Annotated in this window: 40 protein-coding genes and 1 pseudogene (1 of these 41 running past the window's edge); 19 read left to right on the forward strand and 22 right to left on the reverse strand. The window is 66.0% G+C overall.

The window, feature by feature from the left end; genetic code table 11:
* From ABT294_RS40855 to ABT294_RS40865, 3 genes and pseudogenes are all read left to right on the forward strand, one after another.
* A partial coding sequence (locus tag ABT294_RS40855) for a right-handed parallel beta-helix repeat-containing protein (protein ID WP_350811829.1) occupies positions 1–2169 on the forward strand: 2169 nt, incomplete at its 5' end.
* A 756-nt stretch (positions 2170–2925) separates the two neighbouring features.
* Positions 2926–3495, forward strand: a pseudogene (locus ABT294_RS40860) (ATP-binding cassette domain-containing protein); the annotation flags it as partial.
* A 157-nt stretch (positions 3496–3652) separates the two neighbouring features.
* The gene (locus ABT294_RS40865; RefSeq protein ID WP_350811830.1) at positions 3653–5044 is read left to right on the forward strand and encodes an MFS transporter; all 1392 of its coding nucleotides are present in this window, start codon (positions 3653–3655) and stop codon (positions 5042–5044) included.
* A gap of 774 nt (positions 5045–5818) precedes the next feature.
* Here ABT294_RS40865 and ABT294_RS40870 read toward each other — a convergent pair.
* The 5 genes from ABT294_RS40870 to ABT294_RS40890 all read right to left on the reverse strand — a co-directional run bounded on the left by ABT294_RS40870 (position 5819) and on the right by ABT294_RS40890 (position 10455).
* On the reverse strand, positions 5819–6682 hold the full coding sequence (locus ABT294_RS40870) for an SMP-30/gluconolactonase/LRE family protein (protein WP_350811831.1): 864 nt from the start codon (positions 6680–6682) through the stop codon (positions 5819–5821).
* A 16-nt stretch (positions 6683–6698) separates the two neighbouring features.
* A complete protein-coding gene (locus ABT294_RS40875; RefSeq protein ID WP_350811832.1) occupies positions 6699–7442 on the reverse strand; it encodes an SDR family oxidoreductase in 744 nt (247 codons plus the stop codon).
* Between the two features lie 99 nt (positions 7443–7541).
* Positions 7542–8531, reverse strand: a complete 990-nt coding sequence (locus tag ABT294_RS40880; RefSeq protein WP_350811833.1) for a substrate-binding domain-containing protein — start codon at positions 8529–8531, stop codon at positions 7542–7544.
* A gap of 44 nt (positions 8532–8575) precedes the next feature.
* Positions 8576–9631, reverse strand: a complete 1056-nt coding sequence (locus ABT294_RS40885) for an ABC transporter permease (RefSeq protein WP_350811834.1) — start codon at positions 9629–9631, stop codon at positions 8576–8578.
* A complete protein-coding gene (locus ABT294_RS40890) occupies positions 9628–10455 on the reverse strand; it encodes an ATP-binding cassette domain-containing protein (RefSeq protein WP_350811835.1) in 828 nt (275 codons plus the stop codon). The genes ABT294_RS40885 and ABT294_RS40890 overlap by 4 nt, the downstream gene beginning before the upstream one ends.
* 130 nt (positions 10456–10585) lie before the next feature.
* Here ABT294_RS40890 and ABT294_RS40895 point away from each other — a divergent pair, with 130 nt between their 5' ends.
* From ABT294_RS40895 to ABT294_RS40920, 6 genes are read left to right on the forward strand one after another with little or no spacing between them, the layout of a single operon-like run.
* The gene (locus ABT294_RS40895) at positions 10586–11305 is read left to right on the forward strand and encodes a GntR family transcriptional regulator (RefSeq protein WP_350811836.1); all 720 of its coding nucleotides are present in this window, start codon (positions 10586–10588) and stop codon (positions 11303–11305) included.
* Positions 11302–12321 carry a phosphotransferase family protein gene (locus tag ABT294_RS40900; RefSeq protein WP_350811837.1) on the forward strand — a complete coding sequence of 340 codons (1020 nt, stop codon included), beginning with the start codon at positions 11302–11304 and terminating at the stop codon, positions 12319–12321. Before ABT294_RS40895 ends, ABT294_RS40900 begins: the two co-directional genes overlap by 4 nt.
* Positions 12318–13604, forward strand: coding sequence for a phosphopyruvate hydratase (gene eno / locus ABT294_RS40905; protein WP_350811838.1), 1287 nt, complete (start codon positions 12318–12320; stop codon positions 13602–13604). Before ABT294_RS40900 ends, eno begins: the two co-directional genes overlap by 4 nt.
* Positions 13601–14335 (forward strand): SDR family NAD(P)-dependent oxidoreductase, encoded by a 735-nt coding sequence (locus ABT294_RS40910; protein ID WP_350811839.1) that lies wholly within the window; start codon positions 13601–13603, stop codon positions 14333–14335. Before eno ends, ABT294_RS40910 begins: the two co-directional genes overlap by 4 nt.
* A gap of 16 nt (positions 14336–14351) precedes the next feature.
* On the forward strand, positions 14352–15200 hold the full coding sequence (locus ABT294_RS40915; protein WP_350811840.1) for a fumarylacetoacetate hydrolase family protein: 849 nt from the start codon (positions 14352–14354) through the stop codon (positions 15198–15200).
* Entirely contained in the window at positions 15197–16231 is a 1035-nt protein-coding gene (locus ABT294_RS40920) for a mannonate dehydratase (protein WP_350811841.1), read from the forward strand. Before ABT294_RS40915 ends, ABT294_RS40920 begins: the two co-directional genes overlap by 4 nt.
* Positions 16232–16488: 257 nt before the next feature.
* Here the strand turns inward: ABT294_RS40920 and ABT294_RS40925 are convergent, their stop codons facing one another.
* The gene (locus ABT294_RS40925; protein WP_350811842.1) at positions 16489–17493 is read right to left on the reverse strand and encodes a LacI family DNA-binding transcriptional regulator; all 1005 of its coding nucleotides are present in this window, start codon (positions 17491–17493) and stop codon (positions 16489–16491) included.
* A 222-nt stretch (positions 17494–17715) separates the two neighbouring features.
* Here ABT294_RS40925 and ABT294_RS40930 point away from each other — a divergent pair, with 222 nt between their 5' ends.
* The 5 genes from ABT294_RS40930 to ABT294_RS40950 all read left to right on the forward strand — a co-directional run bounded on the left by ABT294_RS40930 (position 17716) and on the right by ABT294_RS40950 (position 26717).
* Positions 17716–18993, forward strand: coding sequence for an ABC transporter substrate-binding protein (locus ABT294_RS40930; protein ID WP_350811843.1), 1278 nt, complete (start codon positions 17716–17718; stop codon positions 18991–18993).
* A 40-nt stretch (positions 18994–19033) separates the two neighbouring features.
* Positions 19034–19924 (forward strand): carbohydrate ABC transporter permease, encoded by an 891-nt coding sequence (locus ABT294_RS40935; protein WP_350811844.1) that lies wholly within the window; start codon positions 19034–19036, stop codon positions 19922–19924.
* On the forward strand, positions 19921–20817 hold the full coding sequence (locus ABT294_RS40940; RefSeq protein ID WP_350811845.1) for a carbohydrate ABC transporter permease: 897 nt from the start codon (positions 19921–19923) through the stop codon (positions 20815–20817). Before ABT294_RS40935 ends, ABT294_RS40940 begins: the two co-directional genes overlap by 4 nt.
* Positions 20814–23249: a glycoside hydrolase family 38 N-terminal domain-containing protein gene (locus ABT294_RS40945; RefSeq protein WP_350811846.1), complete on the forward strand. Its 2436-nt coding sequence runs from the start codon at positions 20814–20816 to the stop codon at positions 23247–23249. Before ABT294_RS40940 ends, ABT294_RS40945 begins: the two co-directional genes overlap by 4 nt.
* A 96-nt stretch (positions 23250–23345) precedes the next feature.
* Positions 23346–26717: a glycosyl hydrolase family 95 catalytic domain-containing protein gene (locus tag ABT294_RS40950; protein WP_350811847.1), complete on the forward strand. Its 3372-nt coding sequence runs from the start codon at positions 23346–23348 to the stop codon at positions 26715–26717.
* A gap of 1226 nt (positions 26718–27943) precedes the next feature.
* Here ABT294_RS40950 and ABT294_RS40955 read toward each other — a convergent pair.
* Entirely contained in the window at positions 27944–28438 is a 495-nt protein-coding gene (locus ABT294_RS40955) for a hypothetical protein (RefSeq protein WP_350811848.1), read from the reverse strand.
* Positions 28439–28551: 113 nt separating this feature from the next.
* Positions 28552–30681 carry a LamG-like jellyroll fold domain-containing protein gene (locus tag ABT294_RS40960; RefSeq protein WP_350811849.1) on the reverse strand — a complete coding sequence of 710 codons (2130 nt, stop codon included), beginning with the start codon at positions 30679–30681 and terminating at the stop codon, positions 28552–28554.
* Between the two features lie 40 nt (positions 30682–30721).
* Here ABT294_RS40960 and ABT294_RS40965 point away from each other — a divergent pair, with 40 nt between their 5' ends.
* Positions 30722–31594, forward strand: coding sequence for a tyrosine-type recombinase/integrase (locus ABT294_RS40965; RefSeq protein WP_350811850.1), 873 nt, complete (start codon positions 30722–30724; stop codon positions 31592–31594).
* Between the two features lie 392 nt (positions 31595–31986).
* Here ABT294_RS40965 and ABT294_RS40970 read toward each other — a convergent pair whose 3' ends face one another.
* From ABT294_RS40970 to ABT294_RS41000, 7 genes are all read right to left on the reverse strand, one after another.
* A complete protein-coding gene (locus tag ABT294_RS40970; protein WP_350811851.1) occupies positions 31987–32166 on the reverse strand; it encodes a hypothetical protein in 180 nt (59 codons plus the stop codon).
* Between the two features lie 348 nt (positions 32167–32514).
* A complete protein-coding gene (locus ABT294_RS40975) occupies positions 32515–34227 on the reverse strand; it encodes an ABC transporter ATP-binding protein (RefSeq protein ID WP_350811852.1) in 1713 nt (570 codons plus the stop codon).
* Positions 34228–34290: 63 nt separating this feature from the next.
* A complete protein-coding gene (locus ABT294_RS40980; protein ID WP_350811853.1) occupies positions 34291–35829 on the reverse strand; it encodes an alpha/beta hydrolase family protein in 1539 nt (512 codons plus the stop codon).
* Positions 35830–36145: 316 nt separating this feature from the next.
* Positions 36146–36934 (reverse strand): hypothetical protein, encoded by a 789-nt coding sequence (locus ABT294_RS40985; RefSeq protein WP_350811854.1) that lies wholly within the window; start codon positions 36932–36934, stop codon positions 36146–36148.
* On the reverse strand, positions 36925–37146 hold the full coding sequence (gene adfB / locus ABT294_RS40990; protein ID WP_350811855.1) for an actinodefensin-associated protein B: 222 nt from the start codon (positions 37144–37146) through the stop codon (positions 36925–36927). Before adfB ends, ABT294_RS40985 begins: the two co-directional genes overlap by 10 nt.
* Positions 37143–38603 carry a hypothetical protein gene (locus ABT294_RS40995; protein ID WP_350811856.1) on the reverse strand — a complete coding sequence of 487 codons (1461 nt, stop codon included), beginning with the start codon at positions 38601–38603 and terminating at the stop codon, positions 37143–37145. Before ABT294_RS40995 ends, adfB begins: the two co-directional genes overlap by 4 nt.
* Positions 38600–38983 carry a lasso peptide biosynthesis protein gene (locus tag ABT294_RS41000; RefSeq protein ID WP_350811857.1) on the reverse strand — a complete coding sequence of 128 codons (384 nt, stop codon included), beginning with the start codon at positions 38981–38983 and terminating at the stop codon, positions 38600–38602. Before ABT294_RS41000 ends, ABT294_RS40995 begins: the two co-directional genes overlap by 4 nt.
* Before the next feature lie 678 nt (positions 38984–39661).
* On the opposite strand from ABT294_RS41000, the gene ABT294_RS41005 reads away from it, so the two are divergent.
* A complete protein-coding gene (locus ABT294_RS41005; protein WP_350811858.1) occupies positions 39662–40141 on the forward strand; it encodes a winged helix-turn-helix domain-containing protein in 480 nt (159 codons plus the stop codon).
* A gap of 30 nt (positions 40142–40171) precedes the next feature.
* Entirely contained in the window at positions 40172–40663 is a 492-nt protein-coding gene (locus ABT294_RS41010; protein WP_350811859.1) for a transposase, read from the forward strand.
* Positions 40664–40677: 14 nt separating this feature from the next.
* On the opposite strand, the gene ABT294_RS41015 is transcribed toward ABT294_RS41010, so the two are convergent.
* The 5 genes from ABT294_RS41015 to ABT294_RS41035 all read right to left on the reverse strand — a co-directional run bounded on the left by ABT294_RS41015 (position 40678) and on the right by ABT294_RS41035 (position 45944).
* Positions 40678–41595: an IS630 family transposase gene (locus ABT294_RS41015; RefSeq protein ID WP_350811860.1), complete on the reverse strand. Its 918-nt coding sequence runs from the start codon at positions 41593–41595 to the stop codon at positions 40678–40680.
* Between the two features lie 165 nt (positions 41596–41760).
* A complete protein-coding gene (locus ABT294_RS41020) occupies positions 41761–42675 on the reverse strand; it encodes an ABC-2 membrane transporter-related protein (RefSeq protein WP_350811861.1) in 915 nt (304 codons plus the stop codon).
* A gap of 58 nt (positions 42676–42733) precedes the next feature.
* A complete protein-coding gene (locus ABT294_RS41025) occupies positions 42734–43642 on the reverse strand; it encodes an ABC-2 membrane transporter-related protein (protein WP_350811862.1) in 909 nt (302 codons plus the stop codon).
* A 41-nt stretch (positions 43643–43683) separates the two neighbouring features.
* Positions 43684–44589: an ABC transporter ATP-binding protein gene (locus ABT294_RS41030; protein WP_350811863.1), complete on the reverse strand. Its 906-nt coding sequence runs from the start codon at positions 44587–44589 to the stop codon at positions 43684–43686.
* An 8-nt stretch (positions 44590–44597) separates the two neighbouring features.
* Positions 44598–45944, reverse strand: a complete 1347-nt coding sequence (locus tag ABT294_RS41035; protein WP_350811864.1) for an NB-ARC domain-containing protein — start codon at positions 45942–45944, stop codon at positions 44598–44600.
* An 871-nt stretch (positions 45945–46815) separates the two neighbouring features.
* Between ABT294_RS41035 and ABT294_RS41040 the strand changes: the two genes are divergently transcribed.
* Positions 46816–47295 (forward strand): hypothetical protein, encoded by a 480-nt coding sequence (locus tag ABT294_RS41040; RefSeq protein ID WP_350811865.1) that lies wholly within the window; start codon positions 46816–46818, stop codon positions 47293–47295.
* A 1318-nt stretch (positions 47296–48613) separates the two neighbouring features.
* On the opposite strand, the gene ABT294_RS41045 is transcribed toward ABT294_RS41040, so the two are convergent.
* Positions 48614–48985 carry a hypothetical protein gene (locus tag ABT294_RS41045; RefSeq protein WP_350811866.1) on the reverse strand — a complete coding sequence of 124 codons (372 nt, stop codon included), beginning with the start codon at positions 48983–48985 and terminating at the stop codon, positions 48614–48616.
* A gap of 132 nt (positions 48986–49117) precedes the next feature.
* Complete coding sequence (locus ABT294_RS41050; RefSeq protein WP_350811867.1) at positions 49118–56383, reverse strand: RHS repeat-associated core domain-containing protein; 7266 nt, start codon at positions 56381–56383, stop codon at positions 49118–49120.
* A gap of 1046 nt (positions 56384–57429) precedes the next feature.
* Here ABT294_RS41050 and ABT294_RS41055 point away from each other — a divergent pair.
* Positions 57430–57671: the start of a DUF6571 family protein gene (locus ABT294_RS41055; protein ID WP_350811868.1), read on the forward strand. 1657 nt of this gene lie beyond the right edge of the window; 242 of the gene's 1899 nt are visible here — the first part of the coding sequence; its start codon is at positions 57430–57432; the stop codon falls past the right edge of the window.

The following is a 57671-nucleotide window of genomic DNA, read 5'->3' on the forward strand; positions in this document are numbered from 1 at the left end:
CAGTCCGAGATCCGGATGCTCGCCAACATCACGCCCAACCTCACCAAAGCGTTCTGGCAGGGCCTGGTCAAGCCGTTCGAGAACGCCCACCCCGGAGTGAAAGCGAAAATCGAGGGCGGCGCCACCCTCCTGCCGGCGACGCAGACATCCGCGCAAAGTCCGCGAGAAATCTTCGTCTCGCCGAACGGGTCCAACAGCGGAAACGGAACCAATGGCGCGCCATTTCGCACACTGGAGCGCGCCCGAGCCGAGATCCGAAAGCTGAACGCCAAGGACTCACTTCCCTCAGGCGGCGTCACCATCACACTCCGCGGCGGTGACTACAATCGCGAATCGACCTTCGTCCTGACAAAGCAGGACGGAGGAACCGCGACCGCCCCCATCACCTACCGCGCCTACCCGGGGGAGAAGGTGCGTCTAACCGGCGGCGTATTACTGAACGGGAACGACTTCACGCCGGCAACCTCCGATGGCGTCGGGTCACGCCTGCCCGCATCGTCGCAAGGCAAGATCAAGCAACTTGATCTCAACGCGTCTGGCGTTGCCGACCTTGGCGGCATCATGCAGACGGGCTACGGCCTACCACCAGGAGACGAACCAGCCGAGATCTTCTTCAACGGATCCCCAATGACCCTGGCCCGGTACCCCAACACCGGCAACACCAAGGTCGGAAAGGTGACCGATCCAGGCGGCAACCCGCGCCAAGTTCTCGGCGGCAACGCGACAACTCGACCGCTACCCGAGGTCTACCACCACGGAGCGACATTCCAGTACAGCGACGAGCGGCCGGAGTCCTGGGCCACCACCGAAGGTGCCTGGATGTATGGGTATTGGTACTGGGACTGGGCCGACGGCAACCTCGCCATCGACTCTCTCGATCAAGCCACCAACCAGATCCGCACCAAGACTGCATCCCACTACACCGTGCGCGCCGGCCAGCGCTACTACTATTACAACGTTCCCGAGGAGTTGGATGCGCCGGGCGAGTACTATATAGACCGCGACAACAAGATCCTCTACTTCTACCCTCCGAACGACATCAAGGATCGCACCGTAGACCTGTCGCTCCTGACTGATCCTGTGGTGAAAGTTGATGGCGCGTCGTACGTGACGTTCAAAGACATCGGCATCGGCAACAGCCGTGGCGACGGCGTCCGGATCACCTCCGGAAACCACAACACCATCCAGGGCGCGACCATCGCAGACCTCGGGGGCTGGGGTGCACGAATCGAAGGTGGCACAAACAATTCCGTCCGTGGCAGCGAGATCACCCGCGTGGGGCACGGCGGCACCTACGTTGGGGGAGGCGACCGCCCAACGCTCACGCCCGCCGGGAACGTTGCTGCCGGGAACAAGATCCATGACTTCAGCCGGCTCGCACTCACCTACAACCCCGGAGTCATGCTCGCAGGAGTGGGCAACTCCGCAACTGACAACCACATCTTCAACGCCCCCCACCAGGCGATCGCCTTCGAGGGAAACGATCATCTGATCGAATACAACGACGTGCACGACGTGGTCCAGAGCACTGCCGATTCCGGAGCGATCTACTCGGTGCGGAACTGGAGCTGGACTGGAACCACCATCCGATACAACTACGTACACGACATTGGCGGCGCCGGCGCTCCAGGAAACGACCAGGACGGGATCTATCTCGACGACCTCACGTCGGGCATCACGGTAACGGGGAACGTGCTGGCACATGTGCCCCGACCGTTTCTGATCGGTGGCGGCCGGTCGAACATCATCGAAAACAACCTCGTCGTCGACAGCTCCCGCGCATTCTCGCTTGATGCACGCGGTCTCGGCTGGGCCTCTGGGCACTGCTCCCCCGGTGGCGGCATGGAAAAGACACTGAAGGAGATGCCGTACCGCGACGACCCGTGGGCGACACGCTACCCCTGGCTGGTGAACCTGCTCGAGGATCAGCCATGCGTACCGAAGAACAACAGCGTCCAGCGGAACGTGTTCGCAGACAGCCCAGCGCCCAGCATTGTGAAGGAAGCAGCGCAGACCGGCACGGTCAACGACAACTGGGTGACCACAGACGATCTGCGATTCGTCGACCGGGCCAACGGGGACCTCACACTGTTGCCAGACTCACCGGTATTCAGCAAGGTTCCGGGCTTCCAAGCTCCGCCATTCGATCGAATGCGAAAGTCCCACTGATCGCGAGCGAAGTGACGGGTCGCCGCTGAACCAACTGGATCCAGCGGCGACCTCTACATCCCCATGCGCGGCGGACTGACTGAGGCCGTGTCCGGTCCTGCTGTGCCAGAGCTGGATGCTACCGCCGTACCTGGTCAAAGCACCCGCCGCGGACTTGGTCGAGTGGCGGCCGCCGTCGACCTGCCGGTCATCGTCTACAGCCGCGGCAACGCCGTGTTCGACCCCGACACCGCGGCCGGGTGTCGATCCCAGCGCCGAGCACGGTTCGACGACGTGCTTCTGGTGGATGGCGCCCGCATCCGCCTGGGTCGTCACCACCCACGCCACCAGCCCTTCTCACTCCTTTGGGCCGACCCGCCGCCACGCCAGCAGAAACACAGCCCGGTCGTAGAACTCGCCCCCAGGCGCGAGTGGGCGCCAGAGAGGGCGTCGAGCCCGGACAGGAGGAGAGGGCCTCGGTGGGCTGGGTAGCGCCGCGTTCCGGTCGGCGATGGCGCCGATACCGCAAAGCCCAGGTGGTGAGCGCCCCCATCGGACCAGCCGGTCTGCTGTGTGTTGCCGCTCGGCCGGGAGTGACTGGCGGATGCATTGCTCAGGGGGTCTGTTACGGTACAGGTATGTCTACGCCCCGAGTTTCTTAGCCAAGGACCCGCTTCCACGCCAGAAGTGTGTCCTTTTGCTTTCTCGGAGCGTAATCCCATGATTATCGTTCGCGATGTCGGGTTGCGTGCGGGTGCCCGCCTGCCGCTCTCGGACATCTCTTTCACCGTCTCTCCCGGCGACCGCATCGGCTTGGTCGGCCGTAACGGGGCGGGTAAGACGACGCTCGTGCGCCTGCTGGCCGACGCGAAGACACCGGACGCGGTCCGGGTGGTACACGGGCACGGACTGCGGCTGGGCTACTTCGCCCAGGGGTGCGGCACTCTCGCTGCTGACCGTAGGGTGCTGCCGAACCTGGCTGCCGCCGCGCCGGATTTGACGGACGGTGAAGTCCGGAGGGTCCTGGGCGTGTCCCTTTTCACCGCGGACGACGCCGACAAGCCCGCAGGTGTCCTCTCCGGCGGGGAGAAGACCCGCCTGGCACTGGCCAGGCTGGTGCACTCCGGGGCGAACGTGCTGCTGTTGGACGAGCCGACCGACAACCTCGACCCCGCCTCCCGCGGCGAGGTCCTGGCAGCCGTCGGCTCCTACCCCGGCGCGATCGTGATGGTCACCCACGACGAGTGCGCCCTCGACGCCCTCCGCCCCGTCCGCGTCCTGCTCCTGCCAGACGCGGACGAGGACCTGTGGAGCGAGGAATACCGCGACCTGGTCGCCCTCGCCTGACCCACCGCCCCCGCCCCACCGCGGCCTCCACCGCTCGCCGTGGACGTGCCGCATCTCTCACCGACCTCACCGCGACATCTCGAAGGGCACCACGTTGTCCACCACTCCTTCCCCCTCGTCCCGGACAGTTCCCACCGGGCGCTGGCGCACCGTCACGTTGGTCATCGTTTTGCTGGCCGCGTTCATGGACCTGCTGGACGCGACCATCGCCAACATCGCGCTGCCCACCATCCGCTCGCACCTGGGTGCGTCCGCGGCCCAGATCGAATGGGTGCTTGCCGGATACACCCTGGCCTTCGCCCTCGGCGTCATCACCGGCGCCCGCCTGGGCGACCTGTACGGCTACAAGCGCGTTTTCCTGATCGGCATGGCCGGCTTCACCGCCGCCTCCGCCCTGTGCGGCGCCGCCCCCACCCCCGAACTGCTGGTCGCCGCACGCATCCTGCAAGGACTGTGCGGGGCCGCGATGATCCCCCAAGTCTTGTCGCAGATTCAGCTGTTGTACGCGCCCGAAGAGCGTGGCCGTGCCATCGCCGCGTTCTCCTCCCTCTCCAGCCTCGCCGCCGCCCTGGGCCCCATCCTGGGCGCCCTGTTGCTGGAATCCGGTTGGTTCGGCCTCGGCTGGCGCAGCGTCTTCTGGATCAACGTCCCCGTCGGCATCGTGGCGGTGCTCGCCGCCTGGCACGTCCTGCCCGAAGGCCGCGCCAGCACCCGGCCCCGCCTCGACCTGGGAGGCGTCGCCCTCTCTGGCCTGGGACTGCTGCTCGTGCTCTACCCGCTGACGATCGCCAGCGACCGCGGAACCTGGCCCGCATGGACCTACGCCGCATTCGCCCTCGGCATGCTCGTCCTGGGCGTTTTCTACCGCTACCAGCGCACCCTGTCGGACCAGGGCCGCTCGCCACTGGTAGAGGTCTCGCTCTTTCGCATCCGCTCCGTCGCCGGCGGCTTGCTGGTCGAGTTTCTGATCTTCCTGCCGATGATGGGGTTCTTCTTCACCCTCCTCCAATTCCTCCAAGCCGCCTTGGGCTTCACCCCGCTCACGGTCGGGGTGCTGATGCTGGCCTGGCCCCTCGCCAACGCCGCCTTCGCCATCCTCGGCGCCACCGTCCTGTTGCCACGCATCGGCCGCGCCACCGTGCAACTCGGCCTCGTCGTCATGGCCCTCGGCCTGGCGGTGCTCGCCCTGACCGCCAACTCAACCTCCGCTACCTCGTGGGGGGCCTTCGTCCCCGGCGTGTTCATTGCCGGCTCTGGCGCGGGCCTGGCTGTCGCCCCGCTCGCCCAACTCACCCTCCAGGACGTCCCCGCCCAGCACGCCGGCAGTGGGTCCGGCCTGTTCAACACCGTCATCCAACTCGCCGCCTCCCTCGGTGTCGCCCTCTTCGGCACCCTCTACTTCCACCCCCAACCCGACCGCACCCACCAACTCGCCCACGACGCAGGACCGGCCTTCGCCGCCACCATGTGGATCAGCATCGCCCTGCTCGCCGCTACCCTCGCCCTCAGCTACCTGCTCCCGCGCAAGACCAGCACACCGGCAACCTGACCTGCCCGTACGGTCGGTGGGCGGCAACCTCCAGATGCCGCCCACCGATCTCCGCGCCGCAGGCGGACTACCAGCGGCTTGTTCACTTGCTGATGCTTCATGCACCTCACACACGCGGGTGTGAATGAACAATGGCTCTGTCCCGGCCGCTACGAAGCGACCATCCACAGGTGATAACGGCTCTGTCCTGTAATCGGTGGTGGCGTTTGGGGTGCTGTCCGGCGTAAGTATCGCGGTCTACCGTGGGGATATCCCCGCGAAAGGAGAGCCGTGGCTACTCGCCGTCCTCCGCTCACCCCGTGTGATGGCGCGCCGCCCAGCCGGCCCAGCACACGCAGACACGGCAGCGTGGCGAGATCACTCAACGCTAGCCGGGCCGCGTCCAAGCACTTGCCGCTAGCGACAGCGTGCTGGTTCTACCCGAAATCCGGATAGAGCGAGCCAGGCTATCGGCGGGCCACCCCGAAGGACGACGGCGAACCATCAGTTGGGTGAGCAGCACGCTCCAACGAGTTCCGGCTTTGGCCCCCATCGCTCTGTGCCGCGTCACGGTTGCCAGGCCACGGTTAGCCTCGCGCCCAGCTCTCGTGCTCATCGGCGCGCGTTCGGTGATGATCCCGGTCAATGGGCGTTCGTAGGTGCGAACTTCTTCGGTCAGGGCCAGGATCCGGTGGGCGAGCATGCGTCAATGCCGGACAGGTTCAGTTCACCACGGTGAGCACCTGCCTGGCCGGCCTCTCGTCGGTTAGCCACAAGGAGGACGGCATGTGCGGGTCAACCTCCGAACTTCACTGCGGGCAGGCCGCGTACGCCGAGACCGCGGATGGCCAGGACGGAGCCGGACGATCGTTCGAGGTCCGGATCGAGCCCTTCCCGGGCCGTGGTCACATAGAGGACGTCGAGTTCGGGGCCGCCGAATGCGCAGGAAGAGGGCTGCGGAACCGGCACTTCGACAGTGCGTAGGACGCGGCCGTCGTCCGGAGCCACCTGCAGCACCCGGCCACCGCCCCAGAACGCGATCCACAGGCATCCGTCAGCGTCGACGGTCAGTCCGTCCGGGTAGCCGAAGGACTCCGGGAACGGGACCAGAGTCCTGCGGTTCTCCGGCTCCAGCCGATCGGAGACGACGTCGAATACGCTGACATCGCGTGCCTGGGTCTCGACCAGATAGAAGCGGCGACCGTCGGGGCTCCACCCGAGCCCATTCGGCTGGGTGAGCCCACTGAACACCTCCCTGACCGTCCAATCCGGCAACAGGACGTGCATGCCGCCGTGCCCGGCGGCGAAGTCCTGGGCGCAGCTGCCGGCCCACAGGCGGCCGTGCGGATCGCACTTGGCGTCGTTCATCCGGATCCCGTCGGTGAGGAAGTCGCGCCGGACGGTCCAGGCACCGTCCGGAGAGATGTCGGTGAATCCCTCCGAAGTAGCCGCGACATAGCCTCCGGACGCCTTGGGGACCGCCGCGCCGACGAGGGTCGCCAGTCGCAGGGTCCACCGCTCGGCCGAACCCGGCCGCGCGCGGTGGAGCGCGCCGTCGAGGATGTCCACCCAGCTCAGGGAGCCACTCTCCGGGTCCCAGAACGGGCCCTCGCCAACCCGGCAGATGCCAGGGAACTCGACAGTGATGTCGATGGGCACGGTCTTCCTCCGCGTCTCAGCCCGGCAGCACCACGGCCGCCTGCGCGAGCAGGCCGCCGTCGACCGGCAGGGCAATCCCGGTGATGAAGCTGGCGCGCTCGCCGGCCAGGAAGGCGATGGACTCGGCGACCTCCTCCGGGCGTGCGACACGGCCAAGGGGATGGCTGCGGCCCCAGGCGGCCACGAGCTGGTCGACCGCTTCGGCGCCGTCGGAGAAACTCGCTGCCGTCTTCCTCAGCATCGGGGTGTCGACCGAGCCGGGGCACACGGTGTTGGCCCGCACGCCGTACCGCGCCTCGTCCACCGCGATCGAGCGGGCCAGCGCGTTCAACGCTCCCTTGCTGGCGGTATAGGCGGCGACTTCCGTCTGGGTGACGAACGCCTGCACCGAGGACACCAGCACGATCGACCCCGATCCGGAGGCACGAAGAGCCGGCAAGGCGTGCTTGGCCGCCAAGAAGGCACCGCGCACGTTGACCGCCATCACCTCCTCCCAGGTGGCAGCGGAGGTGTCCGCCGCTGAGCCGTAGCGCTGGATGCCGGCCGCCGCCACCAAAGTGTCGATCTGGCCGGTCCACTCCAGGGCGCTCTCAACGGCGGCGGCGACGGACGCTTCGTCGGCGACGTCAGTCCGCACGAACCGGATCGCGCTCCCTTCCGGTTCGTGCGGGGTCAGATCCGCGCACAGCGCGTTCGCACCACGAGCGGCGAACAGGTGCGCGGCGGCCAGGCCGATGCCGCTGGAGCCGCCGGTGACCAAGACGGTTCTGCCGTCGAATTCCATGGGATGACTGGTCCTTCCGAGTGCCGAGGATGGTGTCCTGGGGCTGCGCCAGGGGATCGTGAACCCCGGAAGCGGCTACTTGTACAGCGCGCTCTGGTTCGCGTCGAGGTTGTCCTTGGTGAGGACGACCGGGTCGAGCGGCTGGTCCTTCGGGATGGATTTGTCGCCGCCGAGGTACTTCACGGAGTTCTCGACCGCCAGCTGTCCGATCTTGTAGGGGTTCTGCGAGACCAGGGCCGTGAGCGTGCCCGCCTGTAGGTGGGTGACCTCCTGCGGGCTGGCGTCGTATCCCAGTACCGCGATCTTGCCGGTCTTGCCGGCGGCCTGTACGGCGTTCGCCGTGCCCTCGGCGGTGATCACGTTGGAGGCGAAGATGGCGACGATGTTCGGGTGGGCGGCCAGCGCGGCCTGCACCAGGCCCGCGGCCTGCGTGGCCGAGTCCTGGCCGGCGTACAGCTCCGGTAGTACGTTGTATTTCGAGTTCCCGGCGAAGGACTGCTTGAAGCCGGTGTCGCGGTCGTCGATCGAGCTGATGCCCGGCTTGATGTGGACGAAGACGACGTCGCCGCCGTTCGGCGCCTGTTTGATCAGCTCTTGGCCGCCGAGCAGCCCGCCCTTGACGGAGCTGGCCGCGATGGCCGTGAAGATCTTGTCGGTGTTGACGTTGTTGCCGGTGGTCATGACCGGGATCCCCTGCGCCACGGCGGCTTCGATCGGGGCGGCCAGCGCGGTGGCGTCAGTCGGGTCGATGACGATGGCGTCGGGATGCTTCTGCACCACGGCCTGCAGCACCGGGATCTGCTCGGATGCCTGGAAGTTCGCCGAGCCCTGGACTATGGCGGTCACGCCGGCGGCCTTTGCGGCGTCCTGGAAGCCCTGAGTCTCGGTGGAGTAGTAGGGGTCGCAGGTGCAGCCGGGGATGAAGGCGATGGTGTGGTGCTTGCTGGAGGAGGAGCCGTCGGACGACGCGGTGCTCGAGGACGTGCCGGAGGAGCAGGCCGCCAGGGACAGGGCGGACACGGCGGCCGCTGTGGCGAGCGCGGCCCGGGTGACGGTGCGTGACATGGGATTGTCCTTCAGGCGTGGGGGGAGGTGTCGCAGGACGGGGGCTATGACCCGCGCAGCTGCTGGCGGCGCTTCACGTCGTCCACGGCGACGGCGACGATGAGGATCGCGCCGATGGCCACCGTCTGCCAGAACGGCTGGACGTCGATGATGACCAGGCCGTTGTTGAGCACTGCGGGGATCATGACGCCGACGGCGGCGCCGAAGATCGTGCCCCGGCCGCCGAACAGGCTGGCTCCACCGATGATCACGGCGGCGATCGCGACGAGGTTGTCGGCGCTGTGGCCGGAGACCCCGGTGGTGGTGTAGCGGGCCACGTCCAGCAGGCCGGCCAGCCCGGCCAGGGCGCCCATGAAGACGAAGAGCACGACCTGGTGCCGCCGTACGTTGATGCCGCTTCGCCGGGCGGCCTCGGCGTTGGAGCCGATGGCGTAGGTGTGGCGGCCGAACCGGGTCTTGGCCAGGACGAGGCCGGCCAGCACCGCGATCGCGACCGCGATCCACACCGGCAGCGGCAGTCCGAGAACGTGCTTCATGCCCAGGCCGGTCACCATCTGCGGCGGCAGGCCGGTGACATCGGTGCCCTCGGTGATGACCTGCGCGAGGCCCAGCGCCATGCCCAGGGTTCCCAGGGTGATGATGAACGACGGGATCTTCAGCCGGGTGACCAGCACTCCGTTGAGCAGGCCCCACGCCGCGCCGACCAGGATGCTGACGGCAGTGCCTACGAAGATCGCCACGGTGGCGTGCGGGTAGTGCCGCTCGGGCGCACCGGCCATCGCGACGATCACCTTGGCGGCGATCACCTCGCTGAACACCAGCACCGACCCGATCGACAGGTCCAGCTGCCCGCCGATGATCAGGAAGGCCGTGCCGACCGCCAGGATCATCGTGCCGGAGGCATTGAAGGCGATGTTGCGGAAATTGTCGGCGGCGAAGAACGTGGTTCCGGCCATCACGGAGAAGAACACCACGAGCGCGATCAGGGCCAGGAAGACCCAGCTGCCGGTCAAGGCACCGGCGGCGCGGCGCGCCCGCGACCCCGCACCCGCGGGGCCGGGCTCCGATGGTGTGGCGGCGGTCGTGATGAGCGGGGTCATGGCTGGGTCCCTTGCGGACGATGGGCGGATCCGGTCTCGGCGCCAGTGATGGCGGCGACGATCGCGTCGTGGGAGGTGGACTTCGGCGACAGCGTCGCGGCGTTGGCTCCGAGGCGGAGCACGACGATGCGATCGGCGACGTCGACCACGAAGGGCACGCTGTGGCTGATCACGATCACCGCGATGCCCCGGTCCCGGGTCCGTTTGATCAACTGCGCCACCTGCTCGGTCTGCACCAGGCCGAGGGCCGCCGTGGGCTCGTCCATGATGATCAGCTCGCGGGCCCACATCCCGGCCCGGGCGATGGCGACACTCTGTCGCTGACCGCCGGAGAACATTCGGACCGGGGCGCGGTGGTCGGGGACCCGCGCACCCAGGGTGCGCAGGTGCTCCTCGGCCTCGGCCTGCATGCGCTTGACGTCCATGACGCCGAGCTTGCCGAGCAGCCCGGGGCGGTGGTGCTCGCGGCCCAGGAACAGGTTCGCGGGCGCCGACAGATCGTCGGCGAGCGCGAGGTCCTGGTACACGGTCTCGATGCCGGCGGCGCGCGCCTCGGAGGGCGATGCGAAGTGCGCCCGCTCGCCGCGCACGCGCAGCTCGCCGGCGTCCGGCGCGAGCGCCCCGGACAGGATCTTGATGAGGGTGGACTTGCCGGCGCCGTTGTCGCCCATCAGGGCCACGACTTCGCCCGCCGCCACCTCGAGGGATACGTCGGTGAGGGCCGTGACGTGCCCGAAGTGCTTGGAGATCCCGACGGCCGACAGCACCGGTGTCTGTGCGCCATGTGCCCGATCCTGTGTCGGGTTCGCTTGATGAGTGGCCATGAGATTCCTCTCTCGGCTCCGGCCCCACATGTGGCGTGAGGTCTGATGCATCTGCAGGCAATGCAGATGACCTCTTGCTGTAACCTGGGATCCTTGCATACAAGTACACCGGTATGCAACGATTGGTTGCGTGAGAACTGATCGAAACCATGCGAGTGCGATCGGTGCGCTGGCGTCCGTAGGCCTGACCCGGGTGCGTCAGCGCACCTCGGATCGGGTGTACGAAGAGCTCGCCGCGGCGATCCGCGATCTGCGGATCCTGCCGGGCGCCTCGCTGTCCGAGACCGATCTGGCCGAGCAGTTGCACGTCAGCCGTACTCCGTTGCGTGAGGCGATCGCCCGGCTGGTCGACTCCGGGCTGGTCTCGGTGGTCCCGCACGTCGGGACCCGGGTCGAGCTGATCCGGCTGGAAAGCGTCGAACAGGCCCGCTTCGTGCGGGAGAGCCTGGAGACCGCGGCATTCGCCGCGGCGTGCGAGAAGCCGGAGCGCGACGTGGCACCGCTTCGCGAGCTACTGGCGCGGCAGGCCGACGCCTGCGAGGCGCGCGACCTCGCGGCCTTCTTCGCCGCCGACGAGGCACTGCACGAGCGGATATTCGTGCTCAGCGGCTATCAGACCGCCTGGCAGATCATGCAGCCGATCAAGATGCACCTGGACCGGCTGCGGCGGCTCAGCCTGCCGGAGCCGGAGACGGTGCGCGGTCTGATCACGGAGCACACGGCGATCGTCGACGCGCTCGAGGCCGGCGACTCCGAAGGCGGGCGCGCGTACATCCGTGCCCACGCCCGGCGGGTTTTGGAGTACGGCCCCGTGCTGCGGGCCAAGCACCCGGGGTACTTCGGCGCATGACCACGGGCGACATACACGAGGAGCCGGAGCAGGAACTCGATGTGGTCGAGTACCTGTACCTCCGCGAACTGCTCGCCCGCCCACGGGTGACCCGGCTGTCCGGCGGCGTCTCGGCCGAGACGCTCCTGGTCGAGTCCGGGTCCGTCCGGCTGGTCGTCAAACGGGCGCTGCCGCGCCTGCTGGTCGCCGCCGAGTGGACGGCGAAGCCGGAGCGCGCGCAGACCGAGGCGGCCGCGATCGAGGCCCTGCACCGGCTGACCCCGGATCAGACCCCTGAGCTGCGCGCCGTCGACGCGCAGCGGCACACTGTCGTGATGGCCGCCGCCCCGGCCGACTGGGTGCCCTGGAAGGCGGTCCTGTTCGGCGACGAGCCCGACCCGACGGCGGGGATGTCTTCGACCGCGGCGGCCCTGGGTGCCGTCCTCGGCACCTGGCACAGCCGGACCTGGGGCGACGAGCACGTCCGCGCCCGTTTCGCCGACTACGAGGCGTTCGACCAGCTGCGGATCACCCCGTTCCACCGCGCGGTGGCCGCGGCTCATCCGACGGTCGCCGCCGCCGTCGACGAGCTCGGCGAGGACCTGCTCACCAGCCGCGACTGCCTCGTCCACGGTGACTTCTCCCCGAAGAACATCCTGGTCGGACCGGACGGGCTGATGGTGCTCGACTTCGAGGTGGCCCACGTCGGCGCGGCGGTCTTCGACGTGGCCTTCATGCAGTGCCACCTGATCCTCAAGACCCTGAACGCTCCGGCGCGCGCGGACCGGTTCGCCGACGCGGCCGCGGCCTTCCTCGGCGCCTACGAACGCGCCTGCCCGCAGTCCCGGCAGGCGACCACGGAGCGGCTCAGCCGGCACGTCGCCTGCCTGCTGCTCGCCCGCGTGGACGGCATGTCCCCGGTGGGCTACCTGTCGCCCGACACGGCCGCGGTCGTCCGACGGATCGCGCTCGCGGTACTCCGACAGCGCGAGCCGTCGATCACAGAGCTCTGGAACTACGTGAAAGAGGCGTCTTGACAGCCATCGAGAAGGTCCAAGCGTGGGAGGCCCTCGACTCCCGCGGCCACCCGACCGTCGCGGCCCGTGTCGTGCTCGACGACGGGTCCGAGGGCGTCGCCACGGTCCCGTCCGGAGCGTCTGCGGGGTCCCACGAAGCACACGAACTGCGTGACGGCGGCTTTCGCTATGCGGGCCTGGGGGTGCGCACGGCGGTCGCGAACATTACGGCCGTGCTCGCCCCACGCGTGGTCGGGCTCGAGCCCGCCGAGGTCGACGCGGCCCTGGCCACGGCGGACCCGTCCGCCTCCTTCACGACCGTCGGGGCCAACGCCGTACTCGCCGTGTCGCTGGCCGTGCACCGCGCCGCCGCCGCGGCGGACGGCCGGTCCCTGGCCCGCCACCTCGCCGGCGACGACGGTCCGCTCCTGCTGCCGATGCCGATGGTCAACATCCTGTCCGGCGGAGCACACGCCGGTGGAGCGCTCGACATCCAGGACTTCCTGGCCGTCCCCGTGGGCGCCGCGAGCTTTGCCGAGGCCATCGAATGGTCCGGCGCCATCCGCGACACCGCGACCCGCATCGCGCTGTCCCGCGGCTACGGACAAGCGGTCCTGGTGGCCGATGAGGGGGGGCTGGGACTGCCTCTGGAGACCAACCACGCGGCCCTGGAACTGCTCACCGACGCGATCGAGGCCGCCGGCTACACTCCCGGCGCGCAGGTCGCCATCGCCATCGACGTGGCCGCCACGCAGTTCCTGCGTGACGGCCGCTACAGATTCACGCGCGAGGACCGCGACCTGACCTCCGAGGAACTCGTCGCAGAGGTCGGCGACTGGTGCGACCGCTTCCCGATCGTCTCGGTCGAGGACGTGCTGGCCGAGGACGACTGGGACGGCTGGCGGCACGCCACCGAGGTCCTCGGCCCGCGCGTCGAACTCGTCGGCGACGACCTGTTCGTCACCTCTCCGCGGCTACTGGGCCGCGGGATCGGGGAAGGCGTCGCCAACTCGGTCCTGGTCAAGGTCAACCAGAACGGCCTGCTCTCCGGCGCGACCGAGGTGATCGCTCTGGCCCGCTCGGCGGGCTACCGGACCGTCGTCTCCGCCCGATCCGGCGAGACCGAGGACTCCTGGCTGTCGGACCTGTCCGTCGGCTGGCGCTCCGGACAGATCAAGGTCGGGTCCACTCATCGCTCCGAGCGCACCGCCAAATGGAACCGGCTGCTGGAGTTGGAGGCGTGCGAGGACACCGTGTTCGCGGGGCCGTGGCCGGACGGTCGGCCCCTGAAGGAGACAGCATGAACAGATTCCCCGGACAGACCGTGATCGTCACCGGTGCCGGATCGGGCATCGGCTACGAGATGTCGCAGCGGTTCCTCGCCGAGGGGGCCGCTGTCTTCGCGGCCGATCTCGACCCCAGCGGCGTCCCCGAAGGCACCGTGGGCGTCCGGACCGACGTCACCGAGCCCGAGTCGGTGTCGGCGCTGATCGACATGGCGGTCCAGCAGACCGGGCGGCTCGACGTGCTGTGCAACAACGCCGGCGCCTCCTCTACTACGGACCCGGTGGCCTGCACTCCTGAGGAATGGGACCGGGTCTTCGCCGTCAACGCCCGCGGCGTGTTCCTCGGCACCAAGTACGCCCTGCCCACCATGCTCGCCCAAGGCCGCGGCGTGATCGTCAACACCGCCTCGGCGGCAGGGCTCGTCGGCCTGAAGGACCGCGCCGCGTACTGCGCCAGCAAGGGCGCCGTCATCGCGTTCACCAAGCAGGTCGCCGTGCAATACGCCGGAACCGGCGTGCGCTGCAACGCGGTCTGTCCCGGCACTGTCGACTCGCCGTGGGTGGGCCGCCTGCTGGACGCCGCCGCCGACCCAGAGCAGGCGCGCGCCGGGCTGGTCGCGCGCCAGCCGATGGGCCGGCTCGGACAGCCAGGGGAGATCGCCGACGCCGCACTGTACCTGGCCTCCGACGCAGCCGCCTTCATCACCGGCACCGAACTGGTCATCGACGGCGGATTGCTCGCCGGCTGACCGAAGAAGGGACGTCATGCGACTCATGCGACTGGGACCGCCCGGCAAGGAGATACCGGTCCTGCTCACCGAACAACGCGACCACTACGACCTGCGCGGCGTCACCGCCGACATCGACGGCCCGTTCTGGGCCGACGGGGTCGAGCGCGTCCGCGCCGCGCTCGCCTCGGGCACGCTGCCCCGGATCGATCCGTCCGGGCTCCGCGTCGGGCCGCCGATCGCCCGTCCGGGCGTGGTGCTGTGCATCGGGATGAACTACGCAGCGCACGCTGCCGAGACCGGAGCAGCGCCGCCGGAGCACCCGGTGATGTTCTACAAGGCCCCGAACACCGTCGTCGGTCCCGACGACACCGTCCTGCTGCCTCCAGCGTCAGTGAAGACCGACTGGGAGGTCGAGCTCGCGGTCGTAATCGGCAAGAGAGTCCGCTATCTCGACTCGCCTGCCCAGGCGCTCGACCACGTCGCCGGATACACGATCTCCAACGACGTCTCCGAGCGTGATTTCCAGCTCGCGATCAGCGGCGGGCAGTGGTCGAAGGGCAAGAGCTGCGAGACGTTCAACCCGCTCGGACCGGTCCTGGTGACCGCCGACGAACTGCCGGACCCGCAGGCCCTGCGGCTTCGCTCGTGGGTCAACGGCGAGCGGCGCCAGGACTCGACGACCGCTGACATGATCTTCGACGTTGCCACCCTGATCCATCGGCTGAGCCACGTCACGGTCCTGGAACCCGGCGACGTCATCAACACGGGAACCCCCGAGGGCGTGGCGCTGTCCGGCCGCTTCCCGTACCTGGCCGACGGCGACCTCGTCGAGGTCGAGATCGAACGCATCGGTCGCCAGACCCAGAAAGTAGCCGGCGCGTGACCATCAGACTCTCCCTCGGACACATCGACGTCTACGACGAGCGGACCGCTGCTTTCGCGCACCAGCTCGGCCTGTCAGGCGTGCAGTTCCACACCCCGAACCTGCTCCCGGGTGAGGACGGCTACTGGAGCCTGGCCGAACTCCAGGCCCTGCGTCAGCGTTGCGACGCCGACAGCCTGCGGATCGACGGCCTGGAGAACGTCCCGTACTCGCACATCTGGAAGATCCACCGCGGCCTGCCCGGCCGCGACGAACAGATCGAGAACTACTGCCGGACCCTGCGGAACATGGCGGCGGTCGGCATCGACCTGCTCGGCTACAACTTCCTGCCCACCTACGTCTGGCGCACCGGCATGGCCGAGCCTGGCCGTGGCGGGGCCCTGGTCACCGCCTTCGACCTGGACGCGGCCGCCACCGGCAACGCCCTGGCCTCCTACCGGCTCTCGCCCGTCGAGCCGCTGACCGAGCCCATCTCGGCCGACCAGATGTGGGCCAATCACCAGTACTTCCTCGACGCGGTCCTCCCGGTCGCCGAAGAGGTCGGGGTGCGGCTGGCGCTGCACCCGGACGACCCGCCGGTCGACGTGCCGCTGGGTGGCGCCGCCCGGATCTTCACGACTCCGGCTTCGCTGGTCGCGGCGCGCGCCCAGGCCCGAAACAGCCCGGCCTGGGGCCTCGACTTCTGCCTGGGCACCGTGTCGGAGATGGGCGGGGAAGAGGCGGTCAACGAGGTCATCGACACCCTCGGCTCGGCGGGGGCGATCTTCTACGTGCACTTCCGCGACGTCCAGGGCACGGTGCCGTCCTTCCGGGAGTGCTTCCTGGGGGAGGGCAACTACAGTCCGGCGCGCGTCATCCGGCGGCTGAACGACGTCGGCTTCGCTGGATTCCTCATCGACGACCACGTCCCGGCCATGATCGGCGATCCGGACACGTGGATGGACATCTCGTCAGAGGCCTACTGCAGCCGCGGGCGGGCGCACGCGATCGGCTACCTTCAGGGCGTCCTCAACGGGCTCGGGTTCGACTGACGGATCGCGATCGCGACCGACCTGGCCGGCGGCGCTGATGGGCACCGGGATCGAGGCCATCGTTATCCGCCGTCTGTGTGGCCGATGATTCTGGGGCAAGAACCATGCCTCTCATCTCGCGGTTTGCGGGTTTCGACGGAGGTGAGGGCAGCGCCGATATAACGTTATCGCGGAAGAGTAGACCTCTGAGCCCCGGTGTCAGGCAGTCGTCAGCGCGACACCGGATCGCGCCGGTCCGCCCGGCTGGTGGGCCGCCGCTACCGGCTCATCTCGCCGGAGCCGCGTACCGTCAGCGACACCGGTACCACGACCTTCTGCACCGGGCGGCCGGGGTCGGCGATGCGGGCGCGCAGCAGCTCCACGGCGGTGCGGCCGATCGCCGCGGTGTCCTGCGCCACCACGGTGAGCGCCGGCTGCAGCAGGTCGGCCAGCGGGACCTCGTCGAAGGCGACGATCGCCAGCCGTGAGGCCGCGGCCGGCCCAAGGCTCCGCAGCACCGCGAGGGTGGTGTCCATGTTGCCCGTGACCAGGGCGGTGGCTGGGTCCGGGCCGTGCAGGGCGGCGTCCAGGGCCGCGGCCACTCGCTCGGGGGTGGTCTCGCCGGGGAACACCAGGCCGTCGACGCTCTGTCCGTGGGCGAGCAGGCAGGCGCGGAACGCCGCCGCGCGCTCGTGGCCGGAGTAGACCCGCTCCTCGTGGCCGATGTAGGCGATGCGGCGGTGGTCGTGCTGGTGCAGATGGCGGAAGGCCATGCCGATGCCGGCAGCGTTGTCGGACATCACCGAGTCCACCGAGACCCCGCTCATCGGCCGGTCCATCGCCACCAGCGGCATGCCGTCAGCAAGCTCGGGTTCCAGGTAGGAGTGGGATTCGCCGATCGGCTCGACGACGATGCCGTCCAGCCGCCGCCGGCACATCGACACCAGGATCTCCCGCTCCCGTTGGTCGTCGAAGTCGGTGGAGGAGGCCAGCAGGTTCAGCCCGGCGTCGCGGGCGGTGCGCTCGATGGCGGCCAGCGCCGGGTTCGCCTCGGCGATGCGCCGTACCGCCGCCCCGATGGTGCCGGTGACGCCCAGGCGCAGTTGGCGGGCGCGCTCGTCAGGGCGGAATTTCAGGGCCGTGATCGCGGCCTGGACCCGGGCGACGTATTCGGGGCCGACGGTCGGGTCGTCGTTGACCACGCGGGACACCGTGCGCAACGCCACCCCCGCCTCACGTGCGACGTCGACCATGGTCGGGCGCTTGGGCCGTCCCTTGCTCATCCGCGCTTCCCCCTTGTTGTCATGCAGTCGTCGGGCGGCGTATCCGCGCCTGTGCCGGCCCTGTGTTTCCCCGTCGTTACCGGATCGGTTCTTGACACCGTCCCGTAACCCCCACTTATTCTCGAGATAACGTTATCCCGTAGGTGCTCCGGTGTCGAACCATCACCGTCGGCCGGGTCACATCCTCCCCCCTCCCCCCTCCCCTCCCCCCTGGAGAGTTCCATGCGGCACTCACGTCCGCTCGCGGCTTGCCTGGCCGTAGGGCTCACCCTTCTCACCGGTTGCTCGGCGGCCTCCTCCGACGGAGCGAAGGGTGGCAGCGCCTCCTTGACCTACCTGACCTTCGAGACGCCCAGCCTGACGGCCTCGTTCTGGGACGCCTCGATCGCGAACGCCGAGAAGCAGGCTCCCGGCATCACCGTCAAGAAGCTGGTGGCGCCCAGCACCGACCGCGACGCCTACGCCAAGCAGCTGCAGGCCTCCGGGCAGTTCCCCGACCTGCTGGCGTCCATCACCCCCTCGACGTTCGTCCAGGCCGGGCTGCTCAAGCCCTACGACCAGAGCTGGGTGGACGCGAACTTCCTGCTGCCGCAGGGCAACGCCTACAAGGGCAAGGTCTACATCCCGCCGACGAACTCGCAGATCATCCCGATGGTCTTCTACAACAAGACCCTGTTCGCCAAGGCCGGCATCAGCGCGCCGCCGAAGACCTGGGCCGACTTCCTGGACGTCTGCGGCAAGCTCAAGGCCGCCGGCATCACCCCGATCGAGCTCGGCGGCGGCGACCCGTTCGCGGCCTCCATGCCGCTGGTCGGCATCCTGTCGGCGGACGTGTTGGGCAAGGACCCGAACTGGCTGCAGAAGCGGTACGCCGGCAAGGTGCGGTTCACCGACGCGAACGTGCAGGCGGCGGTGGGCAAGTACCGGACGCTGGCCAAGCACGGGTACTTCGAGGACGGGGCGCTCGGCGTCAAGTACGCCGACTCGATCACGAACTTCACCTCCGGCAAGACCGCGATGTACATGATGGGCAGCTGGTTCCTCGGCGCGGTGCCGAAGGACCACGCCGCGGACTTCGGTTCCTTCATGACGCCCACCGACGACGGGTCGCTGGTCGTGCCGTTCGCCGTCGGCGGTTCGATGGCGATCAGCGCAAAGACCGCGGTCCCGGACAAGGCCACCGCTTTCGCCCAGGCCTGGTCGCTGGACCCGGCCAACTTCAAGGCCCTGATCGAGGGGGACGGCGCGTTCCCGATGCTCAAGGGCAAGACTCTGGCTGACTACGGCGTCACCGTTACGCAGGTCTTCAAGGACTCCTACTCCTACGTCACCGACCAGAACAAGAAGGTCTCCGCGTTCGGCTGGGCGACCAACGACGACTCCATGCCCTCGGGGCTGAACGGGGCCTTCTACGCGGCCAGCCAGGCGCTGTTCTCCTCCGACGACGTCGCCGGCCAGATGGCCAAGCTGGACTCCGCCTGGGACGCCGCGACCAAGTAGCGCCGCGGACCTCTTTCCGACCGATATCAGGGAGGCCTTCATGACCACCCATGCCCATCGACCGCGAGGCGACCTCGCCTTGGGCGCTCTGGCAGTGCTCGCGCTCGGGCTGTACGCGCTGTTCATCATCGTCCCGGTGGGCATCAGCGCCTGGAAGGGCCTGACGAACGAGAATCCGCTGCTGACCCATTCGGACTTCGTCGGCGTCGCCAACTACACCGAGATGATCCACGACGACGCCCTGGCCGCCAGCCTCGGATTCACCCTGGTGCTGGCCGGCGTGGTGACCGTGGTGGCCAACGCCGCCGGCATCGGGTTCGCGATGCTGCTGAACCGGACGTCGCTGAGCTACCGCGCGATGCGCACCGCGGCGTTTCTGCCGCAGGTGCTGTCCGGAGTCATCGTCGGGTTCGCCTGGCGCTACATCCTGGCTCAGGACGGCGTGCTCAATCACTTGTTGATCTCCGCCGGGATCATCGGCAAGCCGATCACCTGGCTCGGCAGCCCGCACTTGGCGATGTTCTCGGTCGGGCTGGTCGCCGCGTGGGTCCTCACCGGGTTCACCACCGTGGTGCACCTGGCCGCGCTGCAGTCGATTCCGGTCGAGCTGTACCAGGCCGCAACCGTCGACGGCGCGGGGCGCTGGCAGAGGTTCCGGCGGATCACCTTCCCGATGCTGGCCCCCGGCACCACGATCAGCGTCACCATCTCGCTGATCACCATGCTCAAGCTCTACGACATCATCGCGGCATTGACATCGGGTGGTCCGGCCGACTCCACGCAGTCCACCGCGCTGTACATCATCAAGCTCGCCTTCACCGACGGCCGGTTCGGCTACGCCTCCGCGGTGGCCATGCTGCTGCTGGCCGTCTCGGCGGTCATCGCGCTGTCGGTGACCGGCCTGCTGCGCCGCCGGGAGGTGGACCTGTGAGCACGCTGACCACCCGGCGCCGCCCGGCCGTGCCGCCCACGTCCGCGCCGACGCCGACGCCGGCGCGACGGGTCTGGACCAGCCGGGCCTACCTGGCCGCCGCCGGGCTGCTGACCTTGGCGTTCATCTCCCCGATCTACCTGACGATCGTCAACGCCTTCAAGACCCAGGACCAGATCATCCAGAACCCGGCGGCCCCGCCAGTGCCGCCGACGATAGACAACCTCTCCGACGCGCTGTCCCGGCCGGACAAGATCATCCAGATCGGTCTGGCCAACTCCACGCTCACCGTCGTCGCCTCGGTGCTGCTGGTCATCCCGCTGGGCGCGGCGTTCAGCTTCTGGCTGACCCGCCGCTCGGCCCGCCTGCGCCGGATCGTCCTGGCCGCCTTCGCCGCCGGACTGATGATCCCGCCCGCGGTGGTCCTGCTACCTACCATCAAGATCCTGACATTTCTGCATCTGGACCACACCTACGCCGGGCTGATCCTGACCAACGTCGGCGGCGGATATCTGTCGTTCGCGGTGTTCGTGTACTCCGGCTTCCTGCGTGCCATCCCCGGCGAGATCGTCGAGGCCGCGTCTCTGGACGGCGCAGGGATGCTCCGGATCTGGTGGACGATCGTCATGCCGCTGTTGCGTCCGGCCACCGCCACCGTCGCGATCTTCCTGTCGCTGTGGATCTGGAACGACTTCATGAATCCGCAGTTCATCCTCGGCCCGTTGCGCGGCCAGACCGTCACCACCGGTCTGTATCTGTCGCTGGGCCAGTACTCCACCAATTACGCGCAGCTGTTCGGCGTGATGTTCCTGGCCGCGATCATCCCGGTCGCCGGCTACCTCACCTTGCAGAAACAGTTCATCGCCGGACTCACCACAGGAGCCACTAAGTGAGCCAGAACCCCGCCGGCATCGGGTCCGAGGTCGAGGTCGAGGAGATCCTGGTTCTGCATCACAGCCACCTCGACGTCGGCTACACCCACTCGCAGCCCGTCGTCTGGGAGCTTCAAGGGGAGTACATCTCGCAAGCGATCGACTGGCTCGAATCGACAGCAGACCTCCCGGGTGGCGCGCGTCCGAAGTGGACGTGCGAGGCGTACGAGCCGGTCCTACGTTGGCTTCGCCGAGCGTCATCCGCCGACGTCGAGCGATTCCGGGCACTGCACCGGCAGGGGCGCATCGGCGTCGCGGCGCTGCGGTGGAACATCAGCGCCCTCCCGGATCGGCGAGGACTCGAACGGCTCATCGCGGGCAAGGGGGAACTCGAGGAGATCCTCGACACCCGCGTCGCCGTCGCCTGTCAGCACGACGTGCCGGGAGCGCAGTGGGCGCTGGCCGATGTCCTGCTCGATGCGGGCGTGGAGATGTTCGTCATGGGCGCGAACCTACACTCGGGGCGGCCGATCAATCCGAGGCCGGGCCTGTTCCTCTGGGAGGCGCCCAGCGGACGCACCCTGCGAGTGTTCAACGGGCACCACTACACGATGTTCGACCAGCTGCTGTTCTCCTGGGACCACTCCGTCGAGCGGATGGCACAGGGGTGGGCGCAGCTGTCCCGTCACCTGGGCGGCATGCACTACTCCCTGCCGTTCGTGTACCTGTCCAGCACCTGCTCCCCGGTCATGTGGGACAACGCGCCACCCAGCCCGTTCCTGCCCGACCTCATCCGTCAGTGGAACGATCGCGGCGAGGGCCCGACGATCCGGTACGCCACCTTCGACGATCTGCTCCGGGCAGCCAGCATCGTCCCAGACGCGTCGCTGGAGGTGCAGCGCGGCGACTGGACGGACTACTGGACGTTCGGAGCCGGCAGCACCCCCACAGCTACGGCGACCTCTCGCCTGGCCAAGGCGCGGCTGCAGGAAGCGTCGGTCATGGGCACCGACCGCCCCGATGTCGTGAGCCTGGCGCAGGAGCGCGGCGACCTCTTCGATGAGCACACGTGGGGCTTCTATGACCCCTCCCCGGCGAACCCGCAGGCGGTCACGACCGAACTGTTGAAGAAGTCGCTCGCGCATGAGGCGGATGAACTCGCCGGGTTCGCCGTGATGTCCGGTCTCGAGGCCCTCGCGCAGAATCCCCTGGCCGATCGCGGACTGTCCGGTGTTCTCGTCGTCAACGCGGCGACCCACGATCGCACGATGTACCCGGAGATCTCGAATGCGTGGTTCCGCAACGTCGGCGCGGAAGGCGAGCGCACGTACCGCGCTCGACGCATGGCGTACGACGCGCGGCCGTGGCGGGTGCGCCTGCCCGAAGACGATGTGCGGCGCGTCGGCCCGATCGAGATGCCTGCGCGCAGTTGGCGGGTCATTCCGCTGGACCGATTGCCGTCCCCGGAAGACCACGACGCCGTCTCGCACACGCTGGAGGAGAGCCCAACCTTCGGGGCACCCAGCTGGGATGCGTTCTCCGAGCTGGCACGGGTCACCGGAACGATCGAGACACCGTTCCACCGCGTCCGGTACGACGCCCGAACCGGACGCATCCTCTCGCTGTGGGATCGTACGTCGGAGTCGGAGGTCCTCAATGTCGACGACGAGTTCGACTTCTTCGAGTACGTCCGAGAACGCGCCGATGCGCTCGTGGACGGGACGCGCGAGGCGTTCTACAAGCGCGACCTGGACGGCGAGAAGTTCGACGTCAGCGGATGGGACGCATGGCGTCCCATCCGCGAACGTGCGCGTCGTCCGTCAGGGTGCACGGTCCTCGTCGAAAACGATCAGGTCATCATGACGCGCAGGTTTGAGGCCGACGGCGTCAGGCACCTGACGCAGCGGTTCACGTTCTCGAGCCGGTCGGCGCTCATCGAGGTGGTCGTCGACTTTGAGCTCCTACCCGACACCTCTCCGCAGGCGGTCTACTTCGTCGTGCCGCTGCGGGCGGACGCCGGATGGGTGGGCTCGTTCGACAACGCAGGCGAGATCGTGCGTCTGGACACGGATCAGCTGAAGGGCGCGTGTCGGGGCTGGGCGACCGTCGAATCGTTCGCGGCACTCGGCGACAGCACCCGCACGCACGCACTGTTCACCCCGGACGCACCGCTCGTCCAGTTCGGCACGTTCCACTTCGGTCCGCCGCTGGACGCCGTGCCACGGGAGCGGAATCCACGGCTGCTCGCGTGGGCGTACAACAACTACTGGATGACCAACTACCCGCTGACGGAACCGGGCATCGTCCGACTGCGGTTCGGCTTCCAGACGTACGCGCATCACGACGCCGAGGTATTGCGTCGGGACGCCTACGACGTCGCGCACGCACCCATCGTCTGGCCTGTGACAACGAACGGGCGCGCTGCGGGCGAGGGGACCCTCCCGCTGTCCTGAAATCGCGCGCCGCGCACGACGACTCTCCAGCCCATGCAATGACAACCGAGACGAATCAGGAGGAGTCGAATGAGACGTGTCAGACTTCTGCACCGAATGAGCGCCGTGGCGATCGCGGCGTGCGTGAGCGCGGGTGCCCTCGTGCCGACCGCTCAGGCAGTCGTGGCATCCGAGGTGAGCACCCCCAAGGAATCCTCGCCGGAGTGGTCGCGCATCCAGAAGCTGATCGGCGCGATCACCGGCAACTGGACAGGGGACGCATACGCCGGCGCGTACTCGAACTCGTTACCGAACACGGCATTGCTCGGCAACGGAGATCTCGGCGTGACGTCGGCAGGCGCGGGCGGAGAGAAGACCTTTCTCGTTTCGAAGTCCGACTTCGTCTCGGCCGGCGACCTCAAGGGCGTCTTCAACAGCGGCGACAACCTCACCAAGCCGCTTCCCATCGGCGGCGTCACCCTCAGCGCGCGCGACGATACGAAGGCGATCAACCTCGCGCCGGGCGCTTCCGAGGTCACCGCGAGCTCGTCCCACGACGACTTCCAGCCGCGCCTAGCCGTCAGCGGCCATATGCAGCCCTCTCCGAACGGCTATGGCTGGGTGACCACAATCGGCAAAGAGCACTGGCTCGAGCTGTCGTTCCCTGAGCCCATCACGGTGCAGCGATGGGTCGTCAAGAACGACGGCGCCGTGCGCAGCGGGTACAGCATGAACAATACGAGCGATTTCCGCCTGCAGGTCAGCAAGACCGGCGGGCCGGGCGCAACGTGGACAGACGTCTCCGTCGTCGAGGGCAACACGAAGGATGTCTTCGACGAGAATCTCGACGCGCCCGTGACCGGTGCGCACTTCCGGCTCCTCGTGACCGAGCCGCTCCAGCGGACCAACACGGACCCGAACCCGCGTGCGCGCATCGGACAGTTCGAACTGTACGAGACGACCAAGGATGCCGGCGAGGCGGTGACCACGAAGGAGACCCAGAACATCCTGGATGCACGGATCGAGACCACCATGTCGCTGGGCGGTGTCCCAGTCTCCACGCAGACATGGCTGGCACCCGACCACAACATCATGATCACCGAGGTCACGTCACAAGGTTCGAAACCGGTCGACCTGAAGGTCACCACTTGGGGCAAAAGCGGCAACGCGCACTACCCGGTGACCAGCGGCGTGGAGCACGGGATCGCGACTGCTTCGCGCGCCACCTTCAACAACGCGCCGAAAAACCCGCTGTCATGGCGTTCCAAGGCGACGCTCGCGACGAGCGTAGTCGGAGCGGACACCGAGGTCACGGCCGACTCGGCGAAGGGCGAGAGCTACACGGGGTTCACGCTCGAACCGGCCACGGCCGTGCACATCGTGACCACGGTCGGCGGCGGCGGCAAGACCTATGACGCCGGGGGAGCTCTCACCAGCGAGGATCCGGACGCAGAAGCGCTCGCGCTTCTCGCGGATGCTTCCAAACCCGCACAGCTGGATAAGCTGAGGCGCGAGCAGGCGCGGTGGTGGAAGAACTTCTGGTCGGCCTCCTACATCGATCTTCCGAACCGGCCCGAGGTCATGCGCTACTACTACGGTGCGCAGTACCTGCTCGGCAGCACCTCCCGCGCAGGCAACCTCGCGCCCGGGCTCTACGGGCTGTGGCACACGACGGACAACCCGAACTGGTCGTCGGACTACCACCTGAACTACAACTTCATCGCGACCTTCTACGGCACCAACTCAAGCAACCGGCCCAAGCTATCGCTGCCGGCGGTCGATGCCCTGCTCGACTTCCTGCCGAACGGGGAAGCGCGCGCCGCAGACCCGGCGCAGCTCCGGCGCATCAACAGCGCGTTCATCGACTCGCGCCCCGATCTGCAGGACGGCATTCGCGACGCGGTTCTCTTCCCTGTGGGGATCGGCCCATGGGGGACGGTGACCGACGACAACTACCTCGCGGAAGCCCTCAACGCCTCGTACAGCGCGTACCCGCTCCTCGAGTACTTCCGCTACACGCAGGATGAGAAGTTCCTGTCCGGGAAGGTCTACGACTACCTCGTGCGCTGTGTCAACTTCTACGATGCGTGGCTGCAGAAGAGCGGCGATCTGTACACCTTGTACGCCGGGTACAACGAAGGCTCCTGGGCAGCCAACCCCGCCGTCGAGCTTGCGGCGCTCAAGAACGTGCTCCGCGAACTGATCGATGCCAGCGCGCTGCTGGGTCGTGACAAGGATCGCCGTGCGCACTGGCAGGATCTGTACGATCACCTCGCGCCCCAGCCGACGAGCACGTGGAACGGCAAGGAGGTGTATGCACTCGCGGAGAAGGAATGGAAGGGCGGGCAGTGGGTTCCGCTGGCCAACCCGGTTCCCGGCGACGGGAACATCATCCCGCTCGACATCGTGGTTCCTGGGGGCCAGCTCGGCTACTACTCCTCGGCTGCGGAACAGCAGATCGCCCGCAACACCATCGACGTGTTCGGATCCGGCGCCTGGCGCCAGATCAACAACTTCCCGCGCATCTTCAACGATGCCGTCCTGACGCGCTACCCCGCGAAGGCGGTGCTCGCCAACCTCACCGAGACCATCAAGACTCAGATTCAGCCGAACCTACGCATCAGCGACGGTGTGCACGGCGTCGAGAAGATCGGGGCGACCGCCGCCATCAACAACATGCTGCTGACGAGCGATCGTGGCGTCGTCAAGGTGTTCCCGAACTGGGTCGCCGGCGAGGACGCATCCTTCGCGCGGCTGCGCACGGACGGCGCCTTCGTCGTCTCAGCTGCATACGACGGCGCCGCGGGCCGTGTGGGCGACGTGACGGTCACGAGTGAGGCAGGGCAACGAATGACGATCTCGTCCCCCTGGCCCGAGGGCACGGATGTCTTCGATTCGACGGGTGCGCAGGTCAGCACGGCCGCGGGCACCGCCCCGAACTGGGACACGGATGCGACGGTCTCCTTCGACACCCTGCGCGGCCAGACGTACAAGCTCCGCCCGCATAGGTCGACCTACACGATCAAGGTGGACCACGGCTCGGCGTCACCGTCGAAGGCTCGCGCGGGCGACGTGGTCACGATCACGGCTGATGCGGCACCGGACTACTACGTGTTCGACACCTGGGAGGCGGGAGGCGTCGAGGTCGCGAATCCGCACGCGGCCACCACGACCTTCGTGATGCCGGATCACGACGTGTCGATCGCCGCGACCTACCAGGCGACAGTTCCGGTACTCGATGCGACCGTCACGCGCAATGATCATTTCACGTTGATCAATTTCCCCATCCGCGACGCGAGCGGCAAGGAGTACACCCTCTACGTCTCCAAGAGCGGCAAGCCCGGGACCTTCGAGCCGCTCGCGACGACTCGCTTTGATGCGAACGGCGCCCGGTTCCCGGACATGACGCACGACGCGTACGTCTACGTCGTCCACCGGGTTGGAGGAAAGGTCGTTGAAGTGACGACGACGGTCAAGATCACATCGTGAGCGCGGTCTAGAACGACGCGGGGGCGGCCGCTGCGGCGGCCGCCCCTCGTGGTGCGGTTCCGCCGGCTTAGCGGTCCGACCCGGAAATCTCTCGGGGGTTGACGGACTGAGGCTGGCCGGACTTCGGCGTTCAGAGGTCGATGCTGGCGAGATAGAGGTCGCAGTGCCTCCGAGGCGATTGAGGATCGCAACTCGTCGATCAGGCGCCTCTTGGCGATGAAGTCCTTCGTGGCGGTCGCCTCCGGGGCCACCGAGGGTCGCAACTCTTCGGTGGCCGGGCGCTTGCAGGCGCTCTTGTCCGGGTGGCGGTCGCCCTCCGGGGCGACCGAAGATCGCAACTTTGGCTTCCTGCCCGTGAGCTGGCCATGTACAGGGGACGAGGCGACCGCTTCCAGCTGCCCCCGCTCAACCCCTCGTCCAGCTCATTGGCAACAGCAGCTCAACGGCTGTCTTTAGACATGAATCGGACCGACCAGGGCTGGCCCACAACCGGCGAGCGTCAACGAGAACGGGCGGGACTCCCTGAGACTGGAGGCCCGCCCGTTCCTGCGATGTTTGCCCTGGTCAGCGGCCTGAACCGCTGGTCAAGATCGAGTGCCCCCTGCAGGATTCGAACCTGCGCACCCGGCTCCGGAGAGGATTGCGGGTTCGCTCGCAAACATGCTCTTGACCAGGCACGATACACAGAGGTCACTTGATCAGCACCAGCGATGGCCCACGAATGGCCCACGATCAAGCTGGAGGCCCTCTGCCGAGGAGGCATGGTCGTCTGGTTGACCACAACGGGAGGTCGTTCTGCCGGGGCCCGCGCGCTGAGGCTGAGCTGAGCCCTACTGGAGACCTAAGGAACGGGATTGCTCGTCATCTCCGGAGCCTTGAAGTGGCGCAGTCCTAGCCTCGTCGATCCACGACGGCTGATGAGAGTTCGGACCGGATGATCCGGTGAGTGTCTGATCATCGAGCTGCGTCTGGGGGAACGCGAGCGCCAACACCGTCGCCGACCATATCGAGGTTCTGGCCGCTGCGATCGCCCAGATGGGCGTGCTCGCAGTGCGATTGCCGCGCTACCCACAGACGCGTGGTCGTGCGTTTTGGATGATGCGGGTCAAGCCCGCGACCTGGCCGAGGCGGGGGCCGCAGAGCTCACCGCCCGCTGCGTCACGTTGGGCGAAGCCACGCAAACCCGTGAATCATCGAGGTTAGTCGAGCCATCGCAGCTCGCACCTTCACCCCTCAGCTGTTTCAGAGTTGAGTGGCCAAAATCGAAAGATGTAAGCCTCCAACTCTTCCTCAGTGTGCTCGGGAAAGTAGCCACGCGGCACGAGAGCCTTCCGGTACGCCCTGACATGCCACCTTTCGCCCGGCGGGCCGAGCTTGAAGGGGTCGTGCTCGACGTACCCGATCATTTCGTCGATGAAAATGGCCCCAGTACTGGAATAGAAGGACGTCGTTAGCGCATCGATATTGGAGAGCTGAGACTCCTTCTCCGGTTCGCCATCCCATAGCTCGAAACGAACCCGAACCCGATGCCTGTCGAATGCGCTATTGATCATAAGAAGGTTGTCCGCGGCAGCTAACCACTCCGCAGCGATGTCTCGCTCTTCCCAGGATTCGGCGAATGGCTCCGCTTCAGGGTCGTCGGACCCACCGTCATCGATGATGGTGAACTCGGAATACTCTATGAGGGTCGAATCATCCATCGCCCGGACGATGGCTGCCATTACCACTCCTTTCACCATACCACAGGCGTCTAAAGCCTCGACTCCTTATTGAGCCAGTTGGGGGAACTCTATAAGGAGCTCCCCCAACTAGCAAAGGACTGACGGGCTCTACCCTAGTGAACGATACTAATCGAGAAGGGATCGCCAGGAAGGACCCGGTGGTTACGATACCATGCCTTCAGTTTCCTGCCCCACGTCTGATTCTGTACCGCATTGATGAGTTGAACAGAATAGTTCCACGGAGGCCTCGCGAAATACGAGCCTTCCCTGGTCGACGCCATCGGGAACTCATCGCAGTTCACCGCGGTGTCAGGATGATTCTTCCGATCGGCGTTCCAGGTTTTGGCGATCTCATCCCTGCACGTCTTAACCGACTTTTCGTAATTATCCTCGCTGTCTGTTTCGTCGAACAGACGATGGAGCATTTTACTGTGTTCCACGTTCCACAGTCCTGGGATATCCTTGGACTTACCCGCAGACTCAGGGTATGTCGGGCCGCCGAGTTTCGGAATGGTGGTATTCGGTGCAGTAAGCGCCTTTTCGATGTGATCCACCTGTTCGGGCCATGTAACCCCGCTCTTCTCGTCCTTATCCTTTCTGCTGAGCAGGAGAATCGCGGCGAGCCGCGAGAAGCTGCAACCGCCCTTCTTGTACCAGTTGTTCTTGGTCCACGTATCGCATCGGTAGCTCTCGATCGGGCCATCCCGCTCTATATGGGTAGTGCCAGCCGGGGAGACGAAACTCATCCGGATGGCCACCCGGCACGTCGATATCTTAAAAGTGCTGTCCGTGCCCGTAGACGGCGACGAGAACCTGTACTTGAGGACCGGATCAGCATCCCAAGCGACAGGGGTTCTTGTCACCAGCAGGGACGATGTGGGTGAGTCGGGGGCGAGAGCACAGTTGGACTGTGCTGGATGGCCGACCGGTGTCACCTGCAAAGTGATGGGATTTTCGGCCGTCTCTCCCCATTTATAGATATCCCAGAAGTGCAACTCAACGTCGACAGATCGGCTATTCTGATAGGTATTCGCCACGACTCCAAGCGTCACCGATTGAATGCCGCGCGTCACCTTCACCTTATTCTGCTTGACCTTGTACTTGTTTAGGATTTGATTCGTATGGCACGCCGAGAAGTTACTCATCGCCAATACTGGCTTGATGCCTGGGTCAGAGCCCCAAAGGTTTGTGCAGAAGTTCCAGTCCACGCGCGCCGGCTCTGCCTTGTCACCCAGTATCTTAGGCGAGCTGCTCTTGTTGGGTTGACTCCGATTTTCCTGTTTCTGCGTGGGCTTTACTTCGCTCTTGCCTGCGAGTGTGGAGATGTGCTCGGGCCACAGCACATCCTGAAAGAGCTGGACGTCGTCCAGTTGCCCCTGCATCGAAGTGCCCAATGTCATCGCCGTGGGCGCATTCCAAGGCGTGAACGAGATAGGAGATTCTTTGACGAATTCACCGTTCAGATATAGGGCCACTTTCTTAGCGACATCGTCGTAGGTTCCGACAAGGTGGAACCACTCATTGACCGGCGGTTCAACCTCAGAGACGATGCCTTCGCTGATGGCAGAGGTGCTGTCATCGCTTGTGAATGTGAATACCAGGCCGTGTTCAGGGTCATTGCCGAGGCGGAAGGGCGCTTTGCTGGTGCCTTTCTGCTCGACGACTGTGTAGTCGCCGTCCTTATCGTTCCATCTAAGCCAGGCGCTGATCGTAAATGCCTGGTCCGTACGGAGCACCGGTCCGACCGTCCGAGCCAGCGGCTCCGCAGCGGGCTGGCCACTCGTTCTGATCGTGACGTTCTGCCAGGCGGACCAGGCAGAAGCGGCACTGGAAGCGACGGCCCGAGCCCGCCAACGGACCTGCCATCCGTCGGTGAGCGTACCGGTCGGCACATTCACAACGGCTTGCGTTCCGGCTGTCACGTTGTCGGCGCTGCCAGCCCAGATCTGCCCGGTGCCCTGGTCTTGCGGTGCCGCCGGATCGTGCTCGACCTCGAAGTCGGCCCGCAGCGTCCCACCTGCCGGGTCGTCCACCTGGGCTCTCAGGCTTGGGGTGAGGCTGGATGTCGTGACTATGCCGCCGACCACAGCCGATGGGACGACTTGCAGAGCACTCACGGCCGGGCCTGAGGGCGGATCGGGCACGTCAATGGTGGCCTGTTGCCAGGTCGACCAGGTCGATACGGTTCCCGCTGCTGCGTTGACGGCTTGTGCCCGCCAGCGCACCTTCCATCCGTCGGTCAACTTTCCTGCCGGGATTGTGACAGCTGCCTGTCCTCCCGAAGTGATCACGGCCGAGGTACCCGCCCAGATCTGTCCCGTGCCCTGCCCGCTGGCGGCCGGGTCGTGCTCGACCTCGAACTGGCCAGTCCGACGCCGCGGCCTCAACACCGCTCTTGAATACGCGATCGACCTCGGTGAACTCGCCGAGAACCCGCTCAAGCGCGTCAAGCAGAAGAAGGTGGCCAGGGACAACACCGTGGACCGGCGATGCGTGATCAACCCCGCCCAAGCCCGCGAACTCCTCGTAAGCCTCTCCTACGTCGGCAGCTGGCATCGCGGGCGAGGCCGCCGCCTCGTGGCCTTCTTCGCCACGCTCTACTTCGCCGGCCTCCGCCCGGCCGAGGCGATCGGGCTCAGGAAATCCGACTGCGCTCTGCCGGAGGAAGGATGGGGCTTGCTTACCCTCGAAGTCACCCGCCCAAGCAGCGGCAAGCAGTGGACCGACAGCGGGGCCGTGCACGACCAGCGCGGGCTCAAACAGCGAGACGAGCGCGAGGTCCGGCCTGTGCCGATCCCGCCGGAACTGGTTCGCATCCTGCGGGCGCACCTCGAAGAGTTCGGCACGGCCTCGGACGGACGGCTGTTCCGGAACGAGCGCGGTGGGATCCTCGGCGCTTCCACCTACGCGCGCGCCTGGGAAGAGGCCCGCCGCTTGGCCTTGACGCCGCAACAGGTCGCCTCACCGCTCGCCGGAAAGCCCTACGACCTGCGCCACGCCGCCCTGTCCACATGGCTCAACGCAGGCGTCGACGCGACGGTGGTAGCGGAGCGCGCGGGCAACAGTGTCGAGGTACTCCTCAAGCGCTATGCCAAGTGCCTAGATGGCCGACAGGAGCAGAACAACTCCCGCATCGACGCGGCGTTGCAGCACTGAGCGATCTCCCGAGGACGGGTCTGCAACGCAAGGCTCGTCCTCGGAGGGCCTCCCTCTCAATACTTCGATCCAACCCCCGGCGAGGACCCTGTCAACGCCTGTCCGCGCCCACGATCTCACGCCCCATTACGAGCAGGACCTTTGGAAGGGCGCTTTGTATGCCTCGCTACTGCAACGCCGACAGCAGCAGATCCAGCGGCTTGTCCTCCAACCCGTGGGCGATCACCCGGGAGCGGAACTCACTCAGCATGCTGGCGTAAAGCTGGGTCGTCCAGGCTCAGTCCGAGGGTGTACTACCAGGTCAGATCGGTAGCGACGGCTTCAGCGGCCTGCCGGTCGGTGAGGTTGTCCACCCGCTGCAACACCGTGATCAACGCCAGCCGTCCCGGTGATCAGCCCGGCCTGCCCTCCTTGCCGAAGGCACCCGCGAACGCCTCATCAGCGAAGACCTCACCTAATTCATCACGCACCCGTACCGGCAACGGCACCTGCCGCTTACCCCGGTAGATCGCCCGAATCGCCGCAGAGACCTCAGGCGCCGGCGCCGGCCACGCCATCGGCTGCATCGACATCGCCTCCATCCACCCCCGCAGCCAAGACGAAGCCAACGACGACTGCTGCCACGCCACTCATGATCAGGACAGGCACCATCAGATCATGAACCAGAGTCAGTAATCCGAGTTAACCAGCAGAGTCCTACAGGCTACTGGTCATCGGCCCGATCCTCGTGCACCGGCCCTGGACGGCCTCCCATCCCTGCCCGGTCGCCGCTTCGAGCCGCCAGCCGGTGGCCGCCGCCGTCTGAACCGGTCGGCCGCGGGGTCCTCGCCAGCGTCCTCGGCCTGTGGCGCCGGGGTAGTCGGCCAAGCGCGTGTCGACCCCCCGGTGCCGCCGTGCTCTGCGCGCCGCGAACCGAAAGGCTAACGGTAGGACCGCGCCTGAATGGTGAACAGCTGAGCGTACGTGCCGTGCCTGGCCATCAGCGACTCGTGGGTGCCTTCCTCGATCACTCTGCCCGCCTCCATGACGTAGATCCGGTCCGCGTGGCGGACGCTGGAGAAGCGGTGGGAGATCATCAGGACGGCTCTGTTGGCGAACAGGTTCCTGATGCGTGCGAAGAGATCGTCCTCGGCCTTCGGATCGAGTGCTGCCGTCGGCTCGTCGAGGATGACGAAGGGCCGGTCCCGGTAGAAGGCGCGGGCAATCGCCAGCCGTTGCCACTGGCCGCCCGACAGGTCCGCGCCACAGGCGAACTCCTTGCCCAGGATGGTCTGGGCCCCGGCTGGCAGCGAGGCGACGAACGCGTCGGCCCCCGCCTGGGCCAGGGCTCGCTGTGCGCGTTCCGCGTCCACAGGAGCCTCCGGCCGACCGAAGGTCACGTTGTCGATGGCGGGGAGTTTGTAGCGGACGAAATCCTGGAAGACGACCGCCGACAAATCACGCAGCACCCGAATGTCTGTGACGGGCGTGCCGTCGAGCAGAACCGAGCCGTCGTCTGGCTGATACAGGCCAGCGAGGATCTTCGCCAGCGTCGTCTTCCCTGAGCCGTTCGCCCCGACGAGCGCGATCACCTCGCCGGGCTTGACCACGACCGTCACGTCGCGAAGCACCGGCCGATCAGTTCCGGGGTAGGCGAAGGAGACCTGGTCGGCCTGTACGGTTCCCATCGCGATCCGGGGTGGGGCGGTTTCCCGGGGCGGGACGGCGGTGAAAGCGCGGAGGTCCTCCAGATAGAGAATGGATTCGCCAATCCCGCTCAGCAAACCACCGAGCATCTGCGCGCGAGTCGACAGGAACCATAGTCCCGTCAGCGCGGCGGCGACGGTCGCCAGGTCGATGACGGAGACGGCCACCAGCCAGATGCCACCGCCGACAACGGCCAGGACCACCACGTCGGCGGCCGCCCGGGCGCCCAGGCTGCCCCACATATAGCGCCGGTTGGCCGCGGAGTGGCCCTGGATCTCCTGTCGATAAGCAGCGTCCCAGCGATCGCGCAGCACTCGCCCGAGTCGCAGGGACCGAATCTCCTTGGCCTCGTCCCGGCCGGTCAGCAGCCGCTCCAGGTATTCGCGCCTGCGCCGGTTCTCCGACAGGGCGTGATGCAGCTTGTGGCGGGAGTTCCGGTCGTCACGCGCGGCCTTGAGGACCGGTATGGCGCTCACCGTGGCGACCGGCAGCAGCCACCATGCCATCGACGCGAACGTGCCCGCGACGGCGACGGCCGCCAGTACGGCCTGGCCAATGGCGACTGTCGCGGTGACGAGCATGGTCAGTCTGCTGCGAGAGGCGAACACCGCGCGTTGCAGCCGGTCGTGAAACGCGGAATCCTCGAATTCCGACAGCTCGGCCTGTACGGCGGAGCGCAGGACGATGGCTGTGGCATGCCGGTCCACCTTCACGGTCAGCATGCGCTGAATCCGGGTGCTCACGGCGCGCACCATTCCGGCGGCCGAGCCCAGCACGACAATCGCGAGGGCTGCGGGAATGCTCGCGGCCCGAAAGCCGCTCCCGCCCGCCGCCTCCAGGGCGGTTAACGACGACCGAACGAGCACCAGGACACTCGCCAACCCGACCGCCGACACCAACTGGAGAACGGCCAAACCGACGGTTCCCTTCGTGTCGGCCTCCCACAACAGCCGGAGCCCGAACCACAGCGACCGCGTCAGGTTGGGTGTTCGGGCACTCCCTGACCGCACTCAGAACCCTGCTTTCCGCAGCCAGTCACTGTGCGCGTGGGCCAGCGCCTCATGGGTCTCCCGAAAGCGGAAGGAATGGCCCTCATGGGGGAGCAGGATCAGGTGGGAGTGGCCGCCCGCCGCTACGATCGCGCGATAAAGCTCTATGGCCTCCTGGGGCGGGGTGCTGGGATTGACGTCAGCGAGGCCGTGCGCGATCAACACGGGGCCTTTCAGCCGGTCGGCGAAATGCAGCGCGCTGAATGCCTGGTAGAGGTCGGGCGCGTCCCAGTAGGAGCGCTTCTCGAAGTGGAAGCCGGTCAGGGTGTGGGTCCGGTTGTAGCAGCCGCTGTGCGCTATCGCGCCAGCGATCTCGGGCACGTGTGCCAGGGCGTAGAGCGCGAGGGTAGCGCCGAAACTGTGCCCGCTGACGATCAGCGTTGACTGACAACGGTCCACGGCAGCGCTCACGGCACTGGTGATCTGGTCGTGTAGCATCGCCACTGTCGCATCGGATGGCCAGTCCAAAAGCAGGTCGAGGGTGGCCTCCCGAAAGCCGGAGGAAATCGGCGGCGGACCCTGGCCGAGTTCCGCGTCTCCGATCAGGCCCGCCCGAACCCAGAGCAGAGTCACCTTTTCCGGACTGTTCTTGGAATGAATGGTCAGTCGTGCGTTGCCGAATCCGGTTGGAATATCCACGATTGGCCCCGCCACTGGTGTGGCGGGGAAATGGCTCTTCGCCGATGGAGCCACGTCATCGCGTGCCCACTTGACCCGTGCTCTGAACGGACCGAGATCAACGGCAAGGGACCCAAGTTCCCCGTCCGCTCCTAGACAGCCGATGAGGAAACGCCCGTTGGACACCTGCCCTCGCGCACCGGCCGGGATCCGCGTTCTGCGAGGTAGGGAGGTTTCGCGGCAACCTCCGGACGCGGTGACCATTCGGAGTTCGGTCTCGTGCGAGGACAGGACGGCTGGCTCATCGCCGTGCCACACGACCCACCAAGGGCAGCCGGGCCGCACCGGAATGGACCATCGTTCACCGGTCAGGTCGATAACGCGTACCTCGTCGTCTTCGCGCCAGGCGGTGGCGTCCCTGCCGACCGCCCATCGCGTGCCCTCGGGTAAAGGACGCATTCGCGCGCGACCAGTTATCTCCATACAGCCGAGGCGCCGAGGTAATCCGCCTGGCCCCTCCCCGGCACCGGCTTCGACAATCAGGTGGTTGCCCCCAGGTGCGGGGGACAATTGGCGAACGAGCAGAGGCGGGCTCACCGGTGTGAGCCGCTCCGTCCCCGGATCGAATGTCGCCACGCGGGCGGCGGCCAGTCGTTCCAGTTCGCGAAGTCCGGGTGAGAAAGTGACCTCACCGGGACCGGAGGCCTCGTAAATCGCCGGGGCAGCAAACGAAGCCGGGTCCTCGTCATCGGCGGGCTCACCGGGCACCAGGACCACCAGGCGGTCGCCTGCCCAGGCTATTGGGCTTCCTTGTCCCGCGAGCGACGTCACCACCCGCACGTTCTCGTAATGCGTCACCGTGGCCTGCCGGTAGTTCGCCATCCATGGATGGGCGCACCGGCCGCGGACCGCCAGGCCCGCGATCAGCGGTTGTTCCGGGTGCCAGGCGAGAGGGACGGCAAGCATTCCCTCAACAGGGAGTTCCCATCCTCTACTCTGTCCCAGCTCACGAACTTCGACTCGCACCGGACGGCCCCTCGGCGGAGGAGCGCCTCCGAGATCAGGATCGATGGTCAACCTGTCCCAGGTGACGGAGGCGGGATTGTGCTCGGTAATGGACGGATATCTGGGGACGGTGTTGATGGCCCATGCTAGCCCCCCCGGAGCGATTTCCTGGTGCGACCGGGTCTGACTGAGGTCACCCGTCACTCGCCACCGCCGTCGCGGAAATCGTCACAGACTCAATCAGCCGCTTGACTGCCCCGATTCCCTCGGCGGGCGCGCAAACGACTTTCCCTTCGGCGTCCAATCCGACCGCGCACGGAATGCCGAGTCCCTCCACCTCCGCCGGGAGCTTCTCCCGCATGGCCACGGTGACCATCTCGATCGTCCTGTGCCGGATCGGGTCCATCTTCGCGATCAGTTCCTTGAGGGCCTGGCACGCTGGGCAGTCATCGGCCCCATACATGCGCACCCCGTAGATGCGCTCGTCGCACGGTCGCATCGCCGTCTCGGCGGTCTCACGGCGTCGATCAAGGAGCAGAATCAGTCCGAATGTGACGACGGCGGCACCGGCGGTGACACCGAGCCGCGCCGCCACAGAAGACGGCCCAGCACCGCCGGCAACGGCCACCATCGTGGCGACGACCGCCCCCACCGCGTTCAGAGACACATGGGTCCGCCCCACGGCCGCCAGGCGCGCAGCACCGAAACAGGCGCACTTCTGACCACGCAGCCAGAATGCGACCACAGCCAGCGACGCATAGGCTACCGCGACGGCGACAGCCGCCCATTTCTCGCTCGCCAGGTTCGCGATCGCCGCCACGGTGAGCTCGGCGACACCCACGAGTTTCGGACCATGAGGTGCGCGCAAAATGGGGTGGCGAATCGGCCACTGCAGCTTCTCCGCGGGAGAAAACAACTTCGCCAGGCCCGCGGCCACCATGGGGCCCGCGAGGATACCCAGCACGACGTCGGTTACTGACATAAGTCGTTCCCCTCGACGATCAGCCATCCGATGTGCCGCATCTGCTCGACGAGTTCTCCCCGCGGCTGCTCGGCGCCTTCGAGAATGCTCCGGAGCAGCGTCATCTCGGCCTCGCCGAGCTCCGCCGTCCCGAGCGTCAGTTTGTCCATCATGATCGCGCCTCCGAGCGGAAGAGGCGTCACGATGATGTGCGGTGCCACTCGTGCGCTCATGCTCGTTTCCTCAGCCATTGGTCGAGCCACACCAGCCGCAGCAGGGGCATGACCTGGTTAGCCAATTCGCGCCCGTCGTACAGCACGGCCGCAACGCGCTGCGGATTGACCAGCCCCAGGTCGGCCAGGGCGCACTCCGTCTCAAGCTGCCGGACTATCTTGTCGCGTTCCCGGATGAGATAGGCACCGGCGGCGGCTCTGATCCAGAATCCAGGCGACGCGTCGCGGACAGTCGCAATTTCGCGGGCCTTGAGCGCCTGCCTCATCGGCAGGTGTCTGACCAGCATGCCTTTGCGAATTCTCGCCAGCTCCACGGGCTTGAGGGCGGCAGCGGAGGAGAGCACCGAATTGCTGAGGGCGGGGGTGGCCAGGGGCCCACGCTCGGCAAGCCCGGTAAGCGCCCGGCCAAGTACCGGGTCGAGAAAATCCAGGTGGTCCTTCCACACGCCCAGGGTGCCGCGGCGGGTGGAGGCGAGCGCGTCGCCAGCCGCTGCGGTGAGTCCTGGGAGCCCGGCGGGCTTCGGCGATGGAGGCGGCGGCGCGCCGGTGGGCTGCGAGTCCTCCGTCCCCACGCCGCGACGGTGGACCATTTGGTCCTTCAGCAGTTCACGAGCGGCGGCCAAGCCCCGCAACGTCCCGTGTACGTGGAACGGCTCGACCGTCAGTAGCCGCCAGTCCTTGACCCCCGCTTCGGCTTGGCCGAGCCGCGCCGAAATCAGGTCCTTCAGAAGCGCTCCGGTGACCACCGTGCCGCCGAATTCACGTTCCAGCGCAGCCACCATGCGCCGCCGGGCCTCCAGTTCCGGCATCGGGGGCAACGGCTCGTCGCCCGTTATGAGGTGGGGATCTAACAGCTCTCCGAGATCGACGTCGACCGCCTTCAGATCGAGTCCGTCGATTCCGTGCGGCAGGGTCCTTTCCCGGCGGTCGCGAATGACGCCGTGAAGCAAGGGAGGCTGCAAGCCTGCGTTCACCGCGCAGCAGGCGAGAAAGGTCGAGGACAGCCCACCGCTGTAGGCGATGGCGAAATCGTCGCCCAGGCGTGCCAGCATCCCCGTTACCGCCTGCTGGAATGTCAGGTGTTGCGGAAGCGTGGGCTGTCGTCTGCTCACCGTCACGCCAGCTCTGTCGACCTGCACCACGGCGCCTATCGGCAGGCGCGTGACGCCGGGGATCGGGCTGTAGTCGGGAGCTACCTGATATCCGTCCGCTATGGTCAGCAGCGTTCCGGCGTCCGGAACGGGTATGCCGTCACCAGCGTGGAATGCCCTAAGATCACACGACCATTCAAGACGGCCCATGCCTACCCGGTAATAGACGGGGGAGGACTCCAGGCTCGCCAGGCTGAGTTCGAAGCTGGTGTCGGTGACAACGGCCCGGTTGCCCGCCTCTGGCGCTGAGGGAGAGGCATTGATTCTGCCGTCCGTGAACTCGACGACATTGAGCGAACTATTCATGGAAGCGCAGCGACCTCGACATATTCTTCCCTTACCGGGAGAGACGTGCTGACCACCCGGCCGTCACATTCCACCCAGGCGTGAAGACCTGGAGGGGGATTCGCGGCGAACGACTCTCTGCCCACGTGAAAAGTGGCTTCGAATCCTATTAATCTCAGACCCGCCGTCAGGTAGAGCGCGTCCTCGATCGGATCGAGGAATCCCACGGAGCAGCGCTGGGCAAGCCGAAGCGCGGCCACCGCATTGCCGACATCCCCACCCCCCAGGAAACGGCTTCTCTTGACCTCCGGCCACTCCATCAGCAAATAGGAACCGTTAGCGGAACGGCTCTTCTCGAGGAATCGTATTGCCGCACGGGAAGCCCGTAGAGCCCTGATCATTTCATCACCCTTCCGCCTGGGCGGTCGCCAGCGACGATGGCCCGTTAGACATTCCTAACGGGCCATCACGCCGGAATGCTATGACTACTCAGAAGCTATTCTCAGCAGTAGGCGCACGTCCACCAGTCGCAGTTGAGGCAAACAGTCTGATTGCAGCAGTCTGAATCCCATGCGCAACTGTAGCCCGGACCAACGCATGACTCCGCCACCGCAGTGGTCTCCGAGTGGAGGTGCTGCTGGAGCGCACCGCCGCCAACCCGGGAACCAATCGCAGTAATCGTCATTTCTCCCCCCTTCCGATGCTCGCATAAGCCCTGGTTTCAATGACCATCCAGTCATTGACGCAGTCACGTTAACAGGACAAGAGCCGTCTTCACAATAATGCAAATCTTGTCCCGGACTGTCCGGTCAGCAAACCTGCATTCGGGTTGCAAACACAAAGAATTGCTGATCCCTGACTCAGATTGTCAAGATCTAATCAGTTCACGGGTTTCTGGACTATCGAAGGTTCTCGCTGATGTAGGCCAGGTGGGGATCTGCGAAGAACGACCGCACCAGCGCGGGCATCTTCTGTAACCGCCGCAGCGCGCCCGGAGCGAGGGCTTTGAGTTCCTACAGGTTGAATTCGTAGAGTCATAGGGTCGTGACTGGTCGCTGTATCGGGTGTACGACTGAGGCATGCGGTACGGGCAGAGGGGCGGGTACACACCCGCCGAGCAGAAGCGGCGGGAGCGATTACGGCTGGGGGCGGCCGGGCGGTTCGAGGATGGACAGAGCACCAAGGACGTCGCTCGTGAGCTGCGGGTGCACGAGCGGACGGTGGCCAGGTGGCGCAGGGCCTGGCTGGAGGGCGGCGTCGAGGCACTGCGATCCAAGGGGCCGGTGTCACCGGAGAAGCTGTCGGACCGGCAGTGGGCGCGATTGGAGGCCGAGTTGAACCGGGGCCCGCTGGCGCACGGGTTCGGCGACGACCAGCGCTGGACGCTGGCACGGGTCAAGACGCTGATCGGCAAGCTGTTTCACATCGGGTACACCATCGAGGGTGTCGGCAAGCTGCTGCGGCGGCACGGCTGGTCGGTGCAGGTGCCGGTGCAGCGCGCCTGGAGCGCGCTGAGGAGGCCATCGCCGCCCGGCGGCAGGAGGTGTGGCCGGCCGTAAAGCACCTGGGCGCCGCGGGGTGCCCGGCCGGTGGTGACCGTGCATGGCAGGCAGACCGGCCGGGTCAACATCGCCGGCCTCGTCTGCTACCGGCCCGGCCATCGACCGCACCTGCTGTACAAGCTGCTCATCTACCACGGCCGCAAGGGCGAGCCGAAGAGCTTCGCCTGGAGCGACTACCGCGACCTGATCGTGGCCACCCACCAGCAGCTCGGCACTCCCCTCGTCTGGTGCTGGGACAACCTCAACGTGCACCTGGTCGCCGAGCTGACCGCGTTCGCCGAGGCCAACACCGACTGGCTGCGCATCTACCAGCTTCCGGCCTACGCCCCCGAGTTGAACCCCGCCGAGGGCATCTGGTCGCTACTCAAGCGCGCCACAGACAACTTCGCCGTCGCCGACCTGACCGGACTCGTCCGCGTCCTCAAACGCAAGCTCAAGAAGATCCAATACCGGCCACACCTGATCAACGGCTGCCTGGCCCAGACAGGACTCACGATCGAACATCCCTTGAACACATGACCGGCTCTACGAATTCAACCTGTGTAAACGCCACGGGCACCGGCGCGGGCGATCCGGTCGTGTTTGACGTTCTTCCAGACCCAATCATCAGGGTTGAGCTCGGGGGAATACGGCGGCAAGAAGAACAGCGACAGCCGGCCCTCGGTTGATTCGACGAACGCCTTGACCTTCTTGGCCCGGTGGACGCGGGAGTTGTCCACGATCAGGAACACCGGACGGTCCGCGTCGCCGATCAGGCGTTTGCAGAAGCCGATGAACGCATCGGCGTCCAGGCCCTGGTCGAACAGCTGGAACCGCAACTCGCCGCGCGGGCTGACGGCGGAGATCATCATCACCGAACGGCGGGCCCCGGTGGCGGCCACGACCGGGGTGCGCCCGATCGGGGCCCAAGTGGTGCCGGCGTGGTAGTCGGTGCGCACCGCCGCCTCATCAGCGAAGAACACCACCGCACCCAGCCGCCTGGCCTCGGCCGCGATGGCCGGGAGGGTGCGCTGCTTCCACTCGGCAACCGCAGCCACGTCCTGCTGGTAGGCCCGATACAGCGGCTTCTGCGTCGACATGCCCAGCTTGGCCAGCACGCGGCCAACGCTCACCAGTGACAGCTTCACCTTGAACTCGCGGCGGATCAGCTCGGCCACCATCGCCCGCGTCCACAACGCGAACCCGAAACTCAACTGGCGCGGATCATGACCCGCGATCAGCGCATACAGCCGGGCCAGCTGCGCGTCATTCAGCCTGGCGGCCGGCCCGCGGGTCTTCTTCGTGCGCAGCCCTTCCGGGCCCAACTCCCGGTAGTCCTGCAACCAGCCGAACACCGTCGCCCGCCCGAACCCGAGAATCTCCGCCACCAGATCCGGCGATTTCCCGCTCTCGATCAGCTGACACGCCCGCAGACGCTCCTCAAAACTGGCCCGCCGCCCCAACCTCGCCACGCATCAATCGTCCCACAAGCCACCGGAGAAAGTCCGAAAACCTATGAACTGATTAGATCTTGAGCACGTGAAGGCGTAGATCAGATCGCTGGCGGGTGGGTGGTTGCGGGGGCTTCCACCCACTGGCCGACGGCGGCGCCAGCACTCACGCTGGCGCCGCACCTGTCAAACGTTGGTGCGGCCGATACGCCACAGGGAAAGGCCCAGCATGACCACGATGAGCCCGCTGAACATCGTGAACTCGATCGCCTGGAAGGTCCACCAACGACTCGCCGGTTGAAAGTCGAAGGCGTATTTGTAGCCTCGCTTGATGAGGCACTCCTCCTGCTCCAGGCGGGCGAGGTCCCGGCCTTTGGAGCGCGACTCGGCACAGATGTGCGCGGGAACGGCCGCGGTTTCGCTTCCGCTCGGATCGAGCCACGTGCGTTTGAGGAGGAACCCACCCGCCTTCTGGACGGCCTTGGCATCGGCACTGACCATCCGCTCGGGCGCGACATAGTACGGCCGAGCGGAATGGGCCATCGTCATCAGCAGCAACACCGTGGCCATGACGATACCCATCGCCACCAGGGGACGGCGGGTGACCAGACCCGCCACCACACCCATCGCGCAGGCCAGCAGGCACCAGCCGACAGGCTGCAGGCCGCTAGAGTCGAAGGAGAACGGCTGCAGAACAGGGTCGTCGACCCCCCAGCCGGCATACGCCTGGCGCCACAGGCTCACCATGGCCGACAGCGCCAGCCCTATCACGGTCAACATGCCCAGGACCCAGCCAATCTGGACCGTCAGCCAGCGCCGGACGGGCACCGACTGGCTCCACGCCAGCTTCCCGGTCTTGCGTTCCAGTTCCTGGGCCACCAGGGGCGCCCCCCAGAACATGCCCGCCAACGCTGCAGCTATGAACGGAACGAAGGATAGGAAGAAGCTCATCCGGCCGCGCAGTTCCGCCAGTTCGGCGACGAAAGCGGCGCAGCTCTCACCGGGGCCGGGGCATCCGGGCGGCCCGTGTTCGGCGATCAGGACCTGGCCCTGCCAGGCGTTGACCGCCAGCACGATGGCCAATACCAAGAGCAGAGCCACAGAGACCAGGACATGTGCCCGATGCTGCCGCCATGCCAACCAGAGCACGAAAATCCCCTCACACCGCTCGAAGTCGCCGGGTGCGAACCACCGTCACCCCGGTCAGCAGCACTGCCATCCCGCCGAGCAGGGCCGCCTCCTTCCACTGGAATTCCCAGTACCGGCTGCTCGGATGGTGGTAGGTGACATAGCGATAGCCCTCCTCCTTCAGACACCGCAGATATCGGGGGTCGAGCGAATCCGCATACGCTGACAGGGGGCACTTCGGCGACGTCGGCTGTGCAACTTCCTTGCCGTCGGGCGGGAGCCACATCCCTTCCACCAGCAAATCTCGCGGGAACGCGTCCATATCCGCGGTTACGGAGCGCACCGGTTCCGCGTAAAAAGCCCGCAGGAGAACGAACACCGGCAGCACGACCAGACCCACCGATACGGCCACCACCAGTGCGGCGAGCGTACGACGGAACACGGCGCCAGCCGCCGCCCCCAAGGCGAACATGAAGATCCACCACGCGGTCGGGGACACCCCGGTCACGTTGAAGACGTCCACGGCCGCGAACCGCACCGGATATACCTGGTCGACCACACTCCGCCACCAGGAGACCATCCCGGAGAACGCCAGCCCGCCGATCAGCACGATCAGGAAGGCGATGCCGAGCTTGGCGCTCAGCCACTGCCGCAGGGTGATCGACTGCGTCCACACCAGCTTGCTGGTCCCCCGCTCGACCTCGCGGGCGATCATCGGCCCGCCCCAGAACGCCCCTACCAGGACGTGCGCCACCAGCGGCAGGACGCCGATGATCGTGTACACCAATTGGTAGCGGGCTTTCAGTGCCCACTGGAACTCCTCGCAGGCGTTCCCCGTGCCGGGGCAGACGCCACGCTGGGCGTGCGCGGAGATGTAGCTCTTCGCGTCCAGTCCCGTCACCAGCAGCAGCGCACCCATGGCGGCCAGCAGGACGGCCATGAAGATGATCTGTGCGCGTACCTGCCGCAACGCCAGCCAGGTCACGCCTGCCCCCCCGACATCGTGGCCTGCTCGGCCGGGCGGCCCGATTCGGGCCGCCGCAGATAACCCAGCACCAGCGGTTCCAGAGCCACCGGATCGACCCGCCATCCCTCCGGCACCGCCGAGGCCCCTGTCCGCACGATCAGCGACGCCTCCCCGTTCCGGCGGCGATCGGCGATGACGTCCGTGTCGGCGACCACCTGGCCAGCGTGATCGACCGGGCCGGTCAACAGCCGGTGGCCGGCCAGCACATCGTCGATCGCCCCGCTGAGCTGGACGCGTCCCCGGTTTAGGACGACCAGCCAGTCGCACGTGTCGGCCAGGTCCTCGACGATGTGCGAGGAAAATATCACCGTGATGCCCGAGTCGGCGCTCACCTCGCCCAGGTTCTGCAGCAGCTCCTCACGGGCCAGAGGATCCAGATCAGCCAGTGGCTCGTCGAGCACCAGTAGGTCAGGACGCTTAGCCACTGCCAGCGTCAACGCGACCTGGGTCCGCTGCCCCCCTGACAGCGCTTTCACCTTGCGGTCGAGCGGGATGTTCAGCCGGGCCAGCCGATCCTCGGCCAACGCCTGATCCCAGCTCGGATTGAGCTTACGGCCGAACGTGAGCATCTCGGAGACCTTGAAGCTCTCGTACAACGGCTTGTCCTGGGCCAGGAATCCCACGCGCGCCAGTGAGGGACCGTCCTGCCGCATCCGGGACCCGAAAATCTCGATATCGCCCGTCGTCGGCTTGCTCAAGCCGACGACCATGTTCATGAAGGTGCTCTTACCCGCCCCATTGGGCCCGACCAGCGCGACTGTACGGCCGACCGGGATCGACAGCGTGCAGTCACGCAACGCCCAAACCTTGCGGTAGCGCTTGCCGAGATGACTCACGGCCAGCGCGCTCTGCTCCGCCATTGTCTCCCTTACTCAGTAGTCGGAACGCTGATCATCTCGCCGAGATCCGTCCTGCGGCCGACCGGGAAATCCTCCACCAGCCATCGGTACGCCGAGGCTATCCGGTAACGGCCGGGCTCCGTGCTGTCCACGAGATGAGCGTCCAAAAGCTCCTCCAATGCCAGCATGGTGTCCGTCTCGTCCCTGCCGAGAGCATCTGCCAGCGCTGACAGCGGCGCCTCGGCCGAGCCCGCCCGGCCGAGCGCGGCCAGCACCCGCAGGGTCGATCGATCGACGAGGTCCAAGCTCGCCATCAGCCGGGCCCGGACGTCGATGCCGCTCATGCAGAGTTCGTCCAGGCCCCGCTGCCCGTCGTCGAGTCGGTCGGCCAGCGCACCGATCCGCCACGCGGGCCTGGCGGCCAGGCGCCGACCCGCAGCGCGAAGCAGGAGAGGCAGACGGCCGCACAAGTTGGCCAGGCGAGCCGGCTCCTCCTCTTCACCCGAAACCCGCTCCCGGCCGAGCTCCTCAGCCAGGAGCTCGACGGCGTCATCCAGCCCCAGCGGGCGAAGAGAGAGCAGCCGGGCCCCTGCCGGTACGGCACGGGCGGTGCGGGTGGTGACGAGGATGGTGGCCCGCCATCCCAGCGGAAGCAAGGGCTCTAGCTGGTCCGCCGAACGCACGTCGTCGCAGACCACCAGGATCTGCCGGTCGGCGAGCAGGGCCCGCAGGCGCGTCGCGGCCTCAACCCCCTCCGCGGACTCCTGTGGGCGGCCTTCCAGTTCCGCTACTAACCGATTCGCGAGCTCGTCAGGCCCGAGTGGCGGCACTCCGCTGACCGATCCCTGGAGGTTCACATAAAGGCAGCCTCCAGGAAAGCGACCGCGCAGGCGGTGTGCCACCTGAATCGCCAGCGCCGACTTCCCGACACCCGCAGGCCCCGTCAACGCGGTCACCGGCGCTCCCGCATCCGCCGAGCCGACGAGTCGCGCGAGCCGGTCAGACGCCTCGGCCCGGCCGACCAACGCGTTCGATCCCACCGGCAAAAGAGCGGAGCGGAGAATCGGATACGCGGGTCCTGCGGCAGTGGCAGCGGCTATCCGCCGCCTCGCCTCGACCCATGGGCGAGGGTCCTCTCCGCAGGCGCGTACCATCGCTGTCACCACGCTCTGGCGTGGCAGGCGATCCCGGTCCAGGGCGGCGGCGATCGTGCTCCTGGCGAGATGGTCGCCATTTTCCTGGGCCCGCACCGCGATTTGCCGATAGGTCAGCCCTACCCACTCTTTCAACTGCCTCAGGGCGGCGACGAACCCAGCGGGCGTATGCCTTTCCCGCGGGTCAACCAGGGACACCTTCATCGAATCTTGACCTGCCATCAGGACTGAATCCTCCTGGTCGGTCTTCTCTACGCCTCTCTGACCCGCCATCGCGCCTACCTATCGAGGAACAAGTCGAATACCGGTCGGTGAGCGAACACATCCCAACGTGGTTCCGGGCGAGACAGGCCCTCAATCCGACTTCTCAGTGTCGTAAAACCTGACTGTAGGGGCAATGGCGGAGGGCGGGCGAGCTTGACGTTTCACCTGACACCTAATTATCGCGGAGTTCAATGATCATCTGCTTTCTATCTATCCAAGATCGCGTCAGCAATGTGATAATCATCACGCTGGAAGCCCAGACAATCGCGACCAAGATCCATGATAGTCTTGCCTGTCCCATAACGGTCGGCCCCGGATGCCCTCAGTAGGGACCTGCGCCTGGCAGAGCGTGAACACTTGTAGTCCCGGACCAGACGGCACGCGGATGCGCCTGGCCGACTGGCGCGTCTTGTCGAACGTCGCGATGGGACGAGCATTTATGACCGGACGGTTGATCCCTGCGGGCCGGGGAAGGAGTGTCAAGCTCGGCCTCGCGTGTACGTTCGCCGGTCGCCGTTCCTCGATTATGCGTGGCCCCTGCGGTCAGAGCCGGGCTTGATACGGAGGAGCCGGTCTGCTGGGCTTGCCTGAGTCGATGATGTGCGAGGTGATCAGCCCCTCAGTCACCCATCAACGTCCGGGCTCGTGTGACGATCACCTCGGTGCCGGAGCGCTCCCGCCGGAGGCATGCTTCAACCTGGCTGTTTTCCCCTGGGCCCTACAACGCCACACAAGCTAAAGTCGGCAATGATTTCGTGGTATGAGGCGAGTCGCTCCCACTACTGGTTGGAGTAAAGGAGATGTCCCGATGAGATCTAGCCTCGTCTCCGTGGCTCTGGCATTCGCGCTCATCACCCCACTTGCCACCGGGTGCCGTTCCGAATTCTTTCCCAGCGAATCACGCGCTGCTCCCGAACTCATCGCTGACCTGCGGGGTACAGGAAGGGTGCTGGCGACCACCACGACCGAATGGTATTGGGATGGCCACACTGAGATCACAGACATCCCCGTGCTGGACGTCGGTGGGTCACGCTTCCATGATGCCCTTGACAAGGCACTGGGCATCCTTCGAGCGCGCGGATGGGAGGCCAAGGAGCCACCGCACCTCTGGCGTACACGCCTGGAGTCGGACAAATGGGACGGTATATGGATCACGGTTGAGCCCCTGATGAACTATGAGGAGGCGACTTCAGAGGGGCTCAATGAACAACTCGATACGTCCAACGCGACTCTTTTCAACCGCCTGATTGAGAGGAACACCTCCGGACATTTAATGGTCGTGGAAGCGCATCCTGATCCAGACAACTGACCGCGCCCGGGATGTTGCAGTCCAAGTCCTGGCACCTCAGAGCAGCTTCGATGATCTTTGCAGCCGTTCGATGGTGCCGGCGGGGTGGCCGGCTGGCCCGGAGAGGCCGCACGCCACCCAGCGGGCGGCGGGCGGCGGGCGGCGGCTTGACCGTCGTGGAGAAGAGTCTCATCCGGGCGACTGCATCGACTGCACTGATCGGTGCTGGCTTGAAGTGGGCAGACAGAAGGTCGCTGATCAGCGACGGCCCCCTACTGGCTGGAGCGCATCTCAGCCCACGCCAACGAACCGGTCGACGCATCGGCCATGACCACCGTGTTGGTGCCTGCGGCCGTCACATAGCGGCGTTCCGAGCAGTTGCAGGCCGCTCTGTAGCGCGAGGCCTTCCGGCGCGCCCCAGGCGACCAGGCGCAACCGGCTCAAGGATCTCGATGGGATGGCTTTCCACGACTGGGGCGGGGTTCATGCCGACTGCCGCGAGTTCATCACCATCCAGCGCACCACAGGCGATCTCGCACTGATCGTGACCGCCGACAAGTGATCAACACCGAGGCGATATGGGATCTGCTCACCCACTCCGATCTCAATCGCATCTGAGGAAGCACAGGTGACCTGGAGCCACCTCACTGTCAGAGGAAAGCTCGATCATGGTCCACAACTGGTCCACAGCCAGCGAGCGTCAACGAGAAGGGGCGGGACTCCATGAGACTGGAGGCCCGCCCGTTGCTGCGATGTTTGCCCTGGTCAGCGGCCCAAACCGCTGGTCAAGATCGAGTGCCCCCTGCAGGATTCGAACCTGCGCACCCGGCTCCGGAGAGGGTTGCGGGTTCGCTTGCAGACATGTCCCTGACCAGGCGCGATGCGTAGTTGTCACTTGGCCAGCGCCATCGATGGCCCACGAATGGCCCACGATCAATCTGGAGGCTTCTGCCGAGAAGGCAGGGTCGTCCAATTGACCTTACGGAGGATCGCTCTGCCTGACCGCGCCGAAGTCGAGCACAGCCTTACAGGGGCCCGAGCGTCGAGATCGCTCGTCAAGCTCCGAACACCCTGAGGTGCCGAATGGCCCGCCATGTTCCGGATGGTGATCTTGAAATATCTCGATTTGGGAATTTCGGTTGCGCCGAGGCCAAGTAAGCAGTTATATCCCCACCTGGGAGGGCTTCCTCTACCTGGCCACGATGATCGACTGCCACAGCAAGGCCGTCGTCGGCTGGGCGATGGCTGAAACCCGCAGACCTTCACTCATACACCCACAGTCACGCAGGCGAACAACTTAAAGATCTACCGATGCAGTACAAGGCACATTTAAATTCGGCTAAGATTGAAATTCTGCCAAGATGTCCATCTCCGAACCGTCATCCGACTTGCCGATAGTGATATTGACCACTTTGCCATCCCGCTCAGTGGTAACACCATCGATGAACCTGGGCCCCATATTTTCCTTTTCGCGATCGATCCGCTTCCATCCTTGGGATAGAAATTTCTCGACGAGCTTCTCACTGTCTGTTGCCGGGTCTGCAGTGAAGGACAGATGGCCGCCTTCTCCGGAATCGCAGTCGTTTCCTTCCTCGAGCGTAGCAGCGACAGACTCGGGGAGAAGTTTCGGCACAATCTGCTTAAGATCATGGATCTGCTGATCGGCTTCCGTGCGACATCCGGCTCCACAACCGGTCATCGCGACGGCCATGACGACTCCTACTACGACGGCATAGCTTTTTGCAAGGCGATTCATTGGATGAGACCACTTCCCGGAATTTCCGCAATGGTGGTTCAGAGGCAGGTCCGCCTCCACAGTCATCCTAGATGGAGGAGTCTTGGCTCACGCGCAGTTCGGAACATTCCCTGTCCTTCCCTGGCATTCATAGCGGCGCCGGGGGCTATGCAGTTGCCCTCTGTTCCAGAGATCCTCCGCAACGCCGAAGAGTTGATCAAACCAGACACCATAAGAGAATGCATAGTTATAGTGATAGTCCGCCGTCGCTCGTTTTTTGAACTCATTCAGTTGCTCTTTGTGGTTCTTCGCCCAGAGTCGCGCGACGCTGTTATTATAGGCATCCGCCTGCGTATCGCACTCTTTTTCATCCTTGCATTTCTCACCCTTTTCATGCGCGTCACCGAACTCCACCGCCGCTTTCTGCGATATCATGTACGCCAAGGAGGCCTGCCATAGAAAGTGGCGAACAGCATTCTCTTCGCCATACTGCCATTTTCTGTTCCTCCCCTTCCCCTTCAGGTAGATCGTTACCTCCAAAGAGATGCTCGCAGCTTCGCCACACTCGGACTTATTCTTTTTACACCATGCCCATTCGTCGTCGATGTCGATGGGGTCGTCATTGTAACGCCCACCCCCCGACCGGCCATGCTTCGGGCCGTTGGCAGGATGTTCGTCGAGTACCTCTCTGAGGAAGTCCCAATGCTTTTGGAGATCACGGTCCGACACAGTCGACGTCCAAGATCGCATATACACCTCCTGGACAAGGCTGCTGCCGTTCCAGAAACCAGCGGGCGCGGGCCTGCCATTGGGCATAAGCCCTTGACGTTTCGCCTCTTCGTCAGACATTAGGGGCTTGTTCAGATAGTCGTAGCCCGGAGAGGTGATGTAGTCAGACCACCACTGCTGGTTTGTGAAGGTTTCGGCGCACATGCCTCCGCTGCAGACGTATCCTCCGCCGCCAACGCAAACTCCGAAGGAACACATGTCGGCGATGCCTCCGGATCCGGTGCCACCGTATCCGGAAGTGCCAGAGTTGAACCCTCCAAAGGAGATGCCGGTCCCCCCGCCGCTTGTCGGGCTGCCGGAGTTTCCTCCCATGGTGTCGAAGCCGAGGCCGCTGGTGTAGTGGCCTGTGGGGTCGATGCCGGTGAGGGGTGAGGCGTTGGCGTAGGTGTAGCGGTTGGCTTGGACGGAGGGATTGGGGTTGAGGGTGGCGGTGTCCCGGGTGGTGAAGGTGCCGGTGCCGGGTTGGTACCAGCGGGCGTGCATGTTGACTTTGCCGGTGTCCGGGTCGGTGTATTCGCCTTGGTAGCCGAGGTTGGTTTTGGCGCCGGTTTGGGCGGTGACGGTGCCGAAGGGGTCGTAGGCGGTGGTGGTGGCCAGGTTGTTGGTGTCGTAGGTGGCTACGAGGTCGCCGTGCAGGTCGGTCATGGTGGCCAGGGCGGGGTTGGTGCCTTCCTGCTGGCCGAGCAGGGCACCGGATGCGTCCCGTCCGTACTTGGCCTGGATGCCGCCGCTGGTGTCGCTGATCGCGGCGAGGTCGTTGGCGAGGCCGGCGTAGGCGAAGGTCTGCTTGGTGGCGCCCTTGATGCGTGAGGTGACCCGGTCTAGGGCGTCGTAGCTGTAGAGGCTGTCGCCGTCGGCGATGAGGCGGTCGAAGGCGTCGAAGGTGAGCTGGGTGGTGGTGCCGTTCTTGGTCTCGGTGGCGAGGGTGCCGCGGGGGGTGTAGGTGTAGGTGGTGCCGTCGCCGGAGGTCAGGCGGTTGCGTTCGTCGTAGGTGTAGGTCTTGCCTCCGACCTTGGTGCGGTTGCCGGCCGCGTCCCAGCCGTAGGTGGTGGTCGCGCCGCCGGGGGCGGTCCACGAGGTCAGGCGTCCGGCGTGGTCGTAGGTGTAAGTGTTGGTGCCCGCTCCGGCCGTCCCTGTGGCGGTCTTGCTGGTGAGGTTGTCGTCCTTGTCATAGTCGTAGATGCTCTGGGCCAGCTGGGTACCAGTGGTGATACCGCCCTTGACCAGGGTCTGGGATGTCAGCCGGTCAACGGCGTCGTAGGTCAAGGCCTGCGTATCGGTGATGGTGCTGCCCTTGAATGCGGTCAGTGAGGTCAGGTTGCTGACCTCGTCGTAACCGTAGGTGAGCTTGCGGCCCGTGACCGGGTCGACGGCGGTGGCCAGCCTGCTCGCCTTGTCCCAGGTGTACGTGGACGTCCCGGCGGCGTCGACGCGCTGGGTGGGGTTGCCCAGTTCGTCGTAGGTGTAGGCGGTCTGCTGGACTGAGGCGCGGGTGATGGCCAGGGGGAGGCTGCGGTCGTTGTAGTCCACGGTCAGGTCGCCGATGGCCGTCTGGTGTCCTGCCAGGTCGTAGCCGAAGGTCCGTTCCGCGCTGGCCGCTCCTCCCCCGGCGCCGCTCTCCTTGGTGAGGCGTCCCAGGTGGTCGAAGGTGCGGTCGATGCGCACGCCACCCGGCTGGAGTTCGGCCACCGCGTTGCCCGCCTGGTCGTAGACGGCGGTCCAGGTCCGGTCGGCGGCGTTCGGGTGGGCGGTGGTGGACGGCTCGCTCACCGTCTCGACCAGGCCGAGACTGTTGTAGCTGGTCCAGGTGGCGTTGCCACGTCCGTCGGTCAGCCGGGTGCGGGCTCCGGTGGCGTCGTAGCCGAAGCTGGTGGTGATCGACTCGCTGTCGGAGACCGGCTCGATCAGCGACGTGACACGGCCTAACGCGTCGAAGGTCTGCTTGGTGACGTGCCCTTCGGGCGAGGTGGAACTGGTCGGGTTGCCCGCCGAGTCGTAGCCGATGCTGCTGGAGCGCACCGTGGCGCCTTTGTAGTCCAGGTCCTTGGTACCGATCTTGCGTCCGGCCAGGTCGTATTCGGCAGTGGTGGCGTTGCCACGCGCGTCGGTAATCTTGACCAGCCGTCCGGCCAGGTCGTAGTCCATGGTCGTCTTGTTGGTGGCCGGGTCGGTCTGCGTGAGGACCTCACCTGCGGCGTTGACCGTGTAGCTGGTGGTCCTGTTGCCGGGTGCCACCGTCTTGGTCAGGTAGCCGGCGTCGTCGTAGGTCATCGTGGTGATGTAGGACGCGGTGGCCGGCTTGCGCTCGATCACCGTCTGGGTGATCTGACGGCCCAGGTCGTCGAACGTGGCCTGCACGCGCGCGCCGTTCGGATCGACCGCGGCGAGCCTCTCCCCGACCAGGTCGTACTCAGTGATCCACCGGCCCGGCGTCTGACCGTCGGGGGCGGGATCGGTGACACGGACCTGGCGGCCGAGCTGATCGTAGTCGAACATGCGGACGTAACCGCGCGGGTCGGTGACGGAGATCAGCTGGCCGGCCTTGTCGTAGGCGTTCTTGGTCGTCGGGGTGACGGCCGTGCCACCGGGAGGCGTGTAGGCGGGGGCGCTCTGGCCGGTCAGGCGTCCGGCCTTGTCGAAGGTGGAGGTGAGGGTGCGGCTCTCGGCGTCGGTCTCGTGCGTCTTGGCGCCGAGCGTGTCGTAGCCGTAACGGGCGGTCGGATGAGCCGTGCTCGCCGAACCGGCCTTGTCCACCTTCACCTCGGGGCCGGTCGCCTCCACCAGACGGCCGAGCAGGTCGTAGCGCAGGGTGGTGGTGAAGTCAGCCTTGTTCGCTCCGGTGACGTTTCCGCGCGGGTCGGTACGAGCCGTGACCAGGCCGCGGTCGTCGTAGTCGGTGGTCGAGACCAGGTCCACAGCGCCGTTCTCGACGGTTTCCTTGGTGACCTGGTTCGCCTTGTTGTAGGCGTACTCGGTTATCTCCGTGCGGGTGCTTCCGATGCCGGTGCGGGTGGTCTTGAGAGTGTTGCCGTTAGCGTCATAGACGAAGACAGTCCTGCGGTTGAGCAGGCCGGGGGCGAACAGCTGAGAGGTCAGACGGCCTGTGGCGTCGTACTCGAACTCGGCCGTCGCGATACCGCCGCCGGTGATCAGCTTGGTCTCGTTGCCCGCGTTGTCGTAGGTGTGGTCCTCCAGCACGACGTCCCTGGGGGTGGTGGAGCCGTTCAGCTTGACGTCGTGGCCGATCTTCTGGGCGAGCCGGTTGTCGGCGAAGTACTTGTAGGACGTTATCCGTCCCATGGCGTCGACCTGGTCGCTCAGGCGTCCGCCCGCGTCGTAGTAGAACTGCTCCAGCACCACGTCCTTGGCGGGTTGCGGGTTGACCGGGCTGCCGATCCAGCCCTTGAGCGTGCGGGAGCTGAGCTCGCCGCGCTCGTTGTATCCGTTCTCCACAACCGTTCCGCGGGCGTCGGTCGTCCGTGCCAGCTGCCCGAGTGGGTTCCATTCCTGTCGGACGACGCCGCCCTCGGGGTCGGTGACTGCCTCCACCTGGCCATGAGTGTCATAGGTGTAGACGGTGGCGCGCTCGGCATCGCCGCCTGTCAGGTCGGCGATGGTGTCGCTGAGCTTGTTACCGTCCGGGTCGTAGGCGAAGGTCGTCCGCTTGGTGTGGGTGACGCCGAAGAGCTCGTTCTTCGCTCCAGGCTCGGTCTGTATGACGGGCCGGCTCAGTGCGTCGTAGGTGAAGGTGGTCTTCACCCCGTCCGGATGAGCCTGGGAAACGTCGGTCTTGGCGACCACCCGGCCGAGCGCGTCGTAGTCCAGCTTGGTGACCAGTCCCGCCGGGTCGGTCTGCTCGGCCAGGTCACCGGCCGCGGTGTAGCGGTACGTCCACGCGTTTCCCTTGGCGTCCGTACGCGTCTTTACCAGGCCTGCCGGCGTGGTGCCGCCGTTGACGGCGGGTTCGCTGCCATCGGTGTAGGTGGCGCTTGTGGAGCGGCCGTTGGGGAAGTCCGGCGTGGGCGGTGTCGTCTCCTTGGTCGGCTCTCCGTAGGTGTTGTAGTCGTAGGTGGTGGCGTAGGTGTTGTCGGTCGCGCTCGACGAACGCGCGTCCCGATTGGTGAGCTGACGGCCGTTGCGCGCGTCGAACTCGTCGTCTTTGTTCAGGTAGTACGTGGCGTACGCGGTCTGGCAGTTGTTCGCTGTGCGACATGAGGTGCCACTGAGTGGGTTGCCTCGCTTGTCATTCGACCACTTGACGACGTTCCCGTTCCGGTCGGTGACCTTGGCGAGGAAGCCACCGGTGTCGTACTCGTAGCTTGTCTTGAACTTTTTCTGATCGATCACATAGACCAAGCGGGAGACACGTCCGTCGTCATACCCGTACCTCAGCGTGCCGTTGCGCGGATCGGTGACAGTGACGATCGGGACCTTCGCCTCCCAGTCCGTGTCAGGCTTGCCCACCTGCCAGGTACCGCCGTAACGGTCGGTGTGTGTCTTGAGGCGGTCGGTGGCCGTGTCATAGGTGTTGACCGCCCGCGTCCGACCGGACGGCAGCGTGATCTTCTCCAGCTTGTTGGTGACCTTCGCCCGGCCCGCGTAGTGCGCCTCGATCTCTGCATCGGTCAGGGGCTTGTCGTAGAGCGCGAATTCGTCAATCGATCCCTTGAAAGCGAAGGCACCCGTGGTGTTGGGGCCACCCGGCACATCAGACCAGGAACTGGCACGGTCACCACTACCGACGAAGGAGTACGAACGATAATCCGGATAGAAGTCGCCGGTGACTTCGCCGACGGCACTGCCGTCTAGGAAGAGCTTCTGTCTGTTCGCGTCGACGTTGAGAACCACATGGTGCCATTGGTTATCGTTGACCGGATTCACAGTGGTCACCGGACTGTAAACCCAGTCACCGTTGCCGTTCCTGATATTCCCTAACTGGCCCCGCAAGCGGCCGTCGGTTCCGACGTAGAGCACAGGCTGCGTCGCCCCGAACTCATACCCGAATTCCCCAGCAGAAAATATGATGCCGTTCTGCGACGTTTTGAACCAGCCCTCGATCGACACCCGATCACGCAAGCGCGCCAGAATGTTACTCGGCAATTCCATATGCGACTTGGTGAAGACGGCAGCCGTATCGGTGCTCCCGTCCAGCGCGCCCGGCTGCCCCAGGGTTACATCCTTGTAGAAGCCAGAGGAGCCACTGCTGCCCTCATTGATCGGCGTCCCGAACTGTCCTTCTCCCAAACGGAAGTAGCCCACCGGCTCGGAATCCAGGACGATGCTCCGGTAGCGCGAACCATCTCCATAGGCGTAGCTCGTACAATTCGGCGCCGCCACCGGCGCGCAGACAGCGGTCAGATTGTCACCCGTATAGGTGTAGGTCCAGGTCAGGCTCTTGCCGTCGACCGGGTCGGTCGACACCGACGCCACCCGCGGGCCCTGCCATGTGAAGTGCAGCGAACGCCCACCGAGTGCGGTGACCTGACCGAGCTTGCCATCCCCTCCATAGACCAACGTCTGGCTGCGCCCTCGTGCGTCAACGATCTTTAGCAGTCGCCCCGACGCGTCAAAGTGATAGGAAGTCGACGACGTATCCATCAGCCGCCACCCGCCACCGGCCACATCTGCCAGCACCACATGCATGCCCGGAGGAGCCTGATACGTGCCATCACCCTTGGCTGCGAACCTGACCCGGCTGCCGTTGGGGTAGGTGACCAGCAACCCGGTCACCGCTCCTGCCGCTGTCCGCTCCGCGACGATCTTCATGTCCCATGACGTCGACCACCCGGCTCCGAACATGCCGTCGACGCGTCCGTCCAAGCTGTTGTAGGTACGCACGACCGACAATGGCGGGCCAGCGACCACCACCCGCGCGTCGACCACAGTGGTGACATAGTTGCCCGACACCGGGGCGAACTCCTGTCCATCGGCGCCCAGTTCACCCAGATGAGCGCCCGTCAACGGCTGACGCGCACCCATCGTGATCAACTGCTTGGCCGACGTGGCGTCAGCGCCGCTTTCCGGGTCGGCGACGCGGACCCACCATTCGTACTGCTTGCCCCATTCCAGCTTGCCGGCAGGAACGCGCCAGGTGTCCTCCCCCATCTGGCCACCCGACTCCGCACACATCGGCGTCGGCGCAGGCTCGCTGGGGTCCTCAACGGGCCCCGGCTTCTCGCAGATCTTGAAAAAGAACTTCAAGTTCGCCTCGGTACCACCACCCAATCGGGTGGCCTTCACCGTCAGCAATGGCGTGACCGTCCCGATCAGCAAACCGTTGTCGGGATAAACGTCATCGATGATCGGGAAAGTGCTACCGGCCTGCGTCGACCGGTCCAGTTGCTCCGCACGCTCAACACCGGCAGGCAACTTCGACTCGGTCACCGCCCGAACCGCCGGGCGGACGTCCAACGGCAACGCACCACGGGGCCGGACCGGCTTTTTCGGCTTCGCGACGCGCTTCCTATCACTCGTCGCATCCACAGCCGAGGCAGTAACCAAGTTCGAGAGGTCGGCCGCCGCGCCCATGAGCTGCTTCGGCACATCAAAGACGTTCTGGTTATTGGCTGCCGTCGCCGTGTTCAACACCTGAGCCCATGCGGGGACCGTGGTAAGCGACAGCAGCCCAGGCAGTAAGAGACCGAGCACAGCGCCTGCTATCAAGCGCAGCGAACGACCCCATGACAAATACCGGCGCATACGCCGTCACACTCCGAACCACGCAGGGCACCTTTCGGCGCCGGACGAAGCTCCACCCCACCCGGCACGAACACGGGTTCCTGACACGTGCGGTCCGGAGCATGTTGCCAAACGGGCAAAGCGTAACTTCCGTCCGAATCGGCCACAAGATCCAAATAAGTTATATATAAGTCACGGAAGGTGACTTACCGCACCAGACCGTCACTCCTGGCCCAGTTCCCAGCGCCCCCATTCCCGGTCTGTTCCCAGAAGCCGCTGGACGGCTGGCCCGTCTTACTATCGCCGCAGGTCAGGGACGACATAGACTCCCGTTGCTTACCTGATTCCTAAAGCGGGTGCCGCAGGTTCAACCTGGTGCAGGTACGTCGAGCGGCGGGCTTCGACCCCCGGTCGCCGGGAAAGCGCGCTGACGAGCGCGATGAGCAAAGGCGACGAACCCAACTGTGGCGGCCGTACGGGTGCCTACCGTGCAGGTGACGCCGAAGATCCGCTGTAGCCGTCCGGACGGCGCAGGCGGGCGCCAAGCGGGAGGCGGGCTTGGGGATGCGAGCGGCCGATCACGCCCCCAGCCCAGCCGGCCGACCTACGCGGGCGGCCGTCTCTATGTCGACAGAAGTGAACCCAGAGAGCGAGTGCTGCGTACTTCCTGGCGTCTGGGCGCTTCAGATGCCGGGGATGAGCATGCTGTTACGCTATGCGCCCCTCGCTAGGGGTTTTGGGTTGTGGGAGGGTCCGGCTGTTGTCGAACATGCCGGAGACCCGCCATGACGACGCCTTCGCCGATTCCACAGCCGTCACCCGAACAACCGCCGTTACGTCCTCCGGGAGATCCTCCGGCTGGTGCCGACACGACTTCGGCGCCTCCCTCCCTGACTCCGCCAGCGGTCGCCCAGCCGACCGATTGGGGATACTCGGGAATCGACCCGAAGCTGATGGGTGACTTCGAACGCGACCTCGGCCAGGCGGAGGCCACGCTCGGCAGGAACGAACCGCAGATCCGCCGCACGCTGCAGAACCTCGACCTGGACACCTCGCGACTGAACGCGATCAGGGAGTTCGGGAACTGGATCAGTGCCACACGTCCGGAGTTACGCCGCCGCAACGACACGGTCCAGGCGGTGAGCACGGAGTGGGGTCCCGCGGCACCCGATGGCATGAGGCCCTTCGACGAGGC

The sequence above is a fragment of the Nonomuraea sp. NPDC000554 genome, assembly GCF_040300065.1.
In the GTDB taxonomy this organism is placed as follows: Bacteria; Actinomycetota; Actinomycetes; order Streptosporangiales; family Streptosporangiaceae; genus Nonomuraea.

Excerpts from the sequence above, each read along its gene's own strand:
- ABT294_RS40880 (WP_350811833.1), bottom strand. The coding sequence starts at position 8,531 with ATGTCACGCACCGTCACCCGGGCCGCGCTCGCCACAGCGGCCGCCGTG.
- ABT294_RS41005 (WP_350811858.1), top strand. The coding sequence starts at position 39,662 with ATGCGGTACGGGCAGAGGGGCGGGTACACACCCGCCGAGCAGAAGCGG.
- ABT294_RS40915 (WP_350811840.1), top strand. The coding sequence starts at position 14,352 with ATGCGACTCATGCGACTGGGACCGCCCGGCAAGGAGATACCGGTCCTG.
- ABT294_RS40885 (WP_350811834.1), bottom strand. The coding sequence starts at position 9,631 with ATGACCCCGCTCATCACGACCGCCGCCACACCATCGGAGCCCGGCCCC.
- ABT294_RS41025 (WP_350811862.1), bottom strand. The coding sequence starts at position 43,642 with ATGGCCGTCCTGCTGGCCGCCATGGGTGCGCTGCTGCTGGTGACGGGA.
- ABT294_RS40910 (WP_350811839.1), top strand. The coding sequence starts at position 13,601 with ATGAACAGATTCCCCGGACAGACCGTGATCGTCACCGGTGCCGGATCG.
- ABT294_RS40900 (WP_350811837.1), top strand. The coding sequence starts at position 11,302 with ATGACCACGGGCGACATACACGAGGAGCCGGAGCAGGAACTCGATGTG.
- adfB (WP_350811855.1), bottom strand. The coding sequence starts at position 37,146 with ATGAGCGCACGAGTGGCACCGCACATCATCGTGACGCCTCTTCCGCTC.
- ABT294_RS40890 (WP_350811835.1), bottom strand. The coding sequence starts at position 10,455 with ATGGCCACTCATCAAGCGAACCCGACACAGGATCGGGCACATGGCGCA.
- ABT294_RS40930 (WP_350811843.1), top strand. The coding sequence starts at position 17,716 with ATGCGGCACTCACGTCCGCTCGCGGCTTGCCTGGCCGTAGGGCTCACC.
- ABT294_RS40970 (WP_350811851.1), bottom strand. The coding sequence starts at position 32,166 with ATGTCGATGCAGCCGATGGCGTGGCCGGCGCCGGCGCCTGAGGTCTCT.
- ABT294_RS41000 (WP_350811857.1), bottom strand. The coding sequence starts at position 38,983 with ATGATCAGGGCTCTACGGGCTTCCCGTGCGGCAATACGATTCCTCGAG.
- ABT294_RS40995 (WP_350811856.1), bottom strand. The coding sequence starts at position 38,603 with ATGAATAGTTCGCTCAATGTCGTCGAGTTCACGGACGGCAGAATCAAT.
- ABT294_RS40925 (WP_350811842.1), bottom strand. The coding sequence starts at position 17,493 with ATGAGCAAGGGACGGCCCAAGCGCCCGACCATGGTCGACGTCGCACGT.
- ABT294_RS40985 (WP_350811854.1), bottom strand. The coding sequence starts at position 36,934 with ATGTCAGTAACCGACGTCGTGCTGGGTATCCTCGCGGGCCCCATGGTG.
- ABT294_RS41045 (WP_350811866.1), bottom strand. The coding sequence starts at position 48,985 with ATGGCCGTCGCGATGACCGGTTGTGGAGCCGGATGTCGCACGGAAGCC.
- ABT294_RS41030 (WP_350811863.1), bottom strand. The coding sequence starts at position 44,589 with ATGGCGGAGCAGAGCGCGCTGGCCGTGAGTCATCTCGGCAAGCGCTAC.
- ABT294_RS41035 (WP_350811864.1), bottom strand. The coding sequence starts at position 45,944 with ATGGCAGGTCAAGATTCGATGAAGGTGTCCCTGGTTGACCCGCGGGAA.
- ABT294_RS40935 (WP_350811844.1), top strand. The coding sequence starts at position 19,034 with ATGACCACCCATGCCCATCGACCGCGAGGCGACCTCGCCTTGGGCGCT.
- ABT294_RS40955 (WP_350811848.1), bottom strand. The coding sequence starts at position 28,438 with ATGGCAGCCATCGTCCGGGCGATGGATGATTCGACCCTCATAGAGTAT.
- ABT294_RS40950 (WP_350811847.1), top strand. The coding sequence starts at position 23,346 with ATGAGCGCCGTGGCGATCGCGGCGTGCGTGAGCGCGGGTGCCCTCGTG.
- ABT294_RS40980 (WP_350811853.1), bottom strand. The coding sequence starts at position 35,829 with ATGGCGAACTACCGGCAGGCCACGGTGACGCATTACGAGAACGTGCGG.